Annotated in this window: 53 protein-coding genes and 2 tRNA genes (1 of these 55 running past the window's edge); 18 read left to right on the forward strand and 37 right to left on the reverse strand. The window is 72.0% G+C overall.

The genetic code is table 11. From position 1 onward, the window contains the following. Positions 1–103: 103 nt before the first annotated feature. On the forward strand, positions 104–742 hold the full coding sequence (locus DEI89_RS17830; RefSeq protein WP_111079165.1) for a TetR/AcrR family transcriptional regulator: 639 nt from the start codon (positions 104–106) through the stop codon (positions 740–742). 42 nt (positions 743–784) lie between these two features. Here DEI89_RS17830 and DEI89_RS13730 read toward each other — a convergent pair whose 3' ends face one another. The 5 genes from DEI89_RS13730 to DEI89_RS13750 form a co-directional block, all read right to left on the reverse strand. Further along, positions 785–3,124, reverse strand: coding sequence for a DUF3488 and transglutaminase-like domain-containing protein (locus tag DEI89_RS13730; protein WP_146236811.1), 2,340 nt, complete (start codon positions 3,122–3,124; stop codon positions 785–787). Beyond that, positions 3,121–4,455, reverse strand: a complete 1,335-nt coding sequence (locus tag DEI89_RS13735) for a DUF58 domain-containing protein (protein WP_110904627.1) — start codon at positions 4,453–4,455, stop codon at positions 3,121–3,123. Before DEI89_RS13735 ends, DEI89_RS13730 begins: the two co-directional genes overlap by 4 nt. Further along, entirely contained in the window at positions 4,455–5,384 is a 930-nt protein-coding gene (locus tag DEI89_RS13740) for a MoxR family ATPase (protein ID WP_110904674.1), read from the reverse strand. Before DEI89_RS13740 ends, DEI89_RS13735 begins: the two co-directional genes overlap by 1 nt. Before the next feature lie 135 nt (positions 5,385–5,519). After that, positions 5,520–6,557: a sugar phosphate isomerase/epimerase gene (locus DEI89_RS13745; RefSeq protein WP_110904675.1), complete on the reverse strand. Its 1,038-nt coding sequence runs from the start codon at positions 6,555–6,557 to the stop codon at positions 5,520–5,522. Next, on the reverse strand, positions 6,554–7,777 hold the full coding sequence (locus tag DEI89_RS13750) for a Gfo/Idh/MocA family protein (RefSeq protein ID WP_110904628.1): 1,224 nt from the start codon (positions 7,775–7,777) through the stop codon (positions 6,554–6,556). Before DEI89_RS13750 ends, DEI89_RS13745 begins: the two co-directional genes overlap by 4 nt. A gap of 111 nt (positions 7,778–7,888) precedes the next feature. Between DEI89_RS13750 and DEI89_RS13755 the strand changes: the two genes are divergently transcribed. Then, positions 7,889–8,917 carry a LacI family DNA-binding transcriptional regulator gene (locus DEI89_RS13755; protein WP_110904629.1) on the forward strand — a complete coding sequence of 343 codons (1,029 nt, stop codon included), beginning with the start codon at positions 7,889–7,891 and terminating at the stop codon, positions 8,915–8,917. Between the two features lie 48 nt (positions 8,918–8,965). Here the strand turns inward: DEI89_RS13755 and DEI89_RS13760 are convergent, their stop codons facing one another. The 4 genes from DEI89_RS13760 to DEI89_RS13775 all read right to left on the reverse strand — a co-directional run bounded on the left by DEI89_RS13760 (position 8,966) and on the right by DEI89_RS13775 (position 13,116). Beyond that, positions 8,966–9,973: a glycosyl hydrolase family 18 protein gene (locus DEI89_RS13760; protein ID WP_258368928.1), complete on the reverse strand. Its 1,008-nt coding sequence runs from the start codon at positions 9,971–9,973 to the stop codon at positions 8,966–8,968. A gap of 155 nt (positions 9,974–10,128) precedes the next feature. Continuing rightward, positions 10,129–10,217, reverse strand: a tRNA-Ser gene (locus DEI89_RS13765). A 374-nt stretch (positions 10,218–10,591) separates the two neighbouring features. Continuing rightward, positions 10,592–11,461, reverse strand: coding sequence for a GntR family transcriptional regulator (locus tag DEI89_RS13770; protein WP_110904631.1), 870 nt, complete (start codon positions 11,459–11,461; stop codon positions 10,592–10,594). 131 nt (positions 11,462–11,592) lie between these two features. Then, on the reverse strand, positions 11,593–13,116 hold the full coding sequence (locus DEI89_RS13775) for an MFS transporter (protein WP_258366427.1): 1,524 nt from the start codon (positions 13,114–13,116) through the stop codon (positions 11,593–11,595). 190 nt (positions 13,117–13,306) lie between these two features. Between DEI89_RS13775 and DEI89_RS13780 the strand changes: the two genes are divergently transcribed. From DEI89_RS13780 to DEI89_RS13790, 3 genes are all read left to right on the forward strand, one after another. Then, the gene (locus tag DEI89_RS13780) at positions 13,307–14,506 is read left to right on the forward strand and encodes a cobalamin-independent methionine synthase II family protein (protein ID WP_258366426.1); all 1,200 of its coding nucleotides are present in this window, start codon (positions 13,307–13,309) and stop codon (positions 14,504–14,506) included. A gap of 206 nt (positions 14,507–14,712) precedes the next feature. Beyond that, a complete protein-coding gene (locus DEI89_RS13785) occupies positions 14,713–16,101 on the forward strand; it encodes an AAA family ATPase (protein WP_110904632.1) in 1,389 nt (462 codons plus the stop codon). A gap of 44 nt (positions 16,102–16,145) precedes the next feature. Next, a complete protein-coding gene (locus DEI89_RS13790; RefSeq protein WP_258366335.1) occupies positions 16,146–18,191 on the forward strand; it encodes a VWA domain-containing protein in 2,046 nt (681 codons plus the stop codon). 125 nt (positions 18,192–18,316) lie between these two features. On the opposite strand, the gene DEI89_RS13795 is transcribed toward DEI89_RS13790, so the two are convergent. Genes DEI89_RS13795 through DEI89_RS13805 form a run of 3 tightly spaced genes read right to left on the reverse strand, consistent with a single transcriptional unit; the run spans position 18,317 to position 20,448 of the window. Continuing rightward, positions 18,317–19,120 (reverse strand): SCO1664 family protein, encoded by an 804-nt coding sequence (locus DEI89_RS13795; protein WP_110904633.1) that lies wholly within the window; start codon positions 19,118–19,120, stop codon positions 18,317–18,319. Then, positions 19,117–19,659, reverse strand: a complete 543-nt coding sequence (locus tag DEI89_RS13800) for a DUF3090 domain-containing protein (RefSeq protein ID WP_110904634.1) — start codon at positions 19,657–19,659, stop codon at positions 19,117–19,119. The genes DEI89_RS13795 and DEI89_RS13800 overlap by 4 nt, the downstream gene beginning before the upstream one ends. Before the next feature lie 33 nt (positions 19,660–19,692). Beyond that, complete coding sequence (locus tag DEI89_RS13805; protein WP_110904635.1) at positions 19,693–20,448, reverse strand: histidine phosphatase family protein; 756 nt, start codon at positions 20,446–20,448, stop codon at positions 19,693–19,695. Positions 20,449–20,530: 82 nt separating this feature from the next. Here DEI89_RS13805 and DEI89_RS13810 point away from each other — a divergent pair, with 82 nt between their 5' ends. Continuing rightward, entirely contained in the window at positions 20,531–20,959 is a 429-nt protein-coding gene (locus DEI89_RS13810) for a BLUF domain-containing protein (protein WP_181421671.1), read from the forward strand. A gap of 50 nt (positions 20,960–21,009) precedes the next feature. Continuing rightward, the gene (locus DEI89_RS13815) at positions 21,010–22,269 is read left to right on the forward strand and encodes an AI-2E family transporter (RefSeq protein WP_110904637.1); all 1,260 of its coding nucleotides are present in this window, start codon (positions 21,010–21,012) and stop codon (positions 22,267–22,269) included. Positions 22,270–22,361: 92 nt separating this feature from the next. Here DEI89_RS13815 and DEI89_RS13820 read toward each other — a convergent pair whose 3' ends face one another. Next, complete coding sequence (locus tag DEI89_RS13820; RefSeq protein WP_110904638.1) at positions 22,362–22,997, reverse strand: ScbR family autoregulator-binding transcription factor; 636 nt, start codon at positions 22,995–22,997, stop codon at positions 22,362–22,364. Between the two features lie 182 nt (positions 22,998–23,179). On the opposite strand from DEI89_RS13820, the gene DEI89_RS13825 reads away from it, so the two are divergent. Both DEI89_RS13825 and DEI89_RS13830 read left to right on the forward strand, forming a co-directional pair. After that, on the forward strand, positions 23,180–23,365 hold the full coding sequence (locus DEI89_RS13825; RefSeq protein ID WP_110904639.1) for a hypothetical protein: 186 nt from the start codon (positions 23,180–23,182) through the stop codon (positions 23,363–23,365). Positions 23,366–23,495: 130 nt separating this feature from the next. Further along, a complete protein-coding gene (locus DEI89_RS13830) occupies positions 23,496–23,867 on the forward strand; it encodes a GNAT family N-acetyltransferase (protein ID WP_110904640.1) in 372 nt (123 codons plus the stop codon). Positions 23,868–23,927: 60 nt separating this feature from the next. Here DEI89_RS13830 and DEI89_RS13835 read toward each other — a convergent pair whose 3' ends face one another. The 5 genes from DEI89_RS13835 to serS form a co-directional block, all read right to left on the reverse strand. Continuing rightward, positions 23,928–24,773: a helix-turn-helix transcriptional regulator gene (locus DEI89_RS13835; RefSeq protein WP_258368920.1), complete on the reverse strand. Its 846-nt coding sequence runs from the start codon at positions 24,771–24,773 to the stop codon at positions 23,928–23,930. Further along, positions 24,770–25,537 carry an SDR family oxidoreductase gene (locus DEI89_RS13840; RefSeq protein ID WP_110904641.1) on the reverse strand — a complete coding sequence of 256 codons (768 nt, stop codon included), beginning with the start codon at positions 25,535–25,537 and terminating at the stop codon, positions 24,770–24,772. Before DEI89_RS13840 ends, DEI89_RS13835 begins: the two co-directional genes overlap by 4 nt. Positions 25,538–25,618: 81 nt before the next feature. Beyond that, positions 25,619–25,703: transfer RNA gene (locus DEI89_RS13845), tRNA-Ser, on the reverse strand. 73 nt (positions 25,704–25,776) lie between these two features. Next, a complete protein-coding gene (locus DEI89_RS13850) occupies positions 25,777–26,652 on the reverse strand; it encodes an HAD family hydrolase (protein WP_110904642.1) in 876 nt (291 codons plus the stop codon). Further along, a complete protein-coding gene (serS, locus tag DEI89_RS13855) occupies positions 26,649–27,920 on the reverse strand; it encodes a serine--tRNA ligase (protein WP_110904643.1) in 1,272 nt (423 codons plus the stop codon). Before serS ends, DEI89_RS13850 begins: the two co-directional genes overlap by 4 nt. A 139-nt stretch (positions 27,921–28,059) precedes the next feature. Here serS and DEI89_RS13860 point away from each other — a divergent pair, with 139 nt between their 5' ends. Then, the gene (locus tag DEI89_RS13860; RefSeq protein WP_110904644.1) at positions 28,060–29,127 is read left to right on the forward strand and encodes a diacylglycerol kinase family protein; all 1,068 of its coding nucleotides are present in this window, start codon (positions 28,060–28,062) and stop codon (positions 29,125–29,127) included. A gap of 45 nt (positions 29,128–29,172) precedes the next feature. On the opposite strand, the gene pheA is transcribed toward DEI89_RS13860, so the two are convergent. The 4 genes from pheA to DEI89_RS13885 are packed head-to-tail and all read right to left on the reverse strand — an operon-like array spanning position 29,173 to position 33,115. Continuing rightward, positions 29,173–30,132, reverse strand: a complete 960-nt coding sequence (gene pheA, locus DEI89_RS13865) for a prephenate dehydratase (RefSeq protein WP_110904645.1) — start codon at positions 30,130–30,132, stop codon at positions 29,173–29,175. 20 nt (positions 30,133–30,152) lie between these two features. Beyond that, entirely contained in the window at positions 30,153–31,235 is a 1,083-nt protein-coding gene (locus DEI89_RS18260; protein ID WP_309146533.1) for a bifunctional helix-turn-helix transcriptional regulator/GNAT family N-acetyltransferase, read from the reverse strand. 9 nt (positions 31,236–31,244) lie between these two features. After that, positions 31,245–31,730: a hypothetical protein gene (locus DEI89_RS13880; protein WP_110904646.1), complete on the reverse strand. Its 486-nt coding sequence runs from the start codon at positions 31,728–31,730 to the stop codon at positions 31,245–31,247. After that, positions 31,727–33,115, reverse strand: coding sequence for a molybdopterin-dependent oxidoreductase (locus DEI89_RS13885; RefSeq protein ID WP_181421672.1), 1,389 nt, complete (start codon positions 33,113–33,115; stop codon positions 31,727–31,729). The genes DEI89_RS13880 and DEI89_RS13885 overlap by 4 nt, the downstream gene beginning before the upstream one ends. A 21-nt stretch (positions 33,116–33,136) precedes the next feature. Here DEI89_RS13885 and DEI89_RS13890 point away from each other — a divergent pair, with 21 nt between their 5' ends. From DEI89_RS13890 to DEI89_RS13900, 3 genes are all read left to right on the forward strand, one after another. Continuing rightward, on the forward strand, positions 33,137–34,630 hold the full coding sequence (locus tag DEI89_RS13890) for a glycosyltransferase family 87 protein (RefSeq protein ID WP_110904647.1): 1,494 nt from the start codon (positions 33,137–33,139) through the stop codon (positions 34,628–34,630). Positions 34,631–34,730: 100 nt separating this feature from the next. After that, positions 34,731–35,810 carry a GTP 3',8-cyclase MoaA gene (moaA, locus tag DEI89_RS13895; protein ID WP_110904681.1) on the forward strand — a complete coding sequence of 360 codons (1,080 nt, stop codon included), beginning with the start codon at positions 34,731–34,733 and terminating at the stop codon, positions 35,808–35,810. 5 nt (positions 35,811–35,815) lie between these two features. Next, positions 35,816–36,055, forward strand: a complete 240-nt coding sequence (locus DEI89_RS13900) for a MoaD/ThiS family protein (RefSeq protein ID WP_220034545.1) — start codon at positions 35,816–35,818, stop codon at positions 36,053–36,055. 55 nt (positions 36,056–36,110) lie between these two features. On the opposite strand, the gene DEI89_RS13905 is transcribed toward DEI89_RS13900, so the two are convergent. From DEI89_RS13905 to DEI89_RS13925, 5 genes are all read right to left on the reverse strand, one after another. After that, a complete protein-coding gene (locus DEI89_RS13905; protein ID WP_110904649.1) occupies positions 36,111–37,205 on the reverse strand; it encodes an ABC transporter ATP-binding protein in 1,095 nt (364 codons plus the stop codon). Beyond that, complete coding sequence (locus tag DEI89_RS13910; RefSeq protein WP_110904650.1) at positions 37,202–37,972, reverse strand: ABC transporter permease; 771 nt, start codon at positions 37,970–37,972, stop codon at positions 37,202–37,204. The genes DEI89_RS13905 and DEI89_RS13910 overlap by 4 nt, the downstream gene beginning before the upstream one ends. A gap of 98 nt (positions 37,973–38,070) precedes the next feature. Beyond that, positions 38,071–38,874 (reverse strand): molybdate ABC transporter substrate-binding protein, encoded by an 804-nt coding sequence (gene modA, locus DEI89_RS13915; RefSeq protein ID WP_110904651.1) that lies wholly within the window; start codon positions 38,872–38,874, stop codon positions 38,071–38,073. Positions 38,875–38,944: 70 nt separating this feature from the next. Then, positions 38,945–40,015: a ThiF family adenylyltransferase gene (locus DEI89_RS13920; RefSeq protein WP_110904652.1), complete on the reverse strand. Its 1,071-nt coding sequence runs from the start codon at positions 40,013–40,015 to the stop codon at positions 38,945–38,947. Beyond that, the gene (locus tag DEI89_RS13925; protein ID WP_110904653.1) at positions 40,012–40,422 is read right to left on the reverse strand and encodes a molybdopterin-binding protein; all 411 of its coding nucleotides are present in this window, start codon (positions 40,420–40,422) and stop codon (positions 40,012–40,014) included. Before DEI89_RS13925 ends, DEI89_RS13920 begins: the two co-directional genes overlap by 4 nt. A gap of 108 nt (positions 40,423–40,530) precedes the next feature. Between DEI89_RS13925 and DEI89_RS13930 the strand changes: the two genes are divergently transcribed. Next, positions 40,531–42,183 (forward strand): glycosyltransferase family 39 protein, encoded by a 1,653-nt coding sequence (locus DEI89_RS13930; protein ID WP_181421673.1) that lies wholly within the window; start codon positions 40,531–40,533, stop codon positions 42,181–42,183. 16 nt (positions 42,184–42,199) lie between these two features. Here DEI89_RS13930 and DEI89_RS13935 read toward each other — a convergent pair whose 3' ends face one another. From DEI89_RS13935 to DEI89_RS13955, 5 genes are all read right to left on the reverse strand, one after another. Further along, positions 42,200–43,132: a 4-(cytidine 5'-diphospho)-2-C-methyl-D-erythritol kinase gene (locus DEI89_RS13935; protein WP_110904655.1), complete on the reverse strand. Its 933-nt coding sequence runs from the start codon at positions 43,130–43,132 to the stop codon at positions 42,200–42,202. 9 nt (positions 43,133–43,141) lie between these two features. Continuing rightward, positions 43,142–44,470: an O-acetylhomoserine aminocarboxypropyltransferase/cysteine synthase family protein gene (locus tag DEI89_RS13940; protein ID WP_110904656.1), complete on the reverse strand. Its 1,329-nt coding sequence runs from the start codon at positions 44,468–44,470 to the stop codon at positions 43,142–43,144. Beyond that, positions 44,470–45,516 (reverse strand): LLM class flavin-dependent oxidoreductase, encoded by a 1,047-nt coding sequence (locus DEI89_RS13945; RefSeq protein ID WP_110904657.1) that lies wholly within the window; start codon positions 45,514–45,516, stop codon positions 44,470–44,472. Before DEI89_RS13945 ends, DEI89_RS13940 begins: the two co-directional genes overlap by 1 nt. A 105-nt stretch (positions 45,517–45,621) precedes the next feature. Beyond that, positions 45,622–46,650, reverse strand: a complete 1,029-nt coding sequence (locus DEI89_RS13950) for a RimK family alpha-L-glutamate ligase (protein WP_110904658.1) — start codon at positions 46,648–46,650, stop codon at positions 45,622–45,624. 72 nt (positions 46,651–46,722) lie between these two features. After that, on the reverse strand, positions 46,723–47,577 hold the full coding sequence (locus tag DEI89_RS13955) for a helix-turn-helix transcriptional regulator (protein WP_110904659.1): 855 nt from the start codon (positions 47,575–47,577) through the stop codon (positions 46,723–46,725). Between the two features lie 101 nt (positions 47,578–47,678). On the opposite strand from DEI89_RS13955, the gene DEI89_RS13960 reads away from it, so the two are divergent. After that, a complete protein-coding gene (locus tag DEI89_RS13960; RefSeq protein WP_110904660.1) occupies positions 47,679–48,419 on the forward strand; it encodes an SDR family oxidoreductase in 741 nt (246 codons plus the stop codon). A gap of 61 nt (positions 48,420–48,480) precedes the next feature. Beyond that, entirely contained in the window at positions 48,481–48,978 is a 498-nt protein-coding gene (locus DEI89_RS13965) for a hypothetical protein (protein WP_110904661.1), read from the forward strand. 7 nt (positions 48,979–48,985) lie between these two features. On the opposite strand, the gene rsmA is transcribed toward DEI89_RS13965, so the two are convergent. The 4 genes from rsmA to rsmI form a co-directional block, all read right to left on the reverse strand. Then, positions 48,986–49,861 carry a 16S rRNA (adenine(1518)-N(6)/adenine(1519)-N(6))-dimethyltransferase RsmA gene (gene rsmA, locus DEI89_RS13970; protein WP_110904662.1) on the reverse strand — a complete coding sequence of 292 codons (876 nt, stop codon included), beginning with the start codon at positions 49,859–49,861 and terminating at the stop codon, positions 48,986–48,988. 2 nt (positions 49,862–49,863) lie between these two features. Continuing rightward, positions 49,864–50,787: a TatD family hydrolase gene (locus DEI89_RS13975; protein WP_110904663.1), complete on the reverse strand. Its 924-nt coding sequence runs from the start codon at positions 50,785–50,787 to the stop codon at positions 49,864–49,866. Further along, positions 50,784–52,361 (reverse strand): methionine--tRNA ligase, encoded by a 1,578-nt coding sequence (gene metG / locus DEI89_RS13980; protein WP_110904664.1) that lies wholly within the window; start codon positions 52,359–52,361, stop codon positions 50,784–50,786. Before metG ends, DEI89_RS13975 begins: the two co-directional genes overlap by 4 nt. A gap of 123 nt (positions 52,362–52,484) precedes the next feature. Continuing rightward, positions 52,485–53,306 carry a 16S rRNA (cytidine(1402)-2'-O)-methyltransferase gene (gene rsmI / locus DEI89_RS13985; protein WP_110904665.1) on the reverse strand — a complete coding sequence of 274 codons (822 nt, stop codon included), beginning with the start codon at positions 53,304–53,306 and terminating at the stop codon, positions 52,485–52,487. A 77-nt stretch (positions 53,307–53,383) separates the two neighbouring features. Here rsmI and DEI89_RS13990 point away from each other — a divergent pair, with 77 nt between their 5' ends. Next, positions 53,384–55,015 (forward strand): phospholipid carrier-dependent glycosyltransferase, encoded by a 1,632-nt coding sequence (locus DEI89_RS13990; RefSeq protein WP_181421674.1) that lies wholly within the window; start codon positions 53,384–53,386, stop codon positions 55,013–55,015. 12 nt (positions 55,016–55,027) lie between these two features. On the opposite strand, the gene DEI89_RS13995 is transcribed toward DEI89_RS13990, so the two are convergent. Continuing rightward, the gene (locus DEI89_RS13995; protein WP_110904667.1) at positions 55,028–55,687 is read right to left on the reverse strand and encodes a TetR/AcrR family transcriptional regulator; all 660 of its coding nucleotides are present in this window, start codon (positions 55,685–55,687) and stop codon (positions 55,028–55,030) included. Positions 55,688–55,846: 159 nt separating this feature from the next. Here DEI89_RS13995 and DEI89_RS14000 point away from each other — a divergent pair, with 159 nt between their 5' ends. Further along, positions 55,847–56,132 carry the start of an MFS transporter gene (locus tag DEI89_RS14000; protein WP_110904668.1) on the forward strand. It continues 1,256 nt past the right edge of the window, so only the first 286 of its 1,542 coding nucleotides appear in the window; its start codon is at positions 55,847–55,849; its stop codon lies off the right edge, out of view.

A 56,132-nucleotide genomic window follows, 5' to 3' on the forward strand; every position in this document is an offset into this window, starting at 1 on the left:
CTTCGTCGGCAGCGTCAGATGTGTATAAGAGACAGGGCCCACCCGCACCGGCCCCACCCGCACCAGCTCCATCCGCACCAGCAGAGTCCCGGAACAGGATCCGATGACCGACGCAACCGAACCGGCAGGCCCGGACGCACCGGAGGACCGCACGACACCGGTCCCGCGGACACCGCGATCCGAGGTCCGGGAGCGCCTGCTCGCGGCCGGCTCCCGGGTCTTCGCCGAGCAGGGCGTGCACGAAGCGCGGCTCGACGCCGTCGCCGCCGCCGCGGGCTTCAGCAAGGGCGCGGTCTACTCGAACTTCTCGTCGAAGGAGGACCTGCTCGCGCAGGTCATGCAGCGCGCCACGAACCGGGTGCTCCAGTCGCTGCAGGAGCTCATCGGCATCGACATCAGCGCCGCCGACGTCGGTGACGTCGTCCGGGCCGCGTTCGGACGACACGACCAGAGCGCCGAGTTCGCCCTGCTCTCCGAACTCCGCGCCTACGCCATCCGCCACCCGGAGTTCATGCCCGAGTTCGTCCGGCAGCGCCGCACCCTGCAGGACGGCGTCCGGGAACTCGTCCACACCTGGTTCGCCGCGCACCCCGAGGTCGACCCCGGCATGCCGCTCGACACCTTCGCGACGATCCTCGTCGCCACGAACTCCGGCATGGTGTTCGACGCCCCCGCCCTCGACGGGATGAACCCGGGCGAGGCCGTCGCGACGATGGTGGAGGCGGTGCTCCGGCCGCGCTGAACCGCCGGCGTGGCCCGCGGGTCAGCCCGCTGCCGGCGCGGGTCAGCCCGCTGCCGGCGCGGGTCGCCCGTCCGACGGACGGCCCGAGGGCAGCAGGCTCGGCGGGAGCAGGCGGGACCGGACCACCCGGCCACGCGAGACCGCGCCGTCCAACGCGGTGCGGGCCTCCCGGACGGACCGGAGGAGTGCCTGCGTGTCCGCACGGCCGTCGACGGCGAAGCGCTCGTGGTCGACGGCGTCCACCACGGACTGCAGGTGCGGCAGCACCGACGCCGGCACCACCGTCCGGAGGCGACCGAGGACGCCCCGTGCGGTCCGGGCGACGGCGGCTGCGTCCCCGGGTGGTGCCGAACCGGGTGCGAACCCGTGGTCGGCGACGTCGTCGAGCAGCTCCCGCCACGCGGTGACGGCCGGATGCCGTCCTGCCGCGACCGCGCCGAGCCGACGGTGCCGTCGTCCCGCTCGGACCGCGCCGGGCGCGACGAGCACCGCGAGGGCGACGAGCACGCCGACGAGCACACCCCACGGGGCACCGCCACCACCGGCACTGCTGCCGCCCGCAGCCGCGGAGGTCGGTGTCGACGAGGCCGATGCCGAGGCCGACGGTGCCGTGGTCTCACCGGGAGCGGGCAGCGGCGTCTCGGTCGGGGCGGGCGCCGACGTGGCGGACGCCGAGGGCTGCGGCTGCGCGGCCTGGTCGGAGTCCGGCGTCGGCTCGAACGACACCCATCCGGCGCCGCGGATGTACAGCTCCGGCCACGAGTGCAGCTGGCGGTTCGACACCGTGTACTGGCCGTCCTCGCGGCTGGCACCGGCGCGGTAGCCGACGGCGACGCGCGACGGGATGCCGAGGGTGCGGGCCATCACGGCCATCGCGGACGCGAAGTGCACGCAGTACCCCGAGCGCTCCTGCAGGAACCGCGCGACGACGTCCATGCTGTCACCGTCGTAGCCCTGCTCGACCGGCGCCGTCTCGGAGTAGGTGAACAGGCCGCTGCGGAACCACTGCTCGAGAGCCCGGGCCTGCCCGTAGTCGGTGGTCGCGCCGGCGTCGACCCGGGCCGCGGTGGTGCGGATCACGTTCGGCAGGTCGTCGGGCAGCTCGGTGTCGGTGCGGAGCTGCGCCCGGGACGGCGCGACGAAGCCACGACCGTCGGCCTGGGACAGCCGGCCGGAGGCGGCGATGGCGTCGAGGTACGCGCTCGCGGACACCGAGGCGCCGTACGCCTCGTAGACCGCACCGCGGCGGGTCGCCGGACCGGCGGAGCGGACCGTGTTCGTGTCCCCGGACCAACGCCACTGGGCGAGGTCGAGGTTCGTCGACTTCGACTCGACCGACATCGCCCCGGCGGGCAGCGGCAGGTAGTTGCTCGACAGTCCGGTGATCTGCACCGTCACGTCACCACGGTCGGCCAACCGCGGGTTGACTCCGTCCACCCGACGGGACTGGTCGGCGGTGTCCGCGGTGGAGGCGTCGGTGACGGTCGGCACCCAGTCGCCCGTGCCGAACTCGTCGAGGTCCGCGAGCTTGAGGTACTCCGGTTGCCCGTCCGAGGACCGGTACCGGAAGACCTCGAGCTCGCTCGGTCGGCGGAGGTCCTGGCCGAGTTCGAGCAGGGTGCCCGGGCGTCCGGGCTGGATCGGTGACTGGATCGCCCCCGTGACGCCGGAGAGCCAGCCGGCGTCGATCGGCACGAGGACGGGCAGTCCGATGGCCACGACCAACCCGATGACGCCGACGACGGCAGCCGGGAAGACCCGTTGCACCGGCCGGACCGACGTCCACAGCAGCGCGAGGAAGGCCAGCGCGGTGGACACGACCAGCCACCCCGACGGGGCCTCGCCGGTGATGATGCCCGGCACCAGGAGGATCACGAGTGCGGGTGCCGCGGCCAGGGCGGCGGTCGGGGCCACGGCTGCCAGGAACAGCGAGGCGCCCGCCACCCAGGCGATCGCCACCGTCACGATCAGCCGGATCGAGTCCGTCTGCGGCAGCGGAGCCGGGTTCAGGCGGATCGCCGCCAGCGTCTGCCCGAGCGCGCCGTCCCGGTCGAGCCAGCCGAGCGGTGCGGTGTCGTTGAGGAGCGCCGCGGCGCAGGAGCCGAGCACGAGCGTCGCGACGAGCGCCACGAAGCGGACGCCGCGGGGCCGGGTCCGGACGGCGAGCAGGACGGCGACGAGCACGGCGGCGAACACCACGCCGGACAGCCACCACGAGATCCCCTGCACGAGCGGGCGCATCGCCAGTGCGGCGACGAGGACGGGCACCGGTGCGAGGGCCACGACCCAGGCGCCGGGGGTGTCCGGGCTGCGGTCGTCGCGGTCCAGGACCTCGCGGACGTCGACGTGCTGGCGCTGCCGGCTCGGGCTGGTGGCGGTCACCGGCTGCGTCCGCTCACGGTCGTGCCGGGCACCGGCACCACGAGCACGCGCCACCCGGCGCGGTCCATGATCCCGCGGACGACCGGGTCGGGGGCGACGACGGTGACGAGCACCCCGCGGCTCGACCCGTTCGTCGCGGAGACGAGTCCGGCCGCCTCCTCCGGGCTGCAGTGCCCGGTGACGACCGCGGTCATGCCGTGCACGTCACGACCGCGGACGCCGTGCAGCACGTCGACGGGGTCGCGCGAGTCGGACCGGGCCTGGACGTCGGCGAGGCCCACGAGCACCTCGGACAGACCACCGGCGTCGCCGCTGTGGCGGACGTCACCGCCGGGACCGTCACTGACGAGTGCGACCCGGGACGTCCGTGCCGACAGCGCCCGGGCGACGCTCGCCGCCACCACGACCGCGTGCTCGAACGCCTGGTCGCCGCCGAGGTCGGACAGTTCGGACAGGTCGTCGCGGCCGAGCTGCTGGTACGAGGAGCGGCGCACGTCGAGGGCGACCACGGCCTCCGGCGGCTGCGCCTGCGTGGTCTGACGGACGTGCAGGACGCCGCGCTTCGCGCTCTGTCCCCAGTGCACGCGGCGGATCGGGTCACCCGGACGGTACGGGCGGAGCTCGCTGTCGTCGGCCGATCCGCCCTGTCCGACCCGGCCCTCGTCCGCGGAGACCGCGCCGGCGAGCGCACCGGTGTCGAGCGCGGCGAGCGGCGTCGTCCCGGGGACCACGACGACCTCCTCGGCCGGGACGACCGGCCGGTCGATGCGGAGCAGCCCGAACGGGTCCTCGACGCGGATCGTGACCGGGCCGATGGACGCTCGCCCGCGGTGGATCGCGAGGGCCTCGACGTCGAGGACGGCCGGCGGCTGGCCGGGTCCGATGGTGACGAGCGACGCCGCGTCACTGGTGCTCACGAAGAGGTCGTCCAGCTGTTCGCTGACCAGCAGCGTGGACCGCGGTGCGAAGCGCACCCCGGAGCCCCGGAGCGTGACCCGCTCCCGGTAGACCTCTCCCACCTGCACGGTCGCGCGCGGTGCCGACCGGGAGGCCCGGAGCGGCGCCGCCACGGCCAGTGCGGTGACGACACCCGCGACGACGAGCACCAGGAGCAGGAGACCCGCGGACACGGCGACGCTCATCGACGCCACCAGTCCGCCGCCGACGAGCCCGATGCCGACCGCGAGGACCGTCCAGCCGCGCAGCGTCGGGCGTGGGAACGGGGTCCGCCGCAGCATGCCGAGCCCGCGGCGTCCGATGCGGGACAGCGCCGAGCCGGCCGCGCCCGCGCGGAGCGCGATCGGACGGGCAGCGGGGCGCTGGTCGGCCATCAGGAGCGGACGGGGGTCGCGGTGAACGGCACCGCGGTGTCGGAGACGATCCGGACGACGATCTCGCGGGCCGTGTCCTCGGCCGAGCCGCCGAGGCCGCGGGCGACCGGGACGAGCCGGTGTGCCAGGACGACCGGCGCCAGGGTCGCGACGTCGTCGGGGGTGACGAAGGGCCGGCCGAGGAGCGCCGCGTGCGCACGGGCTGCCTGTGCCAGGTGCAGGGTCGCGCGGGGGCTGGCGCCGAGGAGCAGGTCGGGGTGCGTGCGGGTGGCGCGGACGATCTCGACGATGTACGCCTCGACGTCCGGCGCGACGTGCACCGTGCGCACGGACGCGATCATGGCACGGAGCGTGTCGACGTCGACGACGGGGCGCAGGTCGGCGAGCGGGTCGTGCCCGCCTCGGGCCGCGAGCATGCGCCGTTCGGCACCGGGGCTCGGGTAGCCCATCGCGATGCGCGCCATGAACCGGTCGCGCTGCGCCTCCGGCAGGGGGTACGTGCCCTCCATGTCGACCGGGTTCTGCGTCGCGACGATCATGAACGGGGTCTCGAGGGGCCGGGTCACGCCGTCGACGGTCACCTGGGACTCGGCCATCGCCTCCAGGAGCGCCGACTGGGTCTTCGGGCTCGTGCGGTTGATCTCGTCACCGATGACGACGTTCGCGAACACCGGACCCGGCGAGAACCGGAAGGCGCCGGACGACTGGTCGTAGATGTTCACGCCGGTGACGTCCGAGGGCAGCATGTCGGAGGTGAACTGGATGCGGCTCACGGACCCGCCGACCGAGGCACCGAGGGCCTTCGCCAGCACGGTCTTGCCGACGCCGGGGACGTCCTCGACGAGCAGGTGTCCCTCGGCGAGCATCACGGTGAGGGCGGTGCGGATGGCCTCGGTCTTGCCGTCCACCACAGTCGCGACCGACGCCATGACGGCCGCACCCGCGTCCTGGATCCGGTCGATCGGGACGGTCTGGTGGGTCAGCTCCGGCACGCAGGTCTCCTCGCCGCTGGGTCGATGTCCGGCGATGCTACAACGGCCGAGTGAGCGCAACCGGAGGATGCGTCACCGATCGCGCAGCGCGGACGGGACATGCAGTGCGGACGGGAGGCGCAGTGCCGCGTCCGCGGCGAGCAGGACCTCCGCCGCCACCCTGACCCCCTCCTCCCGCCCGAGCTCGGTGTCCTCGTGCTCGATGTTGACGAGCATGTCCGGGTCGACCTCGTGCAGCGCGCGGAGGAACTCGGTCCAGAACGCGGTGTCGTGCCCCTTCCCGAGCGCCACGAAGTCCCACGCGGACGGCTTCGGCCACTCGTTCGCCCACTCGTCGCCGCCGAGGTTGGTGCGCGGCTCGTCCGGTGACAGTCGTCGGAACGAGTTGTCGAGCACGCCGTTGATCGCGGCGTGCGGGTTGATCCGGACGTCCTTGGCGGCGGCGTGCAGGACGAGCGGGCCGAGGTCGCGGACGACGGCGACCGGGTCCATCTGCTGCCAGAACAGGTGGCTGGCGTCGAGTTCCACGCCGGTGTTCGTCAGGGCACCGCGTTCCACGAGTTCCCGGACCGACGCCGGGTTGAAGACGAGGTTCTGCGGATGCAGCTCGAGCGCGACGTGCACCCCGTGCTCCCGGGCGAACGCGTCGATCTCCTGCCAGAACGGCACCGCGATGCTCCACTGGTGTTCGAGGACGTCGAGCGCGGCGGAGTTCCAGGCGTTCACGACCCAGTTCGGACGGGTCCCGCCGGGCTCCCCCGCCGGCAGGCCGGACATCGTGACGACGCGGGTCTGCCCGAGGCGGGCGGCCAGACGGATGCTGCGTCGGATGTCCTCTGCGTGCGCGGGGCCGATCGCGGGGTCGGGGTGCAGCGGGTTGCCGTTGCAGTTGAGTCCGGCGATCGACACCCCGGTGCCGTCGAACTGCTCGAGGAAGGCGTCGCGAGCCGCGTCGTCCGTCAGGATCGCGTCGATGTCCGGCACGTGCACCGGGGGCAGGAAGCCGCCGGTGTTCAACTCGATCCCGGTCAGGCCGGCCCGACGGACGGCGGTGAGTGCGTCGGCGAGGGACCGGTCGTGGAAGACAGCGTTGTACAGTCCGAGCTTCATGCGCTGACCGTCGCCGTCGTGTCGGCGGTGCACCGGGCCTCCACCGTGACCGTGCGACCGCCGTCGGCGGCCGACGCGGTGACGGCGGCGAGGACCTCCATGTTGTGCACGCCGTCGTGGAAGGTGGCGTTCGTCGGCAGGGGGTCGGCGACCCCGGCCACCTCGTCGAGGAAGGCGCGGGCCTGCACCTCGAACATCTGGTTCTGCCCCCAGCCGACGCCGGGTGCGTCCATCGCCATCCCGCCCGCGACGTAGGGGTGGTCGGGGCCGAGGACGACCTGCCGGTACCCGCCCAGGCGGCTGCCGTCGCTGCGGAGGGCGAGACCGATCTCGGCCGGGCGCTCCTGGTCCCAGCGTGCCGCCCCGTTCTCGCAGAACACCTCGACCACCAGGCCGTTCGGGTGCGCCGTCGTGACGCGCGAGACCTCGAGGGAGCCGACACCGGCACCGAAGCGAGCGGCGAAGGTGGCGTAGTCGTCGTTCTGCACGCGTGCCGTCTCCCCCGTGAGCGGTGCCCCCTGCCCACGGAGCGCGTGTCCGGCTGCGACCGGGCGCTCGGTGATCTCGGTGGTGAACAGTCCTCCGCTGACCTGCGTGACGTCCCCGGCCAGGAACTCGGCGATGTACGTCAGGTGGGACCCGACGTCGGCGAGCGCACCGGTGCCCGGGGCGCCGGCGTAGCGCCACGAGAACGGCACGTCGGGCGAGGAGCCGTAGTCCGTCCAGTACCGTCCGGAGAGGTGCCGCACCCGGCCGAGCGTGCCGTCGTCGACGAGCTCGCGGATCGCGGCGAGGCCGGGGGCGCGGCGGTAGGTGAAGCCGATCCGGGCGGTGACGCCCCGTTCCGCTGCCCGGTCCGCGGCGTCGGCCATCGCGCGGGCGTCCTCGAGCGAGTCGGCGAGCGGCTTCTCACAGAGGACGTGCTTGCCGGCGTCGAGCAGCCCCTCGACGATCTCGCGGTGCAGGCTGTTCGCGACCACGACGCTGACGACGTCGATGTCGTCCGCCGCGGCGATCGCCCGCCAGTCGGTGTCGTGCCGCTCGTACCCGAACCGCCGCGCCGCCTGCTGGGCGAGCGGCTCGTACACGTCGCCCACCGCCACGAGTCGGACGGGAGGCAGGACCGGGTCGAAGAGGCTCGGTGCGGTCCGCCACGCATTCATGTGGGCCTTGCCCGCCATGCCGGCTCCGATGACGGCGACGCCGATGGGCTCGCTCATGTGCACTCCTTCGTGACGGTGACCCGACGTTCTGGAACGTTCCAGAACGAGTGGCTACACTGTAGACGCAGGCACCCATGTCCTGTCAATGCCTGATCTGCAGGAGGGTCCATGGCCGAGCGCCCGCCGACGATCATCGACGTCGCCGCCCGCGCCGGGGTCTCGAAGTCACTCGTCTCGATGGTCGTGCGCGGCGACCCGGGCGTCTCCCCCGCGCGCCGCGCGGCCGTCCTCGCCGCCGTCGCCGAGCTCGGCTACCGCACGAACCGGGCCGCGGCGATCCTCGCGGGCACCAGGACCGGCACCGTCGGGGTGGTCGTCGACGACTTCCGGAACCCCTGGTACGTCCCGATGCTCGACGGCATCCGGGAGGTCCTCGCACCCCGCGGACTCCGACTCACCCTGGCCGACGGCGCCGCGAACGCGCACCTCGGCGCCTCACCCTTCGACGACCTCGTCTCGCTGCGGGTCGACGGCGTCGTCCTCGCCGCCGAGTCACCCGACGGTCTCCTGGTCCCACCCGACCTGCCCGTCGTCGTCGCCGGCGAGCGCGCGGTCCGCCCCCCGGACACCGACACGGTCGCCTCGGACGAGGCCGCCGGCGGGCGACTCGCCATCCGCTACCTCGTCGACCTCGGCCACCGACGGATCGCCCACCTGACCGGGACGGGAGGCTCGGCCACCGCCCGCCGCGTCGCCGCCGTCGCCGAGACGGCCCGCTCCGGCATCGTCCCGGTCGTCGCCGGCGACGCCGGCACGGACGAGGCCGCCGGACACCAGGCGGCCCGGACCGTGCTCGCCGAGCACCCGGACGTCACCGCGTTCTTCGCCGCGAACGACGTCATGGCGATGGGTGCGATGGCCGCCGTGCTCGAGGCCGGACTGCGGGTGCCGGAGGACGTCTCGGTGATCGGGCACGACGAGACCCCGCTGGCGTCGTCACCCCTCGTCGGCCTGACCACGGTCGATCCCCACAACGACGAGGTCGGACGGCGTGCGGCGGCACGGCTGCTGGTGCGGCTCGACGCTGCCGCCGGGCAACCGGACGGCAGCGCCGCGGCACCGGCCCCGGCGCCGACGCGGTCACTCGTGGAACCGTCACTCGTGCTCCGGCGCACCACGGGACCGCCGCCGTCCTGACCCGCTGAGCCGAGATCCGTGCGGCGCCGGGCTCCGGTGCCCCGCGGATCAGCGCTCGGGCAGAGGCGACAGGTTGAGCGACCACATCGCGACGCCGTGCGCACCGAGCTCACGGGCCAGGTCCCGGCGTGCGGCGTACGACCGGTCGTCGGACCAGTGCAGCTGCCGGCCGTCCTCGAGCGTCGCCGACCACTCCCCCGTGCGGTCCGACCACACCGCCCGGTCGCCGGCCAAGTGCGCTGCCCGGGCTGCCGGGATCGGGGCGGCGTTCGCACCGGGCCCCCACGCGTAGCCGTAGCCGGCGATGCCGACGTCGATGCGGTCTGCGGGGAGCCCGCCGTCGACGGCGGTGCGCACGGCCTTCCGTGTCCACGGCAACGACCCGATCGTGCCCGGACCGCCCCACGGCCCGTGCTGGTCGTAGGTCATCAGGACGATGCGGTCGAGGTGCGGGGCGAGCCCGGCCAGGTCGTAGCCGCGCGAGCGGTACTCCGCCGGGTCGGTGGAGGACATCATCGCGATCGAGACCTCGGCGTCGTCCCCGAGCCGCTCGCGGACGGCACTCCGGAGCGCCCGGGTGAAGGTGACCAGGTCGGCCTGGTCCTGGGAGCGCATCGACTCGAGGTCGATCTGCACGCCGTCGGCCCCGAGGCGAGCCGCCAGGTCGACGAGCCCGCCGACGACACGTTCCCGGTTCGTCGGCGACGACAGCAGCGCCGTGGCCGCTTCGGGCGAGAAGTCCCCGAGCGTCGATGTGTAGTTGCTGAAGAGCACCTCGGTCCGGGCCCCGGCGTCCGCGGCGACACCGACGAGTTCGCCGACGTCGCCCGAGGTCGAGAGCAGGTGCGTGCCGTCGTCGGCCAGCGCCGCACCGTCCACCCCGATGACGTCTGCGCCGCGGCCGACGGCGGTACGCACGCGGTCGGCGGCACCACCTCCGGGTTCGACGTAGCCCTCGATGCCGCCAGCCGAGCCACGGGTGCCGTCGGCGCTGCAGCCCGAGAGCAGCACGGCGGCGACCGCCATGGTCGCCGCTGCCGTCGTCATCCGTCGCATCACCCGATGACCGTAGCCGGTGCGTTCGGGGGCGCGCTCCGGGCGGCCGGTGGACCGAGACCCAGACGTCCGGGGAAAGAGTCGGGCGGAAGAACTGCGCACCGGGAACGACGAAACCCCGGTCCGCATCGACGGTTCCGGGGTTTCGTGGAGTGCGGAGACGGAGGGATTTGAACCCTCGGTCCCCGAAAGGGGACTCCACCTTAGCAGGGTGGTGCACTCGGCCTGACTATGCGACGTCTCCAGGTGTTCGACGACGAGCATACAGGAGGTCGGGCGGACTCTCGACCCGCCGGATCGCCGTCAGCGGAGCCGCAGTCGTGCCCGGTGAGACGGCATCTGCGGCACCGTTCTCATCGGTCCCCCGAAGTGGGGACGATGGGGGGTTGCCGTTGTGTACCCCGGTGCATAGTCTCGTCGTGACGTGGCATCACATTCCGGGGCGTCACACCCCCGTCGCCGCGACACAGCACCCAGCAAGAGCACGCAGTACAGCACCCAGACGTCGCTCCCCGTGGCCTGGGCCTGACGCCCCCGATCGTCAGCGCCCGCCCGGGGAGCGACTTGGTTGCGCGGCGGCATGGTGATGTCCGTCCCGCATGGCGACACCGGTTCGACTCAAGCCGTCTCGGCGCTGCGGAACCGCTCGGGCAGCGCGATCAGCAGCTCGGCCAGCTCGGTCAGCCGGACGGCGCACAGCGCGACGTCGTCCGCGAGCGCTGCGCTCCGTGCAGCCTTGACGACCTGCATGCGCCGGGTCCAGTCCGCTGCGACGTCGATGCCGTTCGCCCGCGCGATGTCGTCCGTGTGGAAGACATCGAGCACGGTCTGCTGCGATCGCAACCAGTCAGCGCTCACCGGGGCCCCGGACCGCCGGAGCACCCACACCGCGAGCTCCACGAACGCACCGGCCTCCGACAGACAGTCGCGGAGGACGGCGGGGTCGAAGGGCTCGTCGCCCCGGGCACAGCTGGTCGGCGGATCGACCAGCATCGAGCGCGCGATCCGGGTGCGCTCGACCATCTGCCCGACCGTCCACGGGGCGATCACCACACCGACGTAGCGCTGCACGATGACCAGTCGGAGGGCCTCGAGCGGCACGAGCGCTTCGCGGACCGGGGTCCGCGACACCCGCATGTCGTCGGCCAGCGCGTCGAGGCGCAGGCGCTGTCCACGGCGGTAGTCACCGCTCAGGATGTGGCGCAACATCCGTTCGAAGACCGCGTCACGCAAGAGGTTTCGCGGCACCCCCAGCGGGTCGGCGACACCGCCACCGGCGCTGGCACTGGCGCCGGCGGCACTGGGTCCGGCACCGGTGGCACTCGTGGCACTGGCGGCACTGGTGGCACTGGTGGCACTGATCACGTCGCTCTCGACGCGCAGGAGTCCGGTCATCAGGTCACCGTCCTGCACGGCGGCTCCGATGGCCGAGGGCGCCGTCTGCCCGGTGGACAACCGGATGCGGCCGTCTTCTGTGGAGGACAGCATGCTGCCCCCTCCGGCGGTGTTCGGCCGTCGTGGTGGTGTCGTGCATCGGATCCTCCGTGACCACGGCCCTCCGGACGGGGCCGTGGTCACGAGGATCACAGGATGCGGCGGCGACCGCTAAACATGTTGCATCAGGAGTTTCGCCGGGTCTCCGGCCCACGGCTGGACGGGCCTCCCGTCCCGGAACCCGGACCGGCGTCTGCACTGTCCTTCCCGGTCAACACCGACAGCGGCTGCGTGATGTCCTCGAGGCCCTTCCGGGCGGCATCGACACCGAAGACGAGTGCGACCACCCCGCCGACGATCATCACCGCGGATCCGAGCAGGTACCCCCAGAAGAGGGGGTCGCGGTCCGAACCGTCGCCGATGAAGGCACCGTAGATGAGCGGTGCGATCGCGCCGAAGACCTGCGCCAGCGCGAAGAAGTACGAGATCGCCTGCGACCGCAGTTCGAGCGGGAAGATCTCGCTCACCGTCAGGTAGGCACTCGAGGCGCCGGCCGACGCGAAGAAGAACGACACGCACCAGAACGCGACCTGCCAGCCCGCGTTGATGGCGTCCGCGCGGAACAGGAACGCCGAGGTGGCGAGCACCAGCCCGGACACCAGGTAGGTCAGGAAGATCATCTGCCGCCGACCCCAGGTGTCGAAGAAGCGACCGAGGATGATCGGCCCGAGCAGGTTGCCGATCGCGAACGGGAAGAAGTAGATCGACGTCTGTGCGGTCTTCAGCCCGAAGAAGTTCGTCAGCACGAGTGCGTACGTGAAGAAGATCGCGTTGTACAGGAACGCCTGCGTGATCATCATCGTCGCGCCGACCAGCGTGCGGGTCGGGTACTGCTTGAGCAGCACGCGCGCGATGGTCAGGAACCCCACCCGGTCCATCGGTGTGACCGTCATCGCCTTCGACTGCGGCACCGGCTCGAGCTCCTTGCCGGACTCCCGCTCGACCTCGGCCTCGATCCGCGCGACGGTGTCCTCGGCCTCCTGCTCCTTGCCGTGCGTCATCAACCACCGGGGACTCTCCGGGATGTGCCGACGGAGGAAGATGATCGCGATGCCGAGCACCGGGCCGAGGAAGAACCCGATCCGCCACCCGATGCTCTCGGAGAAGTTGGCCGTGTCGAGCAGGTAGATGTTCGCGGCCGCTCCGAGGGCGGCGCCGCCCCAGTAGGTGCCGTTGATCGCGATGTCGACGTGCCCGCGGTACTTCGCCGGGATGAGCTCGTCGATCGCCGAGTTGATCGCGGCGTACTCGCCGCCGATGCCGAGACCGGCGACGAACCGGAAGACCGCCAGGAACCAGAAGTCCTGCGCCAGACCCGCGACACCGGAACCGATGAGGTAGATCGCGAGCGTCAGGATGAAGAGCTTGCGCCGACCGAGGCGGTCCGACAGGCGCCCGAAGACCAGTGCGCCGACGACCTGTCCGACCAGGTAGATGCTGCCGAGGGACGCCACGTCCTGGTTCGACAGTCCCAGGTCGGCCTTGAACCCGGCGTTCGAGACGATCTGGATCTCGAGTCCGTCGAGGATCCACGACACCCCCAGGCCGACCACGACGCTCCAGTGGAACCTCGTCCACGGCAGTCGGTCCATCCTCGCCGGGACGAGACTCGTGACCGTCCCGTCCTTCGTTCCGCTGGCGCTCGTCATGCGCATGCTCCTCCCGCGGTGAGCGCCCTCCGCTCACCGCAAGACCGGAACGTACGCTCCAGCCGCCGCTCAGGTTCGCGGAGGGGCGGGAACGGCCCCGGAACGACGTCCGGGGGTCTGATCCGACCGCGATCCGGACTGGAGGCCCGTGACGGCGCCGCCACGAGCCTCCCGTCAGTAGCGTGGTGGCGTGCCGCTGCAGAACTCGACCGACCGCATCCTCACCACCCACACGGGCTCGCTCCCCCGGACGCCGGAGCTCACCGCGCTCCTGGTCGCCCGCGACCAGGGCAAGCCGTTCGACGAACAGGCGCTCCGTGACGAGACCGCCGCCGTGCTCGCCCACACCGTCGACGCGCAGCTGGCGGCCGGGATCGACGTCGTCAACGACGGCGAGGTGCCCCGCGTCGGCTTCTCCACCTACATCCGCGAGCGCCTGTCCGGATTCGGCGGCACGGGGCACCGCAAGCCGACGCTCGACTCGGTGAAGTTCCCCGAGTACGCCGCGTTCCAGGCCCGGCAGATCGACGAGGGCGCCGAGTTCGCCCGCGTCTGGGACACCCCGGTCGCGCAGGGCCTGCTGCAGTACGACGAGGAGCGCGCGGGCATCCGCGAGGACCTCGACGGCTTCGAGCGCGAACTCGCTCGCAACGCCGAAGCCGGCCGCACCCCGGCCGGCACGTTCATCTCGGCGGCGACCCCCGGGATCGTCGCGACGACGCTGCTGCTCGACGACGCCAACCCGCACTACGCCGACCACCGCGAGTACGTCTTCGCCCTCGCCGAGCAGCTCCGGGTCGAGTACGAGGAGATCGTCGCCCGCGGCCACGTCCTGCAGCTCGACGCTCCGGACCTGGCGATGGAGCGGGTGATCCACTTCGGCGACGCATCGCTCGACGAGTTCCTGGCGGCGGTCGACCTGCACGTCGACGCGCTCAACCACGCCCTGCGGAACATCCCGAAGGAGCAGACCCGACTGCACGTCTGCTACGGCAACTGGCAGGGGCCACACCAGGACGACGTCCCCGTCGACGTGCTGCTCCCCCACCTCTACCGCGCCGAGGTCGGGTCGTTCAGCATCCCGTTCGGCAACCCGCGGCACGCGCACGAGTTCCCGGCGTTCCGCGACCTGCCGCTGCCCCCCGGCGCGGTCCTCGTGCCGGGGGTCATCGACGTGACGACGAACTACCTGGAGCACCCGCAGCTCGTCGCGAACCGGATCGTCGAGGCGGCCGAGGCGGTCGGTGACCCGACCCGGATCGTCGCCGGCACGGACTGCGGCCTGGCGACCTTCGCCAGCTACGAGTTCGTCGCGTCCGACGTCGCGTGGGCGAAGCTCGGCGCACTCGTCGAGGGCGCCGAGATCGCGTCCCGCCGCCTGTTCGGCTGACGCATCCGCGAGACGCCGGTGTCCGCGCGAGACGCCTCCGACCCATCGAGACACAGCCACATCCGGCGGCGTCTCGCCCCTCGGGCGGCGGCACGACCAGACGGGGGCGTCTCGGCGCCGCGGTGTCGGACGGGAGGCGCGGGGCGGCCCCGTCACGGGCGTCCCGTCCGTTGCCGCCGTCGGTGGGCGGGCGTACCGTGGCGCCCGTGAACCGACCTGCTCTCTCCACGGTCGGCGAGCTCCGCGCTGCTGGGCACGTCCAGAAGTCGGTCCGCGCCGAGATCCGCGACAACCTGCTCACCGCCCTCCGCGAGGGCCGCGACCCCTGGCCCGGCCTGCACGGCTTCCAGACCACCGTCATCCCACAGCTCGAGCGCGCCCTGATCGCCGGGCACGACGTCGTCCTGCTCGGCGAGCGCGGCCAGGGGAAGACCCGACTGCTCCGCACCCTGAACGGCCTGATGGACGAGTGGACACCGGTCATCACCGGCTCCGAACTCGGCGAGCACCCGTACGAACCGATCACCACGGCGAGCATCCGCCGTGCCGCGGACCTGGGTGACGCACTGCCGATCTCGTGGGTGCACCGTGACGACCGGTACGTCGAGAAGCTCGCGACGCCGGACACCTCCGTCGCGGACCTGATCGGCGACGTCGACCCGATGAAGGTCGCGGAGGGCCGCAGCCTCGGCGACCCGGAGACGATCCACTTCGGCTTGATCCCCCGCGGCCACCGCGGCATCGTCGCGATCAACGAGCTGCCCGACCTCGCCGAGCGCATCCAGGTCGCGATGCTCAACGTGATGGAGGAGCGGGACGTCCAGATCCGCGGGTACGTGCTGCGACTGCCGCTCGACGTGCTCGTCGTCGCGAGTGCGAACCCCGAGGACTACACGAACCGCGGCCGGATCATCACACCGTTGAAGGACCGCTTCGGCGCCGAGATCCGCACGCACTACCCGATCGAGCTGGCGGACGAGATCGCCGTCATCCGGCAGGAGGCGCAGTTGACCGCCGAGGTGCCGGACGCCTTGATCGAGATCCTCGCCCGCTTCACCCGTGCCCTCCGCGAGTCGAGTGCCGTGGACCAGCGCAGTGGTGTCAGTGCCCGCTTCTCGATCGCCGGTGCCGAGACCGTTTCCGCCGCCGCCGTGCACCGCGCCGCCCGCCAGGGTGAGCCGGACGCCGTCGCCCGGCCGATCGACCTCGAGACCGCGGTCGACGTGCTCGGCGGCAAGATCGAGTTCGAGTCCGGGGAAGAGGACCGCGCCGACGAGGTGCTCGAACACCTGCTGCGGACCGCGACCGCCGAGACCGTGCGCTCGCGCTTCCGTGGGCTGGACTTCGGGGTGCTCGTCGATGCGCTCGAGGGCGGCACGATGGTCACCACCGGCGAACAGGTCAGCGCGCGGGACTTCCTCGCCGGCCTGCCGTCGCTCGGCGAGTCCGACCTGTACGACCAGGTGTGCGAGCGCCTCGGCGCCACGTCCGACGGCGAGCGCGCCGGCGCTATCGAGTTGGCGCTGGAGGGCCTGTTCCTGGCCCGCCGCATCAGCAAGGAGTCCGGCGGGGGCGAAGCAGCGTATGGGATGTGACCCGGTGCGCACCGGCACAGACACCGACACCGACGGGGTGACCCGTGGCTAGCCGCCCGAACCGTCGGCTGAGCCGTGACAGCCGCTACGGCAAGTACGACGGCGGCCCGGATCCCCTCGCGCCACCCGCCGACCTGGCGGAGGCGCTCGACGCGATCGGGCAGGACGTGATGGCGGGTACCTCGCCCGAGCGTGCGATGCGGGAGTTCCTCCGACGCGGCGGGCGGTCGCAGCGGGGGCTTGACGACCTCGCCCGACTGGTCGCCGAGAAGCGCCGCGAACTGACGAGCCGGAACAACCTGGACGGCACCCTGCAGGAGATCAGGCAGCTCCTCGACGAAGCCGTCCTGGCCGAACGTGGACAACTCGCTCGCGACACGGCGATGGACGACGGGGACCGCGCACTGGCCCAGATGCAGCTCGACAGCCTGCCGTCCTCGCCCGCCGCAGCGGTCAGCGAACTGAACGGCTACGACTGGAAGAGCCCGACGGCCCGGCAGAAGTACGAGCAGATCAAGGACCTGCTCGGCCGCGAGATGCTCGACCAGCGGTTCGCGGGCATGAAGCAGGCGCTCGAGAACGCCACCGACGACGACCGGGCCGCGGTCGCCGGGATGATGCAGGACCTCAACGAACTGCTCGACGCCCACCGTCGGGGTGAGGACAGCCAGGAACAGTTCGACGAGTTCATGGCGAAGCACGGTGACCAGTTCCCGTCGAACCCGCAGAACGTGGACGAGCTGCTCGACGACCTCGCAGCCCGAGCCGCAGCGGCCCAACGGATGCGGAACTCGATGACGCAGGAGCAGCGTGACGAACTCGACGCGCTGGCCGAGCAGGCATTCGGCTCCCCCGCACTGATGGGGGCGCTGTCCCAACTCGACGACAACCTGCGCGCCCTCCGCCCCGGCGAGGACTGGGGCGGGTCCGAGGGCATGGACGGCGAGCAGGGTCTCGGTCTCGGCGACGGCACCGGGGTGTTCCAGGACATCGCGGACCTCGACGCCCTGGCCGACCAGCTCGCCCAGGTCGGCCCCGGATCGGAGCTCGACGACCTGGACCTCGACGCCCTCGCCCAGCAGCTCGGCGACCAGGCGGCCGTCGACGCCCGGACCCTGCAGCAGCTCGAGAAGGCGCTGCGGAACTCGGGTGCCGTGAAGCGGGGCACCGACGGGCAGCTCCGGCTCACCCCGAAGGCGATGCGCCAGCTCGGCAAGAGCCTGCTCAAGGACGTCGCCGAGCGGATGTCCGGGCGCCAGGGCGCACGGGACCTCCGCCGCGCCGGTGCTGCCGGGGACCGCTCCGGCTCGACGCGTCCGTGGGAGTTCGGTGACACCGAACCCTGGGACGTCACACGCTCGATCACCAACGCCCTGACCCGCACGGCCGGGGACGGTACCCGTTCCGGCGCCGGGGTGCGGTTGCAGATCGAGGACGTCGAGGTACAGGAGACCGAGGCCCGCACGCAGGCCGTGGTCGCCCTGCTCGTCGACACCTCGTTCTCGATGGCGATGGAGGACCGCTGGGTCCCGATGAAGCGCACCGCCCTCGCGCTGCACACCCTCATCTCCACGCGGTTCCGCGGGGACGACCTGCAGCTCATCGCGTTCGGTCGTGAGGCCGAGGTGATGGACGTCGACCAGCTCGTCGGCCTCGACGCCATGTGGGACAAGGGCACGAACCTGCACCACGCCCTGCTGCTGGCGAACCGGCACTTCCGGAAGCACCCGAACGCGCAGCCGGTGCTGCTCATCGTCACGGACGGCGAACCCACGTCACACCTGGAACCGAACGGGCAGGTGTACTTCAGCTACCCGCCGGACCCGGTGACGATCGCGCTGAGCGTCCGGGAACTCGAGAACGCCCACCGGCTGGGCGCGAAGACGACGTTCTTCCGGCTCGGTGACGACCCGGGGCTCGCCCGCTTCGTGGACGGCATGGCCCGCCGCGTCGAGGGCACGGTGACGGCGCCGGAGAACGACGACCTCGGCGTCGCGGTGGTCGGGTCCTACCTCGGTGCCCGACGCGGCTCCGGCTCCGGCTCCGGCGACGACGGTCTCTGGGGCAGCGCCTTCAGCCGCTTCGGCTGACCGCACACCTGACGCCCGGGAGGCGCGTGCCGGGCTCGGCGCGCGCCTCCAGGCCCTCGGCGCGCGCCTCCAGGCCCTCGAGCGGGACCCGTCAGAAGACGGGCAGTGTCAGACGGTCAGCCGCGTCAGAAGACCGGCCACGGCACGGCCGGACCGTAGCCGTCCGGCGGCGGGAACGTCGCGACCGCGGCCAGCGCAGCGCAGCGCCCCCGGAGCGCCGACAGCTCGTCGTCGGTGAGGTGCTCACGCAGGGTCTCGCCGAGCGCTCCCCGGAGCGCCTCGGACAGCCGCTGGAGTCCGGCGACCTCGTCCTCGCTGAGGGGTTCGCCGATCCAACCCCAGAGCACCGTCCGGAGCTTGTGCTCGACGTGGAAGGTCAGGCCGTGGTCGACGCCGAAGCGGTGCCCGTCCGGCATGGCCAGGACGTGCCCGCCCTTGCGGTCCGCGTTGTTCGTGACGACGTCGAAGACCGCCATCCGCCGGAGGACCGCCGAGTCCTCGTGCACCAGGGTCACCGCCTGGTCGTTCTCGTCCACGGCGTCGAGCACCTCACGGACGGTGCCCGCGGCGACCGCCGCGGCGGCGTCCTCGGCCGGGACCAGGTCGACGGCGTCCTGCTCGGGGTCGATGTCCTGCCACCGCTGCACCATGCCCGGGCCGAAGGGGCCGTCACCGAGCCAGGTCTCGGGCACGACGTTCCAACCGAGCGCCTCGGACACCAGGTAGGCGGAGACCTCACGGCCGGCGAGGGTGCCGTCGGGGAAGTCCCACAGCGGCTTCTCGCCCTCGATCGGCTTGTAGACCACGTCCTCGCCGTCGAGCCGGGCGAGGAACGTGGCGTTCGAGGCCTCGCGGATGCGCCCGGTGATGCGGAGTTCCCCGGGAGCGCTGGGGACCGCGGCACCGGCGGCGTCAGGACCGATCGTCATCCGAGCTCGGGCAGCTCGGGCGGGTTCGGTCGTCCGGCGGCGATGACCTCGCGCGTGCGCTGGACGAAGGCGCGGGCGCTTCCCACCGGGATCTTGACCTGCAGCAGCTCGCTCGGTTCGGGCAGTTCGACGACCGCTTCGACCTCGTCGCCGTCGCCGGTCGACTCGGTGAAGACCTCGACGTCGTCCTCGATCGGGTACGCCTCGATCACGACCTGCGCGGTGGCCGGGTCGAAGCCCAGGCTCAGGGCGCCCGCGCGGAACTCGGGCTCGACGGGCTGGTCGAGCGGGTCGCCGTCACGCAGCTCGCTCGGTGCTGCGTCCGGGACGCTGAAGCGGTTGTCGTCGACCGTGGCGACCTCGTCGAGGAGTTCGTCGATCTTGTCGGCGAGCACGGCCGACTGTTCCTTCTCGATGGCGACGCTGACGACGCGACGGCCGTCACGGGCCTGGATGTAGAACGACCGCTCGCCCGGGCGTCCGATCGTGCCGACGACGAGTCTGTCCGGCCAGTCGAAGCCGTGGACGATGGGGGGCATACCGGCATTCTAGGAGCGTGCGCCTCCGACCGTTCAGGAAGTGGCGGAGTCGGGATGCTCCGGAGACCGCGACTGCGACGACGACGGCGACGGCGACTGCTCGTCGTGTCCCGCGCCGCCGCCGACGACCGCGTCACCGCTCGGCGCCGCTGCCCGGGCCAGCCACGACAGGTCCCCCGACTCGGTGTTCGTCGCCACGACCTCCGGACGGGCCTCCCCGTACCGGACGATCGACACCGACGCCGGTCCCACCGAGATGCGCTGGAACAGGTCCAGGTGCATGCCGAGGGCGTCGGCGAGGACGGACTTGATGATGTCGCCGTGACTCACCGCGACCCAGACCGCACCGGCCCCGTGCTCTGCCTCGATCTGCGCGTCGAGGCGTCGGACGGCCGCGACCGCACGGGACTGCATGGTCTGCATCGACTCCCCGCCGGGGAACACGACGGCGCTCGGGTTCGACTGCACCACCCGCCACAGCGGCTCCTGGGCGAGATCGCTGATCCTGCGGTTCTGCCACTCGCCGTAGTCCGCCTCGATGATGCCGCGCTCGACGAACTGCTGCGGGTCGCCCGGCTGGAAGGCCGTGATCGCCCGCGCGGTCTGCCGGCAGCGCTCGAGGGGGCTCGAGACGACCGCGGCGAGGGGCACCGCGGCGATGCGCTCGGCGGTCGTGGCGGCCTGCCGTTTGCCGACGGAGTCGAGCGCGACCCCGGCCGTGCGGCCCGCGAGGAGTCCGGTCGCGTTCGCGGTGGTGCGTCCGTGTCGGACGAGGAGGACGGTCGCCATGGGGACGATCCTAGGCGTGGCCCCGCGGCGCCGACGGCGGGCGGGATTGTGCTGCCATCCGCGAGCGGGCCATGATGCCCTGGTGCTGGTCTCCATCCTCTACATGAGCGTCGCGACGCACGAGTTCGGCGAGGACGAACTCGCCGAGATGCTCGCCGGCGCACGGTTGCGGAACGAGGCCCTCGGCGTCTCCGGTCTGCTCCTCGTCAAGGGCGGCCGCTTCATGCAGCTGCTCGAGGGCCCGGCGTGGAGCGTCAACGACCGGTTCACCGTGATCCAGAAGGACCCGCGCCACCACTCGGTCCGCTCGCTCGTCCGTGAGGACATCGAGCGCCGCCGGTTCGACGGCTGGTCGATGGCGTACCGCGGTCTCGACGACTCCGAAATCGCGACCGTCGAGGGGTTCAGTCCGTTCCTGTCCGGCACCCTCGACTTCCCGCCGTCCTTCGACCGGACCAGCGCCGCCTGGCTGCTCAAGTGGTTCCGGGACCGCGACCTCGTCGAGGGCTGAGTCACCACACCATCCGGCGCGCCCACCTGTGCGTCTGTACCGTCAGCGTCATGCCGTTCTTCCGCTCCTCCGCCGCTGCCCCACCGACGACGCCACCGATCGAGCCGGTGACCGGGGTGCGTGCTGCCTGGTCGGACTCGTTCGGCCGGCTGGCGACCCGCTGCCTGCAGGTCATCATCCTCATCGTCATCGTCGCGGGCATCGTCTACGCGGGCCAGGTGCTCAGCGTCGTCACGATCCCGGTGCTGCTGGCCCTGATCATCGCCTCGGCCATGCACCCGGTCGTGTCCTGGCTCCGCCGTCACGGCTTCCCGTCCGTCTTCGCGACGCTGACGGTGCTCCTCGGGGTGCTCGTCGTCCTCGGGTTCCTCGGGTACCTCATCGTCGTCGCCGTCGAGAACCAGTGGTCCAGCCTGCAGAAGTCCGCCGTGCAGGGCTTCCAGCAGCTGCAGGACTTCAGCAGGACGCTGCCGTTCGCCGTCTCGGACAAGCAGGTCGACGACGCGGTGAAGACCGCCACCGACTTCGTCACGAGCGCGCAGTTCGGGTCCGGTGCCCTGGCCGGCGCGTCCGCCACCGCGAACTTCCTCACCGGCCTGGTGCTGATGATCGTCGTGCTGTTCTTCTTCCTCAAGGACGGGCCCCGCATCTGGGAGTTCCTGCTCCGTCCGTTCACCGGTGCCTCCTACGAGCGTGCTCGCCGCGTCGGTGACCGCGTCGTCTCGACCCTCGGCGGCTACGTCCGCGGCACCGCGACCGTCGCCGCGGTCGACGCCATCGGCATCGGCGTCGGCATCGCCATCGTCGGCGTGCCGCTCGCACTCCCGCTGGCGGTCATCGTGTTCATCACGGCGTTCATCCCGATCGTCGGTGCGACCGCTGCCGGCATCCTCGCCGCGCTCGTGGCCCTCGTCGCGCTCGGTCCGGTCCCGGCGCTGATCGTGGTCGGCATCGTCGTGGTCGTCAACCAGCTCGAGGGCAACTTCCTGCAGCCGGTGCTGATGGGGAAGACCCTGCGCCTGCACGGCCTGGTCATCCTGGTCGGCCTGACCGCGGGCACCGTCCTCGCCGGCATCACCGGCGCGATCATCTCGGTGCCGCTCCTGGCGGCCGGCTGGGGCGCCATCAAGGTCTGGGACGGACCGGACCTCGCTGCGAAGCCGTGGCGCCAGAAGCGCTCCGAGGACGTGGACGACCACGAACGCGCGAACAAGCGCGCGAAGCGGCGCGAGAAGGCGCAGAAGGCCCGCGAGAAGCGGCGCGAGGACCAGCAGAAGGCGCGGGCGAAGCAGGCAGCGAAGACCGACTGACGTCGAGACGACCGGACGGGAGGCCCGGACCAGCCCACCGGGGCCGGTCCGGGCCTCCCGTCATGCCACCCGCACCACGCTCGCGCGGACGGTCAGGCGAAGGCGCGGTCCACGACGGCCAGCAACCGGTCGCGCTGCGCCGGGACCACGCAGGCGTGCGCGAGGACGCGCCACATCGTCGCCACGGCCGGCAGCAGGTCGATGCGTGCCGCTCGGACGTCGGACACGAGCTGCACGCCGGTGAACCACGGGACGACGGTGGCACCCAGCGCTTCCGGGGTGACCGTCGGCCCGACCTCGCCCGCGGCGACCGCCAGGCGGAAGACGTCCACGACGCTCGCGATCCACTGGTCGTAGAAGGACGACGTCGACCCGGAGAACACCCGGTTCTCGAGCGACAGCCGGATGCCGGCACGGACGACCGGGTCGTCGAGCAGCAGGCCGGCGATCGCGCGGGAGGCCTCGACCAGCCCGGCCAGCGGCGACGGTCCGTCGTACGTGACGGCTGCGAACGTGCGGGCGTTCTGCTCGTCGATCACGGCGAGGGCGATGGCCTGCTTCGTGCGGAAGTGGAAGTGGATCGCGCCCTGGCTGACCTCGGCGGACTTGGCGATCCCGGAGATGCTCGCGGCACCGAAGCCCTGGCGGTCGAACTCGACGGCGGCGGCCTCCAGGATCGCGGTTCGGCGGTCCGGTCCGCGACCGGGTACCGACGTCGGCGTGGTCATGGTCGTGCTTCCCCCGTGTTCCGTCGTGCTGGCAGTGCACAGAACGACCCGTACACTCCGGCGACAACGGTACCGCGGTCCAGGCGCGGCTTCACGCCCCCGATGTGGTGTCGCTGGCGACACAGCAGGCCAGTTGTCCACATGCTCTTCGGTCGCTGGTGGTGCTGGACTACCATCGACGCATGCTCCCCCGCCTGCCGATGAGTCGTCCGGGCCGGTCGCGCCGCGACGTCGGCAGCGACGGCCTGACCGATCACGAACGCGCCGCTCTCGTGGCCGAGTACCACGCGACGGTCGCGCGGAAGTCGTTGAAGGCCGTCGAGAAGGACGTGATCAACCGCTGGCTCGCCTCGCGTGCAGCCGGATGACCTGACCTGGGTCGGCCTCGGCGGAGAACACGTCCCGGCTCTGCAGGGTTTCACCTGCGCTGACCCTCCCCGTGCCAACTGGGATCGACTGCGTCGGGACCACGTTCACCCGCGGCCGTGGGAGCTTGCCGTGCAGTCCTCGATCCGTGGACTGCGGCCGCCTCTGCCGCCGGAGGAGAATGCGCTGCTCGCGTTCTCCGGCGACGCACTCGCCGGAGTGTCCCGCGTCAGCTGGACCGACGGTGGCGAGCAGCTCCTGGTCATGAGCATCGCGCGTGACGTCCGTTTCCGTGGAGCCGGCCTCGGCATCGTGCTGCTCCGTCAGACGCTCGACGTCCTCCGTACGGTTCGCGATGAAGCCGGGATCGGTTGTGGTGCGTTCGCTCGCGTGGATCACCGGAACGAGCCGAGCCGCCGGATGTTCGAACTCGCTGGATTCGTCTACCTCGAGAACGACTTCGAGGAACCGAACCTCGAGTACTGGGTGCACGACCTCCTCTGACCGAGGATCGGCCTTGGCATTCAACCCGCTGCCGTTCGTCGCCGGTGTCCGACGGCCGTGTCAGGGGTGCGGCGACGTCTCGCGGGCGAGGGACGCGAGCATGTCCAGCCGCTCGGCGCTCGCACTGCCCGGGTCGGCGTAGTAGAGCACCAGGAGCAGCCCGTCGACCGGCAGCTTGTCGCGGTGCAGGTGCAGCTCCCCCACGACCGGGTGGTCGACCGTCATCGACCCGCCCTCGAGCACCCGGACGTCCTGCCGTGCCCAGAGCTGCCGGAAGCGGCCGCTCGACAGTGACAGCTCGCCCACGAGTTCGACGACCCGCTGGTCCCGGACGTCGTCCGCGACCGAGTGCCGGAAGGCGCCGACGAAGCTCGCGACGGCACGCTCCCAGTCGCGGTGGAACACCCGCTCCTCCGGGTCGAGCAGCAGCGAGCGCAGACGGTTCTCGCCGACCCGGAGCCGGGGTGAGAACGCGGTGGCCAGGTCGTTCGCCGCGAGGACGTCGAACGCGCGCCCCTCGATGAAGGCCGGGACCTCGAGCGCCGCCAGCAGGGCGTGCAGGCGGGCCGGGACCCGCTCGGCCGTGCGCCGGGGACGGCTGCGTCGTGCGGGTTCGGCGAGGTGCTGGAGATGGAGACGCTCGACGTCGTCCAGTTGCAGCACCCTGGCGAGCGCGTCGAGGACCTGCGGCGACGGACGGGTGTCCCGGCCCCGCTCCAATCGGAGGTAGTAGTCGGTGCTCACGCCGGCGAGCATCGCGACCTCCTCGCGGCGGAGACCCGGCACGCGCCGGACCCCGCCGGCGGGGAGCCCGACCTGCTCCGGCGTCACGAGCCCACGGCGCGCCTGCAGGTAGGCGCCGAGCGGGTTCGTCGGCAGGGCGGTCGGGTCCCCGTCGAGCGTCACGCGGGCGTCCCCGAACGGCCGGGCAACATCGCGAGCGCCTGGGAGCGCTGGGCGACCAGCTCGTCGTAGGTGCCGTCACGTTCCGCCCACCGATGCATGAGGACACCCTGCACCAAGACCTCGTGCGGAGTGGGGTCCTGTGCCAGGAGCGCCATCACCTCGGCACCGAAGTCGCCGAGGTCCAGAGCGTTCGGGTTGCTGGTGCCCATCGTGGTGTTCACCGCCGGCGGCACGAGTTCGGTGACGTCGATGCCCGTCCCGGCGAGCTGCGCACGGAGTGCCTCGCTGTAGGCGTGCACCGCGGCCTTGGTGGCGGCGTACGACGCCATCAGTGGGAACGGCAGGAACCCGATGCCCGAACTCACGGTGACGATCGTGCCGCTGCCCTGCCGGAGCAGGTGCTGGGTGAACGCGTCGATGACCCGGATCGTCCCGAGCACGTTGACGTCGACCATGCGGGCGGCGTCGGCGAAGTGTGCCGGGTCCCGGAGGTCCTCGGGGACGCCGATGCCCGACATGGTCACGACGGTGTCCAGGTCGGGCAGCAGGTCGAGCACGGTGTCGCGTGCGGTCGTGACGGATTGGTCGTCGGTGACGTCGATCGAGACCGTGCCGAAGCCCTCGGCGGCGAGCTGGTCGAGCACGGCGGTTCGACGTCCGCCGACGACGACGTGGCTGCCGGCGTCACGGAAGCGTCGTGCGAGTTCGAGTCCGATGCCGGAGGTGCCGCCGATGACGGCGACGGAGCGTGTGGTGATGTCCATGCCCTCGACGCTAGGACGACGGAGCGCCCGCTCCCGGGGCCCTGCGAGGACCCCCGTGAGGACGAGACGACTCCTCTGCAGCGGAGGGTGTGGGATTCGAACCCACGAGACATCTCTGCCCACCTGTTTTCAAGACAGGCTCCATCGGCCACTCGGACAACCCTCCGTGACCCGACCACGTGGCGAGACGTGACCGGGTCCCGTGCAGTCTACCGAGCCTCCCGGCCGGAGTGCAGCCGTCAGCGCGGCAACGTGTCGAGCGCCGCCGCGAGCCCGTCGTCCGTGACGCCGCCGGTGAGTTCGTTACCCGCGTCCACGACGTCGTCCGGGGCCTGCCCCATGACGACCCCGCGACCCGAGGTGGAGGCCCACCGCAGCATGTCGATGTCGTTGCGTCCGTCGCCGGCCGCGAAGACGCGCGAGCGCGGGATGTCGAGCCACTCGCGGACCCGCTCCATCGCGGTCGCCTTCGTGACGCCCTCGGGCGCGATGTCGAGCCAGGCGGTCCAACCGACCGTGTACGAGACCCTGTGCAGGCCCATCTTGTCGACGATGTCCAGGAACTCCTCGAGCCCGTGCTCCGGGGAGATCACGACCACGCGGGTGGCGCGGACGCCCAGCAGCCGCTCGAACTCGACCTGGTCACCGGAGGCGGTCATCGTGTCGTCGGGGAAGTCACCGGAGAGCAGGTAGTGCCCGGTCTCGTCCTCGACGCCGTACGCCCCGTTCTGCAGGGCCCCGCGGATCGTCTGCAGGACCTCGGTGGGGTCGAAGGTCTCGACGTGCACCCGCTCGTAGCGGCCGGTGTCCGTACGCTCGAGGGTCAGCGCACCGTTGGCGCAGACCAGGTACTTCGGCTGGATGCCGAGCCGTTCGAGCAGCGGGACGGTCATGCCCTCGCTGCGGCCGGTGGAGAGCATGACCTCGTGTCCGGCGGCTTCGGCGTCACGCACGGCCCGGATGACGGTGTCGGTGACGACCCCGTCCTCGCGCATCGTCGTGCCGTCGATGTCCAGCGCGACGAGCCACCGCTTGACCCGTGCGGGCGCCGCGGTCCCACCCGGGGCTGCGGCGGCAGCGTCGGAACCGTCCACGAATCCGCGTGAAGAGCTCATCGGGGCTCGATCACCTCGATGCCGCCGAGGTACGGGCGGAGCACCTCGGGGATGACGACCGAGCCGTCCTCCTGCTGGTGGGTCTCGAGGATCGCGACGAGCCAGCGGGTGGTGGCGAGGGTGCCGTTCAACGTCGCGACCGGCGCGGTCTTGCCCGTCGCGGTCCGGTAGCGGATGTCGAGGCGACGGGCCTGGAACGTGGTGCAGTTCGACGTCGAGGTGAGCTCGCGGTAGGTGCCCTGCGTCGGGACCCACGCTTCGAGGTCGTACTTGCGTGCGGCGCTCGTGCCGAGGTCCCCGGCGGCGGTCTCGATGACGCGGTAGTGCAGCCCGAGGTCCTGCAGCATCGACTCCTGGTAGGACATCAGCCGCTGGTGCTCGGCGTCAGCCTGGTCCGGGTGGACGTAGGCGAACATCTCGAGCTTGTTGAACTGGTGCACACGGAGGATGCCGCGGTTGTCCTTGCCCGCCGAACCGGCCTCCCGCCGGTAGCAGGTGGACCAACCGGCGTACCGGAGGGCCTGGTCGTCCTCGGACGGGAACTGCAGGATCTCGTCGGCGTGGTACCCGGCGAGGGCGACCTCGCTGGTGCCGGTCAGGTACAGGTCGTCGGCTTCGAGGCGGTAGACCTCGGCGGAGTGCTCGCCGAGGAAGCCGGTGCCGGCCATCGTCTCGGGACGCACGAGCGTCGGCGTGATGAGCGGCTCGAACCCGTGCGCGACGGCACGGTCGAGGCCGAGCGACATCAGGGCGATCTCGAGTCGGGCGCCCATGCCCTTGAGGAAGTAGAACCGCGAGCCGGACACCTTGACACCGCGGGCGATGTCGATGATGCCGAGGGACTCACCGAGGTCGGCGTGGTCCTTCGGCTCGAACGTGAACTCGGGCTTCGTGCCGACGGTGCGGAGGGTGACGAAGTCGTCCTCGCCCCCGGCGGGCACGTCGGGCATCACGACGTTGGGGATCGAGCGGACGACGGTGTTGAAGGTGTCGTCGGCGGCGGTGACGGTGGCCTGCGCTTCCTTCACCTTCGCGGCGAGCGCCTGGGCCTGCTGCACGAGCGCGGCCTTCTCGTCCTTGGGCGCCTTCGCGACGGTCTTGCCGAACGCGTTCTGCTCGGCACGGAGCGCCTCGAACGCGGTGATGGCCGCACGACGGGCGGAGTCCGCGGCGACGGCCTGGTCGACGACGTCGACGGAGGCGCCGCGCGCCGCCTGCGAGGCCTTGATGAGGTCCGGTTCGTCGCGCAACAGCTGTGGGTCGATCACCGACCCAGCTTAGCGAGCAACGGATGACCACCCGGTGAAGCTGCGGACCGGAGGCCCGTGATGCTGCCGGTCCGCACCTGCCGTCAGTCCCCTGGTCGCGATCCGGACCGCGCAGGCGGTGCCCGGTAGCGTTGGCGGCATGTCGACGCCCTCGGACACCACCTCTCTGCCGGAGGACGCCCTCGCCACTGAGCAGCGCACCGCCGCCGTGATCTACAACCCGATCAAGGTCGACCTGCCCTCGTTGCAGCGCATCGTCGGTCGCTACCAGCGTGAAGCCGGCTGGGCGGAGACGAAGTGGTACGCCACGAGCGAGGAGGACCCGGGCGGCGGCATGACCCGCGAAGCGCTCGACGCCGGAGCCGACGTGATCGCCGCAGCCGGCGGGGACGGCACGGTCCGTGCGGTCGCCGAGGTCGTGCACGGTTCCGACGCGGCCCTCGCACTGCTGCCGAGCGGCACCGGGAACCTGCTCGCCCGCAACATCCCCGCGCCGATCGACGACCTGGGTGCGAGCGCGCACACGATCTTCCACGGCGAGGACCGCGCGATCGACTTCGGCACGGTCGGGGTCGAGCGTCAGGACGGCTCCCGCGAGGAGTTCGGCTTCCTCGTGATGGCCGGACTCGGGCTCGACGCCCGGATGCTCGCGAACACGAACGACGACCTCAAGAAGAAGGTCGGCTGGCTGGCGTACGTCGACTCCCTGGTGCGGTCGCTGCGCGACGCCGACGCCTTCGAGTTCCGGTACCGCCTGGACGGCCAGGGCACCCGCTCGGTCCGGGCACACTCGCTCATCGTCGGCAACTGCGGGATGCTGCAGGCCGGCGCGACCCTGCTGCCGGATGCCGAGATCGACGACGGCTTCTTCGACGTCGTCGTGATGCGGCCGCACGGGTTCTTCGGTTGGGTCCGGATCGGCGCCCGGGTGTTCTGGGAGAACGCGATCCTGCGCCGCTTCCGCCGTTCGGCACTGGGCCAGACGGACATCGGTCAGCGCATCGTGACGAAGACGCGGGACGAGCGTCCGCTGCGCTACCTGCGCGGCGAGGAGTTCACCGTGCGGCTGGAGCGTCCCGACGAGTTCGAGATCGACGGCGACCCGGTGGGTGAGGTCGTGGCGTTCCGCGCGAAGATCGATGCCGGCGGCCTGACCGTCCGGGTGGCCGGTCCGGAGGACCAGACGCGGGCGACCCGCCGGCGCTGACGGCGTGGCGGCCGTCGTGCCGTGCAGCGGTGGCGGACGGGAGGCTCAGCCCGCCTCCGGCTCGCCGCTCACGATCGCGCGCAGCCAGTCACGGGCCTCGACGAACGCCTGGTCCGAGTACCGGGGCGAGACCTCGGAACGCGCGCCGTCGGCGCGAGGGTACGACCCGAGGAACGTGACGCGCGGGCTGAAGCGCCGCAGGCCCAGCAGCGCATCCGCGACCCGTTCGTCGCGCACGTGTCCGTCGAGGTCGATGACGAACCGGTACCGCCCGAGTTCGTCACCGATCGGCCGGGAGGACAACAGCCCCATGTTGATGCCCCGGGTGGCGAACTGCTCGAGCATGTCGACCAGGGCGCCGGGGTGCTCGTTCGGCAGTTCGACGACGACGCTCGTCTTGTCCGAGCCGGTGCGTTCGGGCAGCGCGAGCGTCTTCGACACGAGCACGAACCGGGTGACGGCGCTGGCGTTCTCGCCGATGGAGTCCGCGAGCACCGCCAGGTCGTAGTGGTCGGTGATGCCTGGCGGGGCGACGGCGGCGTCCGCGACCGAGTGCTCCTCGAGCAGTTCGGCCGCTGCGGCGACGTTCGACGAGGCCGGGATGTGTCCGTGTCCGCGCACGTTGGCCTCGAGCCACCGGTGCGTCTGCGCGTACGCGACGGGATGGGCGTTCACCGTGCGGACGTCGGCGAGCGCGGTGCCGTGCCGGGCGACGAGGACGAAGTCGACGGGCACCAGGTACTCCCCCACGATCCGCACGCCGGGGATCCGGGCGAGGGCGTCCTGAGTCGCACTGACCCCGCCGTCGACGCTGTTCTCGATGGCGATGACGGCGCCGACGGAACGGCCGGTGACGACGTCGTCCAGCGCTTCACCGACGTTGTTGACGCTGCGCCAGGGCTTGCCGGCGGCGGCCTCGACGAGCTTGAGCGCCGCTTCGGTGAAGGTGCCGGCCGGTCCGAGGTAGCTGTAGGTCTCGGAGGGGCGGTCGGCGGCATGGCTCATACCGGCGAGCCTAGCGGCGGTCAGAAGGTGATCTGCATGGTGTCGGAGTCGCCGTTCCGGCCGACGGTGCGGAAGCCCACCCGCTCGTAGAGGATGCGGGCGCCGGTGTTGCCGTCCTCGACGCTCAGGCTGATGCCCGGCCACCCCGCGCTCCGTCCGGCGGCGACGATCCGGGCGAGGAGTGCGGACCCGACACCACGACCGCGGGCGCGGGCGTCGACGGCCAGGGTGAGCTCCGGGACGTCCTCGGCGACGAAGCCGTAGCCCGGGTCGCTCGCGGGTAGGTGCACGGCCCAGACGACGCCGAGCGGCCCGTCGCCGTCGGACGCCACGACGCCCAGGTCAGCAGCCCGGTCGACGGTCCGGTCGTCGGTCCGGTCGTCGCTGCTCCGCTCCGGGTCGAAGGCGGCGGAGTAGTGGGCGAACTCGGGCCGGTCGAGGTCGGCGTCGGTGAAGCGCTCGGCCGACCAGTTCATCGCGTCGAGGCTCGCCCGGCGCAGCAGGGGCAGGTCGTCGCGGGTCGCCGGCCGGTAGGCGATGCCGTCCACGAGGTCCGGGAAGGAGTCGTCAGCGGTGCCGGTCAACCGGGCTTCGCAGATGGACGGCTCGTCCGCCGGGATGTTGGCCACCGCGGCGAACCGCCCGTCGGGGTCGACGCGGCTGAGGAGCACGCGGGAGATGTCGTCGAGTTCGGCGACCTGCTCGTCGGACAGCGCGTCGATGACCAGTCGGCGGGCGGTGCGCACGTGGCCGGGAGCTGCGGCCACGATGTGCTCGAAGCCGGCGTCGGTGAGCCGGACGTCTGTCGCCCGGCGGTCCTCGGTGGACGGGCAGCGTGCGACCAGCCCGCGCTTCTCCAGCCGGGACACGACGTGCGACAGCCGGGGCAGCGACGCGTTGGTGGCGGAGGCGAGCACGGACATCCGGAGCGTCCGGCAGTCGGTCTCGGAGAGCATCGCGATGACCATGTAGTCGAACAGGGTCAGGTCGGCGTCACGCTGCAGCTGGTGGTCGAGCGCTGCCGGCAGCAGCTCCATCACGGCGACGAACCCCATCCACGCCCGCAACTGCTCGCGGGAGAGCCAGGGGGTGTCGTCGGTCATGCCCTCATCCTACGGAGAGGTTGTCGCTGCAACCGCAGGTCGGACGGACCGACGCCGAGCCGTGACCACTCCGACCACGAGGGCGACCACCACGACGGCGACCAGCGCGCCCTCGACCACGAGCAGCCGGGTCGTGTAGTCGAACGGCAGCACCGTGTCGTTCTTCGTGCCGTGGGCCTTCGCCGCGATCTCCGGCAGGACCACCAGGGCCAGGACGCTGCCCAGGACGACGGCCGCTTGCACGACGACGAGCACCCACGTGCGCAGTGAGCGGCCGGCCCGGCGGAGTCCCATGCCGACCGCCAGGACGAACGGCGACAGGATCGCGTCGTGCAGCACGACGGCGGCGAGGAGCCAGGTCGCGAGCCCGCCGATCCGGTCCGGCCGGACAGAGGTCACGAGGACCCAGGCCCCGAACGCCAGGACGAGCACGCCCAGGACGACGAGCACGATCCGGGCCGTGCGGACCCGGCCGTCGACGACTGCGGCGCTCATGCGATGACCTCGATCCGTTCGATCCACTTCGTCTGCAGCACACCCGGGCGGCCCGGCGCGATGATCCGGGCTGGGAACCCGTGTTCCAGGTCGAGCTTCTCGCCGTTGAGCTCGAGGGCGATCAGGGTCGTCGGGTCGGCCGTGTACTCCGGCCCCATCTCCATGATCCGGTAGCCGCCGTGCCGCTCCAGGCTCGTCACCCGGACCTGCACGTGCGGGTCCGCCTGCACCGCGGCGAGGAGGTCGCGCATCCGGACCCCCTTCCACGTCGCCATCTGGCTCCAGCCCTCGACGCAGGAGATCGGCAGGCGCGCCTCGGTCTGGCCGAGGGCGGTGAGCTCGGCACGTGAGAACGTGCGGCTGACCGAGGGCCCGGCGACGGTGAGCGCCCAGTCGGCGGCCGTCGCGGTGGTCAGGACGCCCGCCGCGCGAGCCGTCCGGTTCACCGGGAGTCCGCTCTGGCCGAGGTGCCGCTTGCGAGGAGCGAAGACGTTGAGGGGCTCCCCGACGACCGAGGACTGCCCGACCGTCAGGGCGACGACGCCCGCGGTGGCCGCGGTCACGCCGGCGATGAACCCGCGACGCGCGACGCGCTGACGACGCCCGTCGTCGCTCGCCGCGGCGCCGGCGGGATCGGGGGTCGGCCGGGGTGCAGCGGCCTCGGCGGTCACGCCTGGACGGGAGGCCCGGGGCACGGCCGCCCCGTCGATCCAGCGGTGGAGGCGACCCACGAACCCGCGGGACGACGAGGCGGAGCCGGGACGGGCCTCCAGGCCGGCGGGGTCGTCCGGGTCGTACCGGCTGCCCGGGTCGGGGAGTTCGCTGCCCACCGTGGCGTCCGCGACGAAGCGGCCCTGCGCGTCGAAGGAGTCGCGCTTCCGCCAGTAGCGCGTGATGACCTGCAGCTTCGTGCCGATGTGGATGAGCAGCGACCCGATGAGGACGTAGGCCAGGGCGTTGTGCACCTGCCGGAACGGGAACGGCCACGGGTACCACTGGAAGGTGTTGAGCAGGCCGGTGGCGACCTGGACGAGCGCCGACGCGACGAACACCGCGATCGACGCACGCTCCAGCAGGTGCAGGACGCTCCGGACCGGCGGGGTCTGGACGAGCGCCGGCATGACGACGTTGAGCTTGGCGAGGAGCAGCGGGATGATCGCGATCCCCGCGGTGATGTGCAGGCCCTGCGTGAACTGGTACAGCTGCACGGGCCGGGTCGGGAAGCGCATCCACCCCAGCGGCTCCTGCAGCAGGTGGCTGTAGACGCCGGTGAGGAAGCAGACCAGGAACGCGATGCCGAGCAGACGACCGGTGACGACGGCGCTGCGTGCGGTGCGGTTCGGTGACGCCATGACGTCCCGGGCATGGAGCATCAGGTGTTGCACCCCCGCTAGCCTCGTCGGACCATGAGCGAACGACTCCGTCCGGCCCGTCTCGACCACCGGGCGTTCGCCCCGCGCACGCTCGTCCCGGCCGTGCTGGCCGTCGTCGGCGTGCTGGTGCTCGGCATCGTCATCGCGGTGGGTGTCACGCATCTGGGGTTCCTCCGGGAGGGTCATCGCTCTCCATTCGTTGCGTGGACCCTCATCGCTTGGGCGGTCTTCGCAGGCGCCGTGCTGGCGCTCAGGTTCGTGCCCCCGCACCTGGTGACGCGGATCGTCCTCGGTGGTGCGGTGGTCGTCGGGATCGCGGCCCTGATCGGACCGCCGAACACCAGCACCGACTCCGCACGCTACGCCTGGGACGGGATCGTGCAGCACGCGGGCATCTCCCCGTACCGGCACACGCCGCAGTCGGACGTGCTGCAGCACCTCCGCCCGGACTGGCTGTTCCCGGACAAGGTGCACGGCACGTGCGGTGACGTCAAGCCCCGGTTCCGCGGTCTCGGCGACGGTCGACTCGGGCACTGCACGGCGATCAACCGGCCGGACGTCCCCACGATCTACCCGCCGATGGCCGAGCTGTGGTTCGCGCTCGTCCGCGCGTTCGTGCCCGCCACCGCGCAGTACCTGCCGTTCCAGTTCGCCGGGCTCGTCGTCTCGCTCGGCGTCACCGTCGGCCTGCTCGTCGTCCTCCGCCGACTCGGCCGCCCGACCTGGTGGGCCGCGCTCTGGGCCTGGTCACCGCTCGTCGCTGCCGAGGCCGTCACTAACTCGCACGTCGACGTCGTCGGCGCGGCACTGGCCACCGCGGGCGCCGTGCTGGTGGCGTTCGGTCGGCCGATCTGGGGCGGCATCGCCCTCGGAGCCGCGACCGCGACCAAGCTCATCCCGGCGATCGTCTACCCGGCGCTGCTCGGTCGGTGGCGCAGCTGGTGGGCGATCCCGGTCGGTGTCGTCGTGTTCGGGCTCCTCTACGTGCCGTACGTGCTGACGACCGGCCCGAAGGTGCTCGGCTACCTGCCCGGGTACCTGTCGGAGGAGGGCTACGAGGACGGCTCCCGGTTCGCCCTGGTCGCGAAGGTCCTGCCCGGGGACGCCGCGACCATCGGCGTCGGACTGGTCGTGCTCGTCGCCGCGGTGCTGGCCTGGCGGCTGTCCGACCCGGCGAACCCCTGGTCCGGTCAGGTCTTCATGATCGGGGTGACCTTCCTCGCCGTGACGCCCCGCTACCCCTGGTACGCGCTGCTGCTCATCCCCTTCGTGGTGCTGTCCGGCCGGTGGGAGTGGCTGGCCCTGACGCTCGCGATCGCCCTGCGCGGGGTGTGGCCCTCGGTCGTCGCCTACCGGTGGTGGCTGCTCGCGGCGATCGCCGTCGTGCTCGTCGTCACCCTCGTCCGGACCCGCCGCGAGGACTGGCTGCGCTGGCGCGACCGGCTGCTCGGCCGCGACGGAGCGCGAGACGACGCGGTGCAGCGCGACGCGGTGCACCCGGAACGCAGCGCGGGCAACGTATCCTGAGCCGATGCCGGCCCAGATGTTGCCCTCGACGGGGCAGATGCTGCCCTCGGCGGCGCAGACACCACCGTCGGCCGGGCAGCTCCTCCCCTCGTCGGACCTGATGCGTCGGGTCCACCCCGAGGCCCCGGTGCCCGGCCCCCTGGACCGCACCGACCTGCCGCCACGCCCCGCTGGAGACCCCGGCCTGGTGGACCGGTTCGGCCGGTCCGCCGTCGACCTCCGGGTCTCCCTGACCGAGCGCTGCAACCTCCGCTGCACCTACTGCATGCCGGCCGAGGGCCTGCCCTTCGCACCCGACGCCGCGCTGATGTCAGCGGACGAGATCGCCCGCCTGGTGGGCCTCGGCGCGCAGCAGCTCGGCATCCGCAAGGTCCGCTTCACCGGCGGCGAGCCGCTGCTCCGCAAGGACCTGGTCGACGTGATCGCCCGGAGCGCGGCAGCCCACCCCGACCTCGAACTGTCACTGACGACGAACGCGATCGGGCTCGCCGGTCGCGCCGCCGCCCTCCGGGCCGCGGGCCTGCACCGGCTCAACGTCTCGCTCGACACCGTCGACCCGGACGTCTTCGCCGTGGTGACCCGCCGACCGTTCCTCGATCGGGTCCTCGAGGGCATCGCGGCGGCCGCGGACGCCGGCCTCGGCGTCAAGGTCAACGCGGTCCTCATGCGCGGGGTCAACGACCACCTGGCGTCCGAACTGCTGGCCTGGTGCCTGGAGCGTGGCCACGAGCTGCGGTTCATCGAGCAGATGCCCCTCGACCCGGGGCACGCCTGGGATGCGTCGACGATGATCACCGCTGTCCAGATCCGCGAGATCCTCAGCGCCGAGTACGAGCTGACGCCCGACGAGGCCCCGCGGAACGGCGCCCCCGCCGAGCGCTACCGCGTCCGCTCCCGGGCGACCGGTGCGGACCTCGGCACCGTCGGTGTCATCGCGAGCATCACCGAGTCGTTCTGCGCCGACTGCACCCGCACCCGTCTGACCGCCGACGGCCACGTCCGCAGCTGCCTGTTCTCGGACGACGAGGTCGACCTGCTCAGCCCCCTGCGTGCCGGTGCCGACGACGCGGTGGTCCTCGACCGGTGGCGCCGGGCGATGTGGGCGAAGCCCCGGGACCACGGTGACGACAGCGACGGCTTCGTGCACCCCACCCGGGGCATGAGCGCGATCGGCGGATGACGGACATGACCACGCTGCGCTTCTTCGCCGCCGCCCGTGCCGCGGTCGGTCTCGACGAGACGACGGTCTCGGCCGACTCGCTCGACGGCGCCCTCCGGCAGGTGGACGCGGCGGACGCGGCCCGCTGGACCGCCCTGCAGGAGCGCTGCTCCTACCTGGTCGACGGCGTGACCACCCGCGACCGGTCGACCTCGCTCGCCGGCGTCGGCATCGTCGACGTCATGCCACCCTTCGCCGGCGGCTAGGTCCGGGCCGAGGGACAGGCACGACGCCGGCCCGGCGCCGTGCCGGGCCGGGCCGTCATCGCTCCCACACGGTGAGTTCGGCTGGCGGCACGCGCACCCGGACCCGCAGGCCCGGGGTCAGTCCGAGCGCCGCGACCGCGGCGAGCGTCAGGTCCGCCGTGAGTTCCCCGGCCCGCATCCGGACGAGGCCGTCGCGGGGCTCCAGTCCGGTCACGATCCGCAGCAGCCCGGTCCCGTCCTGGTCCGCGCGGGTCACGAGAGCGGCGGTGGGGTGGTGCGCGGCCGACACGGCACGGCCGGGAGGCACGCCGTGCGTCCCCGACGCCAGCACGCCCCCGCCGTCGGGTGCGGTCCCGGTCGCGGTCCCGTCCGTCGTCGTGGTGTGGTCCAGCACGACGCCGTCCGCCGTCGCCGTACCGTGCAGGACGACGAGGCCGGAGAACGTCGCCGCGAAGACACTCCGCGGTCGGGCGAGGACCTCGGCGGGACGCCCCTCCTCCACCACGCGGCCGTCCTCGAGCACGACGACCCGGTCGGCGAGGGCCATCACCTCGACCGGGTCGTGCGTGACGAGCAGGCTCGGCCGGCTGGCGACGGCGGAGCGGAGGGCTGCCCGGACCTCCTGTCGGGCGCCGACGTCGAGCGTCGAGGTCGGTTCGTCGAGCAGGACCACCGCCGGGTCCGCCGCCAGGGCCCGGGCGATCGCGACGCGCTGGGCCTGGCCGCCCGACAGCGTCCCGGGGGCGCGGTCCGCCAGGTCGGCCACCCCGACGGCGGCCAGGGCCTGGCGGGCCGTCAGGCGTGCCTCCCGACCGGAGCGGCCGGCGGCTCGCGGACCGAAGGCCACGTTCGCCAGGACGCTGCGGTGCGGGAACAGGTCCGGTCGCTGGGCGACCAGGCCGACGCGGCGGCGGTGCGCGGGGACGCTGCGGCCCGGGCCGGCGAGCAGTCGACCGGCGGAGCGGACCTCGCCGGCGTCGAGGGCGAGCAGACCGGCGACGGCGTCGACGACGGTGGACTTGCCGGCGCCGTTCGGGCCGATCAGGGCCACGCACTCGGCCGGGCCGACGGTCAGGGCGACGTCGACGTCGCGGTCGTGACGGACGACGTGGGCGACGAGTCCGGCCGCATCCGTGTGTGCGGCGGTCACAGCGCGGCTCCGCGGGTCCGGACCGAGGCCAGGCCGATCACGAGCACCGCGACGACGACGAGCACCAGCGCGAGTGCGACCGCCGTGTCCGGGTCGATCTCGCGCTGCAGGTACACCTCGAGCGGGAGGGTCCGGGTCACGCCCTGCAGACTGCCCGCGAACGTCAGGGTCGCGCCGAACTCCCCGAGGGCGCGGGCGAAGCAGAGGACCAGGCCGGCCGTGATGCCCGGCAGCACCCGAGGTGTCGTGACCGTGAGGAAGGTGCGGGTCGGTCCAGCGCCGAGGGTGGCCGCGACCCGCTCGTACCGGTCCCCCTCGACGCGGAGCGCCCCCTCGATCGAGGAGACCAGGAACGGCATCGCGACGAACGTCTGCGCGATCACGACCGCCGTCGTGGTGAACGCGATCCGCAGCCCGTGCTCGTCGAGGAACGCCCCGACGACGCCGAGCCGGCCGAACGCCGCGAGCAGCGCGAGGCCGCCGACCACCGGCGGCAGGACCAGCGGCAGGAGGACCACCGCGCGCGCCACCCCGGTCCACCGGGAGCGCGACCGGGCGAACAGCACTGCCAGCGGGTAGCCGAGGACGAAGGCGATGCCGGTCGCCGCGGTCGCCGTGCCGAGGCTCAGGCCGAGCGCGGTCAGCGACGCGGGCGAGGTCACCAGCGCGACGAAGGAGCCCCACTGCACCCGGCCGACCATCGCGAGCACCGGGACGACGACGAACAGGCCGCCGAGCACCGCGGGGACCGGCAGCCACCACGGCACCGGACCGCGGGCCGTCGGCCGAGCGCGTCGTGCGCCGGAGCCGCGTCGTGTGCTGCGGCCGCGTCGGGTGGTGACTCGCTCTGCCGGGGGCACGGGGGTCAGGGCTTCCCGAAGCCGGCGTCGCGCAGGGTCCGCTGTCCCGCCGAGGACAGGACGTACGACGTGAACGACCGGGCGAGGACGGGGTTCGCCGCGTCGCGCAGGACGCTGATCGGGTAGGTGTTGACCGCGTCGTCCGCGGCCGCGAACGGCACTCCGGTGACGTCGCGGCCCGCACCCTGCACGTCCGTGCGGTAGACGATGCCGGCGTCGGCCTGGCCGGAGCGCACCTTGCCGAGGACGTCGGTGACGGACTGCTCCTCGCTGACCGGGTGCAGGTCGACGCCGCTCGAACGTTCGACCGCGAGCGTCGCGGCCCCGCACGGCACCGGGGCGGCGCAGGTCACGAGCTGCACGCCGGGGTCGTCGAGGTCCGCCAGGCCCCGGATGTGGTGCGGGTTGCCGGGGGCGACGGCGATCTCGAGGGTGTTCGTCGCGAAGGCCCGCGGCGAACCACTGGCGAGGGTCTGCTCGCCGAGTTCCGCCGTCGTGGCCTGGTCGGCCGAGGCGATGACGTCCGCGGGGGCACCGTTCCGGATCTGGGAGACCAGGTCGCTCGACCCGGCGAACGAGGACGTCACGGTGGTGCCCGGGTGCGCCTGCTCGAAGTCGTGTCCGAGGGTCGTGAAGGTGCGCTGCAGCGACGCCGCGGCGAACACCGTGATCGAGCCGGACGGGACGGCGCCCGACGTCGCGCTCGTGCTGGGGCCGCCGCTCGCCGGAGTGCTCACACAGCCGCCGAGTGTCAGGGCCAGCAGCGCTCCGGCGGCCAGGACGGCCGTCGACCGCACGGGCTGTCGCATGGTGCCTCCTGGAGCGCCGTTGGGGTCCGCAGTTGCGGTCCTTCGCAGCGATCCTACCCGCAGGAGCGGCTCACGGGGATGCGAGGGGCAACCCCTCGCGGCGCCACGCATCGACGCCGCCGTCGAGGACGGTGACGGGCCTCCCGATCGCCCGCGCCCACGTGTCGGCCCGCGGCCCGCGTGCGCAGGTGACGACGACGTCCCCGTCCGGCAGTGCGGCGTCGGCGTGCACGGACCCGGCGATGACGCCGGTGGCCCACTCCTCCGGAGTGCGGACGTCGACCAGGGTCAGGCTGTCGGTCGGGTCGGCCAGGCGGGCGGCGAGGGCCGCGGGCGCGATGCGCGGCGCAGCACCGCTCGTGCCGCCAGCGCCGTCCGCTCCGGTCGTGCCGGCCGGGAGGCCCGTGGGGCGTCGCGACGCCGGCCCGCGTCGGATCGGACTCTCGGTCCACCGCCACCGTCGCGCGTCCACCGTGAGGAGCCGGCCGAGCAGCGGTTCGCCGAGCCCGGCGACGAGGGCCGTCACCTGTGCGGCCATCACCGACCCGACCGCTCCGCAGAGCGCCGGCAGCACGCCGTCGATCGCACACGAGCCCTCGTCGGGCAGGACCTCCGGGTGCAGGTCGTGGAAGTCGACACCATCGTCCCCGGCATCGCGGAAGACCGAGACCTGGCCGTCGTACGAGAGCACGGTGCCCCAGACGAACGGGATGCCGAGCGGGGCGCACGCGTCCGAGATCGCCCGCGTCACGTCAACCGCGTCGGCCGCGTCGACCACGACGTCGTGCCCGGCGACGTGGTCCGGCCGGAAGCGTCCGACGACCGCGACGACTTCGAGCTCGGGGTCGACCGCGCGCGCACGGGCAGCGGCGACCTCGGCCTTCGCCACACCGACGTCCGCGGTCGTGAAGAGCGTCTGTCGGGCCAGGTTCGATCCGTCCACGACGTCGTCGTCGACGATCGTCAGGCGACCGAGCCCGCTGCCGGCCAGGTAGGAGACGACGGGCGCACCGAGCCCGCCCGCCCCGACGACCAGCACCCGCGCACGACCGAGGCGTTCGAGGACGTCGGGGCCGGACCCGGCGAGCGCGGCTGTCCGCGAACCGAGTCGTCGTCGCGCGGTGCTGACGGGCGTGCTCACGGGGCCTCCTCCGGGCTGGGTGTCTCGACCGTCACCATCGTCGCCTTGACCGAGGCCACGGCGACCGAACCGATCTCGAGCCCGAGGTCGCGGACCGCCTCCGAGCTCATCAGGGAGACGACACGGTGCGGGCCGCACTGCAGCTCGACCTGGGCCATCACGGTGTCCACGACGAGCCCCGTCACGATGCCGACGAAGCGGTTGCGCGCCGAGCTGCGAACGCCCGAGGGGTCGGCGAGCTGGTCGCCGCGCGACCGGGCGTACTCGGCGAGCTCCCGCCCGTCGACGACCGCCCGTCCGACGGCGTCGGTCGCGCGGGTGAAGGTGCTGCCCTCGACGAGACGGCGCACGGTGTCGTCACTGACCCCGAGGTACGTCGCTGCGTCACGGATCCGGAGCTGCGTCATGACGACGACCTTAACTGTGGATCACCGACCCTCGGCTTGTGGACACTCACCGCCTCGGAGGGGTCGATGTCGGGTTCCCGTCCAGCGGCGCTCGGTACCGTCTCCGGCGTGAGTTCCCCCCGTACCGGCAGCATCGGCGTCCCGCACGCGGTCCGCCACGTGCCGGTCCGTGCCGGGCTCCGCGGTGCCGTCTCGGCCGCCGCGACCGCCGCGGTCCGCACCCCGGAACTCACCGTCGGGGCCCTCGGCGTCGTCGTCGCCGCGGCCTTCTCGTGGGTGCCGTCGCTCTGGTACGACGAGGCCGCGACCGTCACCAGCGCGCAGCGTTCCTGGCCGCAGCTGTGGGCCGAGCTGCACACGGTCGACGCCGTGCACGGTCTGTACTACGCGGTCGTCCACGCCTGGTTCTGGCTGGTCGGCTACACCCCCTTCACGCTGCGTCTGCCGAGCGCGCTCGCGATCGGCGTCGCCGCCGCCCTCGTGGTCGCTCTCGGCCGCCGGATCGGTGGCAAGCGGCTCGGCATCACGGCCGGCATCGTGTTCCTGCTGCTGCCCCGCGTGCAGTGGGCCGGCACCGAGGGTCGGCCCTACGCCACGATCACGACCCTCTCGGTCTGCCTGACACTGGTCGGCCTGACCGCGCTCCGCCGCAGCCGCCACGGACGCGCGACCGGGTGGTGGGTCGCCTACGGCGTCCTCGCCGTCGTCGCCGTCGCGTTCAACGTCTACCTCTCGCTCGCGGTCGTCGCCCATGCCGTGGCACTCGCCTGGACCCTGCTCGCCGAACGGCACGACCTCCGACGGGCCACCGTCTCTCGGACCGGTCGGACGCCGGGTCCCCCGCTCGTCTCCCGTGGCGTGCTCGTCCGGTGGGCCGCCGCCGCGGGCCTGGCAGCCGTGGTCGTCGCGCCGTTCGTCGTCGTGGTGTCGTCACAGGCGAAGCAGGTCGGGTGGATCGAGGGCATCAGCGCCAGCACGTTCGGGCAGGTCTACTCGACGGCGTGGTTCGGTGCCTCCGACCCGTACGCGGCGATGGCGTGGACGCTCATGGTCGTCGGCGTCGTCACCGCCCTGGTGCAGGTGCGCCGGCGGGTGCCATCGGCACGGGCAGTGCTCCGGGCCCAGGCCGTCCGCGTGGCGCTCCCCCTGGTCGTCGTCCCGACCACGGTCCTCCTGCTCGCGACCGCGCTGGGTGAGCGGCTGTACTCCCCCAAGTACGCGTCCCTGAGCCTGCCGTTCGTGGCGGTGCTCATCGCGCTCGCGTTGACGATGATCCGACCGAAGGCGCTGCTCTCAGTGGCCGTCGCGGCGCTCGTCGTCCTGTCGGTCCCCACCGCCGTGACGGTGAAAGGGCCAGAGGCCAAAGCGGAATCGACCTGGGCGCAGGCGGCCTCGATCATCAGCGCTGAGCGGGCGGCGCGTCCGAGCGCCAACGAGGGCGTCGTCTTCGGCAGCGTCTACCGGCACCCGACCGCGACGGCGGAGATCATCAAGGTCTCGTACCCGGAGGCGTTCGCCGGCCTCACCGACCTGGCCGTCGGCACGAAGGGGGCCGACCAGGGCGTGCTTTGGAACCGGAACGCCGACCTCGCCTCGACCGTCCCCGCGCGCCTCGGTGACATCGACACCGTCTGGTACGTCGGCGGCACGTCGCGCACGATCCGGCCCGAACTGAAGGCCGTGCTCGCGGAGCGTGGGTTCCGTCCCGCGCACAACTGGCAGACCGGCAAGGTCATCATGACGGAGTTCGTCCGCTCCTGACGCGTGCCGGCCGCTGTCAGTGCAGGACGCGGGCGCCGTGCACGGGGCCGTTCGCCCGCAGTGCCACGAACCCGGACGCGCTCAGCGCCACCTGCACCTCGAGTGCCACGTCGCGGTCCGGCACCAGGAACGCCACCGTCGGTCCGCTGCCCGACACCAGGCCGGCGAGGGCACCGGAGCGCTCCCCCAACTCCAGCGTCTCCGCCAGGGCCGGCTGCAGGCGCATCGCGGGGGCCTGCAGGTCGTTGTGCAGGTTCTCGGCGAGCAGTTCGGCGTCGCCGGCACGGAGCGCCTGGAGGACCTGCGCCTCGACCACGGGGGTGCGCGGCGCCGGCGAGATGTCGGCGCGGTAGCGCTCCCGGTGCTCGTCGAGCGCGCGGTACACGGACGGGGTCGACAGGCCGGTCTCGCTGAGCGCCAGGACCCAGTGGAACTCGCCCTTCGCCAGCGCCGGGCTGAGCTCGTCGCCACGACCGGTCCCGACGGCGGTGCCGCCGGCGAAGGCGAACGGCACGTCGGCACCGAGCTCGGCCGCCAGACGCAGCAGTTCGTCCCGCCCGAGGCCGGTTCCCCACAGGGTGTCGACGGCCAGGAGGGTCGCGGCGGCATCCGCCGAGCCACCACCCATGCCGCCGGCGACCGGGACCTGCTTGTCGATGGTCAGGTGCACGCCGCCGCGGTGGCCCGCCGTGCGGGCGACCAGACGGGCGGCGCGGATCGCCAGGTTCGTGTCGTCCGTCGGCACCGACGACGTGTCGATCGGACCGGTGAACCGGACCGAGAAGTCGTCGGCGCGCTCAGCCGTGACGTCCTCGTACAGGGAAACCGCCTGGTACGCGGTGGCGATGTCGTGGTACCCGTCGTCCTGCAGCGCGCCGACGGACAGGTGGACGTTGATCTTGCCCGGTGCGCGCGTCCGCACCCGATCCGGAGCGGGCGTGGACGTCATGCGACCAACCTATCCCCGTCCGGGTCGGGCTCCCGTCGCGTCGCCCGCCGCGGCGAACCCACGTCGCAGGTCCGCGATGACGTCGTCGACGTGTTCCAGGCCGATCGACAGACGGATGAGCCCCTCGCCGACGCCCGCTGCGGCACGCTCGGACGGGGTCATCTGCACGTGCGTGGTCGACGCCGGGTGCACGACCAGGGAACGGACGTCGCCGATGTTCGAGACGTGGTCGAAGAGCTCCAGCGCCGAGACGAAGCGCCGCCCGGCCTCCACACCGCCGGCCAGGTCGAACGCCAGGACGCTCGACGGCCCCTTCGGCACGTACCGCTGCTGCAGGTGGTGCCACGGGGAGCTCGGCAGTCCGGCGTAGTGCACGTGCTCGACCTGCTCGTGCGTGTCGAGCCAGGACGCCACCGTGGCCGCGTTCGAGACGTGTCGGTCCATGCGGAGCGACAGGGTCTGGATGCCCTGCAGCACCAGGAACGCGTTGAACGGGGCGATCGCCGGGCCGAGGTCCGCCGACAGCTTCGACCGAGTGCGCTGGATGAACGCGCGCCGCCCGAACTTCTCGGCGAAGTTCGTGCCCGCGAACCCGGAGTGCTCGGTCGTCGCCAGCTGCGGGTACTTCGTCGGGTGCGCCGCCCAGTCGAACGAGCCGGCGTCGACGATGAGGCCCGCGATCGCACTGCCGTGCCCGGCGAGGTACTTCGTCGCGGAGTGCACCACGATGTCCGCGCCGTGCTCGATCGGCCGGACGAGGTACGGGGTCGCGATCGTGTTGTCGACGATGAGCGGGACCCCGGCGTCGTGGGCGACCCCGGCCACCCCGGCGAAGTCCAGGACGTCGCCGCGCGGGTTCGGGATCGACTCGCCGAAGAACGCCCGCGTCTCGGGACGGACGGCCGCGGCCCACTCGTCCAGGTCCGTGGGGTCCTGCACGAAGGTGAACGCGATGCCCAGGTCCTTGAGCGTGGACGCGAAGAGCGTGTAGGTCGCGCCGTACAGCGACGCGCTCGAGACGATGTGGTCCCCAGCCCGGGCGAGGCCGAGCACCGCCAACGACGTGGCCGCCTGCCCGGACGCCAGCGCCAGGGCGGCGACACCGCCCTCGAGGTCGGCGATCCGACGCTCCAGCGCCGCAGCCGACGGGTTGTTCACCCGGGAGTACGTGTGCCCGGGCGCGTTCAGCAGGAACCGGTCGGCCGCGTCCTCGCCGGACGGGTACACGAAGGCCGCGGTCTGCGCGATCGGCGGCACGTTCCCGCCGAAACCGGGATCGGACTTGAATCCCGCCCGGATCTGCCGGGTCTCGAACGCCCAGTCGTCCTCGACGGCCATCAGGACACGGTCTCGGCGGGCACCGCGGCGCGGACGAGCGGGATGACCCGCTCGCCGAAGCGCTCCATCTCCTCCAGCTGCGGCGAGAACTGCAGCAGCAGCGTGTCGACGCCCGCGTCCTCGTACTCGCGGATCCGCGCGGCGACCTGCTCCGGCGTGCCGACGAACTGCGGCCGGAGCCCCCGGTTCGACACCGAGTAGTCCTCGAGCGAGGGGACGTGCTCGAGCTGCGACTTCGAGATGAAGTCCTGGTACGACTCGTACGCCTTGCCGTGCTGGACGTCGGTGATGCGCGCGAGCTCAGCCTGGGCCTCTTCCTCGGTCTCCCGCACGATCGCGTACGCGGCCATCCCGAAGGCCTCGAACGGCGGCAAGCCGGCGTCCTCGCGGCGACGACGCATCTCGGCGATCTTGTTCCGGAGCTCCTCGACGGTGCCGCCGTGGGTCACGTAGGCGTCGGCGTAGTGCGTGATGCTCGCCTTGCCGGCCTCGCTCTCGCCGCCGGCGTAGATGCGCGGGGTGACGCGCGGTTTCGGCTCCAGGTGCGCGTTCTCGACGTCGTAGTACTCGCCGTGGAAGGAGTACGGCGTCTCCCGCCACATCCCCTTCATGACCTCGACGAACTCCGCGGTGCGCTTGTACCGGTCGTCGTGCTCGGAGAAGATGCCGCCGTACTGACGGGCCTCTTCCGCCCACCAGGCGCTCACCACGTTGAAGGTGAAGCGGCCGCCGGAGATGTCGTCGATCGTGGCCGCCTGCTTCGCCGTCACCGCGGGCAGGTGGTACCCGGGACGCATCGCCGCCATGATCTCCAGGCGTTCGGTGGTCGCCGCGATCGCCGCCGCCAGTGCCCACGCCTCGAGGCTCGGCGCCGCGACGCCCTTGATGTCGTTGAGGTTCAGCTCCGGCACGAGGGTCAGGTCGAACCCGATCCGCTCGGCGCGCTGCGCCAGGAGCTTCACGTAGTCGAACGTGACCGGCATCTGCTCGTCGTCGACGTTGCGCAGCCAGCCGCCGAAGAGCGGGGTCCAGTATCCGAATCGCACGGGGTGGGTTCCTTGGGTGGTGAGGAGGGACGGACGGGAGGCTCGCCCCGGGTGGTGGGGCGCGCCTCCCGTCCGGTGGGTGGTCGGGACGGTGCGGCCGCGTGGTCAGGCGTGCGTCGGTGCGGCTGCCGCCGCGTACTCCGCGTCCAACAGGCCGCCGAGGAACCGGGCGATGGAGCGCGGGCCGGAGGCCGGCGCGACCGCCTCGACGGCGGGGTTGTAGTTCGTGTTCGTGTTGATGTCGTACACGACGGTGCGCCCGTCGGTGGTCTCCATGAACTCGACCCCCGCGATCTGGATGCGCTGGTCCGCGAGGAAACCCCGGAGCTGCTGGACGAGCGGGTGCTCGGCGGTGACCTCGGAGCGGACGGAGAACGTGTCCGCCGTCACGGTGGTGCCGTCGGTGCCGGGGACCTCGCACACCGCGCCGGCGATGCCCTGCGGCCCGTTCTCTCCGGACGGCACCTCGCACGCGTCCGCGGGGCAGAGCTCGAAGCTGCCGGCGCTCGTGTCGACGCGGACCGCGTAGACGAACTCGCCGCCGACGAACTCGGCGCGCGTGATGAACGGCTCACGCGCGGTCAGGTACTCCTGCAGCAGCGTGATTCCGTCGACCGGCGCCTCGAACTCGGGGCTGTCGACGTAGGCGTCGAACTCGGCGAGGGAGTCGAAGCGGCGAACGCCGAGGCCCTTGCCGCCCTGGTTGTGCTTCGTGATGAACGGGACGTCCTGGCCGCCCGTGAAGGTCGCCGCGGACTGCTTGAGCGTCGTCGTGCCGAAGACCGCCGTCGTGCGGGGCACGTCGAAGCCCGCGGCGCGGAGCAGCCCGTGCTGCGCGACCTTCGACACCTCGAGCTCGAGGACGTGGCTGCCGCCGACCACCTGGCGTCCGGCACGCTCGAGCCATCCGAGCAGCGCCCGGGTGTACTCCTTGCTGTGCTCGTGTCCACGGGTGTGGCTGCTCGCCGACATGCGACTCCAGTAGACGCCCGGCTCCGGTTCGGCTCCGAGGTCGATCTGTCCCTCGGTCAGGAGGACCTCCTGCACCGGGACGCCCTCGGCCTCGAAGGCGGCGGCGAGCGGCGGGAACCACTCGGGGTTCTCGTGGATGACGTACACGCGCGGAGTGCTCACCGCTCCACCCTAGGCACGGTGTCCCCGCATCTGCCAGGCGTGTGACGCGGTGTTGCGGAGCGAACCGGGGCCTCAGGATCCGCTGACGGCGTCGAAGGTCTGCTGGCCGACGACCCCGAGGAGCTCGAGCTTCTGCGCGTCGTCGCTGCCTGCAGGAGCCGTGAAGAGCAGCAGCGCCTGCGCCTGGTCGTCCGTGTGCAGCACCTGGCAGTCGACGGTGATCCGCCCGAGCTCGGGCTGCACGATCGTCTTGTTGTCCGACCAGCGGGTCGCCACCTCGTGCAGTGCCCACAGCGCGGCGAACTCGGGGCTCCGCCGTTCGAGCTCCGCGATGAGCTCGGTCGCGCGACGGTCACCTGGACCGGCGAGGCCGATGGCCGCACGGAGCGAGGCCACGACGACCCGCCCCAGACGTTCGTGCTGCTCCGGCGCGTACTTCGCCCGCTCGGTCCCGGTGACGAACCACCGCCAGGCCTGGTAGCGCTCGTTGCCGGCCAGCCCGACGGACGTGCCCAGGAGCGCCGCCGCCAACGGGTTCTCGACGAGCGTCTCGCCCAGGTGGTTGACGACGATCGCGGGGGTGTCCGCCAACCGGTCGAGCACGCGGAGGATCGCGGGGTCGACGTGGTCGGCACGGTGCATCCGGACCGGTGCGTTCTGCCCCGTCAGGTGGAACAGGTGGTCCCGTTCGTCGAGCGAGCAACGGAGGGCACGGGCGATCGCCGCGACCATCTGCTCGGACGGCTGCGGGCCACGCTGCTGCTCGAGCCGCGTGTAGTAGTCGACCGACATGCCCGCCTGGGCCGCGACCTCCTCACGACGGAGGCCCGGGGTCCGCCGTCGAGCGCCGGCCCCGATCCCGACGTCCTCCGGTCGGAGCATCTCCCGACGGCGGCGGAGGAAGTCGGCGAGGGCAGCACGGTCCATGCACCCAGTCTGCTGCGTCGGCACACTCGGAGCCAGGGATCGCCGGTCCCCCGATGACCGCGCTCTGGTTGCCTCGGCCGGGACGGCGCAACGTGGTGGTCATGGACATCACGAACAGCACCGTCTTCATCCCCGGCGCGACCTCGGGCATCGGCCTGGCACTCGCGCTCCGCCTGCAGCAGGCCGGCAGCACCGTCGTCATCGGCGGCCGTCGGCAGGCCCTCCTCGACTCCATCGCCACCGAACACGGCCTGGGCACCGTGCAGATCGACGTCGCCGATGCGGAGTCGATCCGGCAGGCCGCCGAGACCGTCCTCGGGACCTACCCCGCACTCGACACCCTCGTGACGATGTCGGGGATCATGCGGAACGAGGACCTCCGCGACCCGGGACACATCTCCGACGCCGTTCAGACCATCGAGACCAACCTGGTCGGCACGATCCGACTGATCGACGCCTTCCTGCCGCACCTGCTCGGCCGTCGCAGCGCGACGGTCATGACCGTGTCGTCCGGCCTGGCGTTCGTCCCGCTCACCGCGACGCCGACCTACAACGCCACGAAGGCCGGCGTGCACTCGTACACGCAGGCACTCCGACAGCAGCTCGTCGGCTCGTCGGTCGAGGTGCTCGAGCTCGCGCCGCCCGCGGTCGCGACCGACCTGATGGGCGGCCAGGACTTCGGCGGGATGCCGCTCGACGCGTTCATCGACGAGGTGGTGGGGCTCATCGAGTCCGGTGCCGCTCCCGAGATCCTCGTGCAGAACGTCCAGCCGTTGCGATGGGCGGAGCGCAACGGGAACCACCAGCAGATCCTCGAGATGATGGCGGGACGCGAGCACTGACAGCCAGCTCCCGTCCCGACATGTCGCACATCACCGTCTGCCGTCATGTCAGGATGGGGGGATGCGACGCGAACCCCACGAGGAAGCCCTGCCGTCCGGACGCCTGATGACCGTGGTCGGCATCGCTCTCATCGTCGTCGGGATCGGCGCGGTGGCGCTCCCGCTCACCGTGCCGTCGTCACCTGGCGGACGGGTGGGCGCCGGGAACGCCGTCAGCCTGGTCGGCACCCTCGTGCTCACCACCGTGCTGGGCATCGGCGTGGTCCGGATGCGCCTGCACGTCCGCATCGACGACGTGCTGGAGGTGCGGGTCACTCCGTTCTGGTACCGACGTCGCATCCCGTTGAACCGGATCGCGTCGGCGACGCCGATGGAGATGACGGCTCTCAACTCCGGCGGCTGGGGCATCCGACTGATCCCCAGCGGGACGGCGATCCTGCTCGACAACGGGCCCGGCGTGCACGTGACCGTCGACGGCAAGCGCGCGCTCCGGTTCCGCTGCAGCGATCCGGACACGGTCGTTGCCGCCCTGGAGGCTCGGGGCGCGTCCGTCCGCTGACCGGCTGTCAGGCGGTCGTGTCGGCCGCGGCGCCCCCCGCTGCAGCGAGGACGGTCCGGCCGAGGCGCACGAAGTCGTCGACCCCGAGCTCTTCGCCACGCGCCGTCGGCGCGATGCCCGCGGCTTCGAGGACCTCGGACGCGTGCGCACTGCCGCCCAGGACACCGGAGAGTGCCTGACGGAGCATCTTCCGGCGCTGCTGGAACGCCGCGTCCACCAGGGTGAACACCCGAGAACGGAGCTGTTCGTCGCCTGGCGGCTCGTGTCGGTCGAACCCGACCAGGACGCTGTCGACGTTCGGCACCGGCCAGAAGACCTGCCGACTGACCTGCCCGGCGATGCGCCACGACCCGTACCAGGCGGCCTTGACGCTCGGGGATCCGTAGACCTTGCTGCCCGGGTCGGCGGCCAGGCGGTAGCCGACCTCGGCCTGCACCATCACGAGCGAGCGGACGAGGGACGGGAAGGTCGCGAGCAGGTGCAGCAGCACCGGCACGGACACGTTGTACGGCAGGTTCGCGACGAGGTGCGTCGGCAGGACCGGCAGGTCCTCGGCCGAGACCTGCATGGCGTCCTGGTGGACCACCGTCAGGCGGGCGTCGGGCTGCATCGCGGAGACGGTCGTCGGCAGGTGCGCTGCGAGCCGGGCGTCGATCTCGACGGCGGTGACGGGAGCACCGGTCTCGGTGAGGCCGAGCGTCAACGACCCGAGCCCCGGTCCGACCTCGAGCACCTTCGACTGCGGCGTGACACCGGCGATCGACACGATGCGTCGGACCGTGTTGGCGTCGTGCACGAAGTTCTGGCCGAGCTTCTTGGTGGGGGTGACGTCGAGCGTCGCCGCGAGTTCCCGGATCTCCGCCGGGCCGAGGAGCGCGCCCACGGCTACTGCACCACCGTGACGGGTTCGGCGTCCCACGCGCCGTAGACGAGTTCGGTGTTCGAGGTGATCTGCGCCGCGAGCATCGAGGCGTCGGTCCCCAGCGTCTCGGCCATCGACCGGAGCGTGTGCGGGATCAGGTACGGCGCGTTCGGCCGGCCGCGGAACGGCGTCGGGGTGAGGAACGGCGCGTCCGTCTCGATCATGATCAGGTGGCGCGGGGCGACGTGCAGTGCGTCCCGCAGGTTCTGCGCGTTCTTGAACGTCACGGTGCCGGCGAACGACATGTACCAGCCGCGCTCGGCGCACAGGCGCGCGAGCTCGGGGCCGCCCGAGAAGCAGTGGAAGACGGTGCGCTCGGGTGCGCCGACGCGCTCGAGGACCTCGACCACAGCGTCGTGCGCGTCCCGGTCGTGGATGGTCAGCGCGAGGTCGTGGTCCTTCGCGATGCGGATGTGCTCCTCGAAGGAGCGGATCTGCGCCGCCCGGCCGTCGTCACCGGTGCGGAAGAAGTCGAGCCCGGTCTCCCCGATCGCCCGCACCCGCGGCAGTGCCGCGAGCTCGGCGATACCGGCGAGGTGCTCGTCGAGCAACCCCTGCTCGTCGAGGACCGGGGCTTCGTTCGGGTGCAGGGCCACCGCGGCCAGGACCCGGGGCTCCCGCGCCGCGATCGACGCCGACCACCGCGAGGTGGCCAGGTCCGTGCCGACCTGCACGACACCGCGGACGCCGACGCTCGACGCGCGGTCGAGGTGCTCCCGGTAGTCGAGCGGACCGTCGCCGCCGTCCCCGACACCGTCGGCGATCTCCATGTGGGTGTGGTTGTCGTACACCGGCACCGTGAGGGCCTGGGGCAGCGGCGGGTACGTCAGGTCCCGCTTCTGCCCGCCGCCGTCGCCGCCGCGGGCACGGACGTGCGCGTCGGTCACGCGGCGCCCTGCTCCGGCTGCTCGATGCGCGGGAAGAGCCCGGCGGCGAGCGGCGTCACCGTCTCGGACCCCTGCCATTCCCAGGCGCGGTCGATGCGCTGCTCAGCGATCGAGCCACCGGCGCCGATCGAGGCCCACAGCTTCTCGGTCGCCTTCGGCATCACCGGGGACACGAGCACGGCCACGGTCCCGAGTCCCCGCAGTGCGGTGACGAGCACGGTCGCGAGGCGCTCACGCTGCGCGTCGTCCTTCGCGAGGGTCCAGGGCTCCTGCTCGGTGATGTAGCCGTTCAGGGCGTCCACGAGCTCCCAGACGATGCTGATCGCGTCGTGCGGTGCGAACGCGGCGATCGCGGCGTCGGCCCGTTCGGTGACCGCCCGCGCGAGGGCGTCGATCGCTGCGTCGGACTCGGTCAGCTCGCCCCGCTCGGGGACGGCGCCGTCGAAGTAGCGGTTGAGCATCGCGACGATGCGGGAGGCCAGGTTCCCGAACCCGTTGGCGAGCTCCGCCTGGTACCGCGCCGAGATGTCCTCCCAGCTGAAGTTGCCGTCCTGCCCGAAGGTGATCGCCCGGAGGAAGTAGTACCGGAAGGCGTCGGAGCCGAACGTGTCGGTGATCTCGCTCGGGGCGATGCCCGTCAGCTTCGACTTCGACATCTTCTCGCCGCCGACGAGCAGCCAGCCGTGGCCGAAGACACGCTCGGGGACCGGGAGCCCGGCCGCCATCAGCATCGCCGGCCAGATGACGGCGTGGAAGCGAGCGATGTCCTTGCCGACGATGTGCACGCTCGGCCAGAGGCGCTGGAAGGCCTCGTCGTCCTCGGTGCCGTACCCGAGGGCGGTGATGTAGTTCAGCAGCGCGTCGAACCAGACGTACAGGACGTGGTCGGAGTCCCACGGGATCTGGATGCCCCAGTCGAAGCTCGACCGCGAGATCGACAGGTCGCGCAACCCCTGCTTGACGAAGGAGACGATCTCGTTGCGGACGCTCTCCGGCTGGATGAACTGCGGGTTCGACTCGTAGAGGTCGAGCAGACGCTGCTCGAAGTCGGACATGCGGAAGAAGTAGTTGCGCTCGGCCAGGACCTCCACCGGGATGGAGTGGATCGCGCAGACCTGCTGGCCCTCGTACGGACCGGTGCCGGGGACCAGGTCGCTCGGCTGCTTGTACTCCTCGCAGCCGACGCAGTAGAAGCCCTCGAACTCGCCCGCGTAGATGAAGCCGTCGTCGTACAGCTTCTGCAGGAACGCCGTGACGCCACGCTCGTGCCGCTCGTCGGTGGTCCGGATGAAGTCGTCGTTGGCCACGTCCACCGTGTCGAGCAGCGGCTTCCAGGCGTCGGTGACCAGGCGGTCGGCCCACTCCTTCGGCGTGACGTCGTTCGCCGAGGCGGTGCGGAGGATCTTCTGCCCGTGCTCGTCGGTGCCCGTGAGCAGCCAGGTGTCGTCCCCACGCTGGCGGTGCCAGCGCGCGAGGACGTCCGCGGCGACCTCCGTGTACGCGTGCCCGATGTGGGGCACGTCGTTGACGTAGAAGATCGGCGTGGTGATCGAGAACGAGCTGCCGTCGGCCATGCGGACCATCCTAGAGGCGCGCCCGAGCACCGTGACGCGCTGCCGGGCGGCCTGTGGAGAACCGGACGGGAGGCCCGTGGCGGCGCCCCCACGTGCCTCCCGTCCGACAGGTGTCGCGTCCGGTCAGCGTGCGGCGAGTGCACCCTCGTAGAGGTCGCGCTTGGAGAGTCCGGTCGCGTCGGCGACCGCTGCGGCGGCCTCCTTCATGCGTGCGCCGGCGGCCACGCGTTCGAGGACCAGGCGGACGCCGTCCTCGATCGTGGCGTCGTCACCCGATCCGGTGGACCCCGCGACGACGACGCAGATCTCGCCGCGGACGCCGTCAGCCGCCCACTCGGTCAGCTCCGCTAGGGTCCCCCGACGGATCTCCTCGTGCATCTTGGTGAGCTCGCGGCAGACCGCGGCACGCCGGTCGCTGCCGAACCCGGCGGCCATGTCGCCGAGCGTGTCGGCGATCCGGTGCGGCGACTCGAAGAAGACCATGGTCCGCTGCTCCCCCGCCAGTGCGGCGAACACCCGTCGCCGTTCCCCGGCCTTGCGGGTCGGGAAGCCCTCGAACGTGAAGCGGTCGGTCGGCAGCCCGGAGAGCGCGAGCGCGGTGAGGACGGCGCTCGGGCCGGGGACCGCGGTCACGGTGACGCCCGCGGCGGCGGCGGCCTCGACCAGCGGGAACCCGGGGTCGCTGATGGCGGGCATGCCGGCGTCGGTGAGCACGACGACGTCGTCCTCCCGGGCGAGTTCGACGACCTCGGCCGCGCGCTCCCGCTCGTTGTGCTCGTGCAGCGCGATGAGCCGCGGACGGTTCTCGATGCCCAGTGCGCGCATCAGGTGGATCGCGGTCCTGGTGTCCTCGGCGGCCACCACGGAGGCGTTCGACAGCGTCTCCACGAGTCGACGGGAGGCATCACCGAGGTTGCCGATGGGGGTTGCTGCGAGGACGATCACGACCCCATTGTCGTCGCAGGACCCGCGACCTGTGGACACGCAGCCGACACCTGCGCCGCGTCCGTAGGATGCTGCGGGTGACCACGGACCTGGCCGACCTGCAGAAGACCGTGCCGGACGTCCCGCGTGGCTCGCGGCTCGACGACTGGTGGGGCCGCATGCTCTCCACCGGGTGGCGGGTCGCCGCCTGGCGATGGGGTGGCCCGATCGCGGTCACCGTGCTCGCTGCCCTGCTCCGGCTGGTCGACCTCGGCCGGCCGCACTCGCTCGTGTTCGACGAGACCTACTACGTCAAGGACAGCTGGTCCCTCGTCCACCTCGGGTACGAGGGCACGTGGCCGGCGAACCCGACGGGCGACGGTGCACCGACGACCGACGACCGGTTCGCCGACGGGCAGACCGACCTCTACTCCCGAGCCGCGGAGTTCATCGCGCATCCGCCGCTCGGGAAGTACCTGATCGGTCTCGGCATGCTGTTGTTCGGGCCGGACAACGCCTTCGGCTGGCGGTTCACCGTCGCGGTCCTCGGCATCGCCACCGTGTTCCTCACCGCGGTGATCGCTCGTTCCCTGTTCCGGTCCACGTTCATCGGCACGCTGGCAGGCGGGTTCCTGGCGGTGGACGGACAGGCGATCGTGATGTCACGGGTGTCGCTGCTCGACGGCATCGTCACGTTCTTCGTCGTGCTCGGCTTCGGCGCACTGCTGCTCGACCGACGGTGGTCCGCCCGGCAACTCGACCGGTGGGTCGACCGTCGTGCCGCCGCCGGCCGACCGACGCTCTGGGGTCCGGTCCTCTGGTGGCGCCCCTGGCTCGTCGCGATGGGCCTCGCGCTCGGGCTCGCGACCGCGACGAAGTGGACCGGGCTGTACTTCCTGGCGTTCTTCGCCGTGTACTCCGTGGTCAGCGACATGCTGCTGCAGCGTCGCGCCGGGGTGGCCTTCTGGTCCTCGAGCGCCGCGCTGCAGCAGGCACCGGTGACCTTCTTGCTGACCGTGCCGATCGCCGCCGCGACCTACCTGGCGTCGTGGGCCGGCTGGTTCCTGACCCGGGGCGGCTGGGACCGCGACTGGATCGGGACCGGCGGTCAGCGCTGGACCGGGGTGCTCGCCTGGGTGCCGGACAGCCTGCAGAACTGGTGGCATTACCAGAGCGAGATCTACGCCTTCAACATCGGCCTGCACACGCCGCACTCGTACCAGGCGAACCCGCTGCTCTGGCTCCTCATGCAACGGCCGACGTCGATGTACTACGTCGGTACGAACGTGGGCCAGGACGGCTGCGCGGCCGACCGCTGTGGGGCGGCGATCACCGGGATCGCGAACCCGTTCATCTGGTACGCCTCGGTCATCGCGGCCGTGGTGCTGCTCGTGCTGCTCATCACACGGCCGCGGTGGGAGTACGGCATCGTCCTGATGGGCATCGCCGCGGGCTACCTGCCGTGGCTGATGTACCTGGACCGGACGGTCTTCCAGTTCTACACGATCGCCTTCGAGCCCTTCCTCGTGATGGCGCTGGCGGCCGTGATCGGGCACCTGATCGGCTCGCGGGATGCCCCGCGACCACGGCGGACCCGGGCGTTGGTCTGGCTCGGCGTGTACCTGGTCGTCGTGGTGCTCGCGTCGGCGTACTGGTACCCGCTGTGGTCGGCGATGCAGGCGCCGTGGGACTTCATCCGGTCCCACTACTGGCTGCCCAGCTGGCTGTAGCGGCGGCTCCGGTCAGTTCTGCGTCTGCATCGCGCGCTCGAGGGCGTCGCGGTCCAGTGGCTCTCCGGTCAGCTGGTCCGGCTGGGCCTGCGGGAGCACGCCGTCGACCAACACCTGCGCGTACCGCTTCCAGGCGTCGGGATCGTAATCGCGGGTGGCGTCGGCCACGGCACCGATCATCGTCGTCAGCATCGGCAGGTCGCGGTAGTCGAAGCCGGGACGGATCACGCCGGCGTCCTTCGCACGGCCGATGATGCGGGACACCTGCTGCTCCAGGCGGTCGCGCTCCTGCACGATCGACGGGCGGGCCTTGCCGGCGCGGACGATGACGTCGGCCAGGGCGCGGTCCCGCGCTCGGAAGGCGAACACGCCCATCAGGTAGAGACGGAGGGACTCGCGCGGGTCGATCTCGTCGGCAGCGCGGGCGGCGGCGGCGTTCATCGCCTCGAACTTCGTCGCGAGGAGGGCCTCGATCAGCGAGTCCTTGTCCGCGAAGCGCCGGTAGACGGTGCCGACGCCCACTCCGGCCTCGTGCGCGATGTCGTTGAGGGTGACCGAGATGCCGCGTTCCGCGAAGCACTTCCGTGCCGTCTGCAGGATCAGTTCGCGGTTCCGTGCCGCGTCGGCGCGCAGGGGGCGATCGAGATCGGCGGCGGGTCCGGTGGTGCTCACAGAACGAACATAATCGGACTTTCTGGGAACAAGCGGATGCGGTGACTCCGTTTTGGGCTACAGTTACCGCAAGCGGATGCAGCGCATCCGCTTCACTCTTCTCCGGGACGCCCGACGGCGCGCGCCCCTCCTCTTCCATCCTTCGAGAAGGAGGCTGTCGTGACGGCAGAACAGACCGCGCCCGCTCCCACAGGAGCAACGCCGACGACCGCGGGCCCCACCCCGGCCCGGACCGACCACCGATGGATCGCACTCGCGGTCATCGCCCTCGCCCAGCTCATGGTCGTCCTGGACGCCACCATCGTGAACATCGCGCTGCCCTCGGCGCAGCAGGACCTCGGGTTCGCCACCGACCAGCGTCAGTGGATCGTCACGGCGTACTCGCTGGCCTTCGGCTCACTCCTGCTCCTGGGCGGGCGCCTCGGTGACCTCTTCGGCCGCAAGA

The organism is Curtobacterium sp. MCBD17_030, assembly GCF_003224255.1.
Classification (GTDB): Bacteria; Actinomycetota; Actinomycetes; order Actinomycetales; family Microbacteriaceae; genus Curtobacterium.

What these genes read in the sequence shown, in the direction of transcription:
- DEI89_RS17830 (WP_111079165.1), top strand. Translation starts at nt 104, where the DNA reads ATGACCGACGCAACCGAACCGGCAGGCCCGGACGCACCGGAGGACCGC.
- DEI89_RS13735 (WP_110904627.1), bottom strand. Translation starts at nt 4,455, where the DNA reads ATGGCCGACCAGCGCCCCGCTGCCCGTCCGATCGCGCTCCGCGCGGGC.
- DEI89_RS13740 (WP_110904674.1), bottom strand. Translation starts at nt 5,384, where the DNA reads ATGGCGTCGGTCGCGACTGTGGTGGACGGCAAGACCGAGGCCATCCGC.
- DEI89_RS13745 (WP_110904675.1), bottom strand. Translation starts at nt 6,557, where the DNA reads ATGAAGCTCGGACTGTACAACGCTGTCTTCCACGACCGGTCCCTCGCC.
- DEI89_RS13750 (WP_110904628.1), bottom strand. Translation starts at nt 7,777, where the DNA reads ATGAGCGAGCCCATCGGCGTCGCCGTCATCGGAGCCGGCATGGCGGGC.
- DEI89_RS13755 (WP_110904629.1), top strand. Translation starts at nt 7,889, where the DNA reads ATGGCCGAGCGCCCGCCGACGATCATCGACGTCGCCGCCCGCGCCGGG.
- DEI89_RS13760 (WP_258368928.1), bottom strand. Translation starts at nt 9,973, where the DNA reads ATGCGACGGATGACGACGGCAGCGGCGACCATGGCGGTCGCCGCCGTG.
- DEI89_RS13770 (WP_110904631.1), bottom strand. Translation starts at nt 11,461, where the DNA reads ATGCTGTCCTCCACAGAAGACGGCCGCATCCGGTTGTCCACCGGGCAG.
- DEI89_RS13775 (WP_258366427.1), bottom strand. Translation starts at nt 13,116, where the DNA reads ATGACGAGCGCCAGCGGAACGAAGGACGGGACGGTCACGAGTCTCGTC.
- DEI89_RS13795 (WP_110904633.1), bottom strand. Translation starts at nt 19,120, where the DNA reads ATGACGATCGGTCCTGACGCCGCCGGTGCCGCGGTCCCCAGCGCTCCC.
- DEI89_RS13800 (WP_110904634.1), bottom strand. Translation starts at nt 19,659, where the DNA reads ATGCCCCCCATCGTCCACGGCTTCGACTGGCCGGACAGACTCGTCGTC.
- DEI89_RS13805 (WP_110904635.1), bottom strand. Translation starts at nt 20,448, where the DNA reads ATGGCGACCGTCCTCCTCGTCCGACACGGACGCACCACCGCGAACGCG.
- DEI89_RS13815 (WP_110904637.1), top strand. Translation starts at nt 21,010, where the DNA reads ATGCCGTTCTTCCGCTCCTCCGCCGCTGCCCCACCGACGACGCCACCG.
- DEI89_RS13820 (WP_110904638.1), bottom strand. Translation starts at nt 22,997, where the DNA reads ATGACCACGCCGACGTCGGTACCCGGTCGCGGACCGGACCGCCGAACC.
- DEI89_RS13825 (WP_110904639.1), top strand. Translation starts at nt 23,180, where the DNA reads ATGCTCCCCCGCCTGCCGATGAGTCGTCCGGGCCGGTCGCGCCGCGAC.
- DEI89_RS13840 (WP_110904641.1), bottom strand. Translation starts at nt 25,537, where the DNA reads ATGGACATCACCACACGCTCCGTCGCCGTCATCGGCGGCACCTCCGGC.
- DEI89_RS13850 (WP_110904642.1), bottom strand. Translation starts at nt 26,652, where the DNA reads ATGAGCTCTTCACGCGGATTCGTGGACGGTTCCGACGCTGCCGCCGCA.
- DEI89_RS13860 (WP_110904644.1), top strand. Translation starts at nt 28,060, where the DNA reads ATGTCGACGCCCTCGGACACCACCTCTCTGCCGGAGGACGCCCTCGCC.
- pheA (WP_110904645.1), bottom strand. Translation starts at nt 30,132, where the DNA reads ATGAGCCATGCCGCCGACCGCCCCTCCGAGACCTACAGCTACCTCGGA.
- DEI89_RS18260 (WP_309146533.1), bottom strand. Translation starts at nt 31,235, where the DNA reads ATGACCGACGACACCCCCTGGCTCTCCCGCGAGCAGTTGCGGGCGTGG.
- DEI89_RS13880 (WP_110904646.1), bottom strand. Translation starts at nt 31,730, where the DNA reads ATGAGCGCCGCAGTCGTCGACGGCCGGGTCCGCACGGCCCGGATCGTG.
- DEI89_RS13890 (WP_110904647.1), top strand. Translation starts at nt 33,137, where the DNA reads ATGAGCGAACGACTCCGTCCGGCCCGTCTCGACCACCGGGCGTTCGCC.
- moaA (WP_110904681.1), top strand. Translation starts at nt 34,731, where the DNA reads ATGCGTCGGGTCCACCCCGAGGCCCCGGTGCCCGGCCCCCTGGACCGC.
- DEI89_RS13900 (WP_220034545.1), top strand. Translation starts at nt 35,816, where the DNA reads ATGACCACGCTGCGCTTCTTCGCCGCCGCCCGTGCCGCGGTCGGTCTC.
- modA (WP_110904651.1), bottom strand. Translation starts at nt 38,874, where the DNA reads ATGCGACAGCCCGTGCGGTCGACGGCCGTCCTGGCCGCCGGAGCGCTG.
- DEI89_RS13925 (WP_110904653.1), bottom strand. Translation starts at nt 40,422, where the DNA reads ATGACGCAGCTCCGGATCCGTGACGCAGCGACGTACCTCGGGGTCAGT.
- DEI89_RS13935 (WP_110904655.1), bottom strand. Translation starts at nt 43,132, where the DNA reads ATGACGTCCACGCCCGCTCCGGATCGGGTGCGGACGCGCGCACCGGGC.
- DEI89_RS13940 (WP_110904656.1), bottom strand. Translation starts at nt 44,470, where the DNA reads ATGGCCGTCGAGGACGACTGGGCGTTCGAGACCCGGCAGATCCGGGCG.
- DEI89_RS13955 (WP_110904659.1), bottom strand. Translation starts at nt 47,577, where the DNA reads ATGGACCGTGCTGCCCTCGCCGACTTCCTCCGCCGCCGTCGGGAGATG.
- DEI89_RS13960 (WP_110904660.1), top strand. Translation starts at nt 47,679, where the DNA reads ATGGACATCACGAACAGCACCGTCTTCATCCCCGGCGCGACCTCGGGC.
- DEI89_RS13965 (WP_110904661.1), top strand. Translation starts at nt 48,481, where the DNA reads ATGCGACGCGAACCCCACGAGGAAGCCCTGCCGTCCGGACGCCTGATG.
- metG (WP_110904664.1), bottom strand. Translation starts at nt 52,361, where the DNA reads ATGGCCGACGGCAGCTCGTTCTCGATCACCACGCCGATCTTCTACGTC.